This window comes from Natronomonas salina (assembly GCF_013391105.1).
GTDB lineage: Archaea > Halobacteriota > Halobacteria > Halobacteriales > Haloarculaceae > Natronomonas > Natronomonas salina.
The window spans coordinates 1591091-1648761 of record NZ_CP058335.1 but is presented as its reverse complement, the minus strand read 5'-3'; the positions used below and the strand labels follow the sequence as shown (position 1 = coordinate 1648761).

Sequence of the window (57671 nt, the reverse complement as noted above, 5' to 3'; positions counted from 1 at the left end):
TGGCGAATTTGAGTTCCAATAGGCCATCCGCAATCATCCATGCTATGGCGTTGCGAGTGTCCGTTTCCAATTCGTGCGCTAACGATTCAATCGACGACCTCAGCGCTTCTTTCAGCTGTGGATCCGACCGGGCGGCCTCTCCAGTTTCAATGGCCTCCCAGTCGTCTTCAGACAGAATTGGGCTGGCAATCCATCTAGCTGTACCTGCATTTGCTGCGAGCCCGACAATGCCGCGTGCCGCACTTTCAAGCCAGCCAGTGGTGAAATAGCCAACCCCTCGTTTGTACTCGATGGCCTCGCTGAGTAGTGGGTCGTAGAAGTCAGCCGCAAAATCGACATCAGATGTCTCAATGACTCTGGGCCAATCTTTTTCACGAAACCCGGCTCCCTTATCCATACTTCCGTGATACCTGTTCTGGGTAATCAGTTATTGGGTTGAATGATGAGGCAGTGTGGCCAATCAAATATATGGGGGATATGTTACGTTCTGGTTCGAGTGATAGACGGTGTGAGCCATCAAATGATTCAGTTGGTCAACATCCCCAGAGTTTCCCTAGAGTTCCAACGCTTTCATCATACTCGATTCAAGAGAAGAATTCAAACGGGGCGGTGGCAATTCTGTTAGCTATGTCCGGATTGCTGCATGAAGCTACCACGTCTGAACAAGATATTCTGAGGGCGACTAAGGCGCTGCTCAGAAAGATATTCGGGGATATAGATGAGGAAATTAACGGCATCCAAGATGTACGTGCTCGTTCTAAGCATGGGGTCGCAAACGTCATCGAGGAAGGGTATTTTGGCATCTCGATCAACAACTCCCAAAACCCGACTTCGAAGAGGCTGGAATTGAACTAAAAGGGACCCCACTGCGGCCGACGGGGGATGATGAAATAGTCCGGCCGAAGGAGCGCCTGGTGCTGTCGATGGTGAATTACAACGATATCGCAGAGGCAGACCACTGGGCGGAGGTCCCTGCTTTACGAAAGAAGCTCAATAAGACGCTCATTATCTGGTATATTCATGGGACCGGTGAGGACCGAGCCGATTATCCCTTTATATGGTGGGCTTTAGGAACCGATGAATGAAAACAGCCGGTCGGCACAATTGCAGGGTAACTCTGCCCCCTCTACGTTACTGCTCCACTAGTGGGAAACGTACGTCTTCCAAGTTCTTACATACGGAGTCAGCCTGGTTAGGTAGATTTCCACTGAAGGAGCCCGGTTCGAATATGGTGTAGTGGAGGGGACCTCTGCAAAGGCGTTCAGCTTGGTCGATGTCGCCACTCCCATCCCGCCCGACGCGAATCTGACAGCCGTTCATACCGGCAATAGATACGTTGTCGATGGACACAGACAGGTGAACAGGTCGATTCTGACACTACTGTCACGGAATATCGTCTGCTGTTACATCATCGTCCAGTTCGGAGTGCTCTCCCTCTATCGGAACTTGAACCTCATCACAGAGGTCCACCAGCCAAATCCAGTGCTTGGCGGCAGATGGTTACTGTAGAAGACTTGTGTCTAGCCATCATCCGTTGTCCACTGATGTGGGGTAGGGTACATAGAATGAGAATCTCCCGACTGAGACAATAAAACCGACTCCAAAGGGAGTTAACAGCGAACCAGTAGGATGTCATTCTAAGGTTTCTTGGAACGGAATCATCACCCAAATCACATCAGAATTCCTGAATTAGTACGCACAACTCGAAGAAGTTAGTATCCAGGGGTAGCGTTCCAGTTTGAATCTCACGAGAATAACAGACAAAATGGTCTCCGCAATACTATTATGGCATTGGGTAGTGGGTGACCACTAACCCTGGATTCGTATATATGGTAACGCAAGACCCTGAGAAGATTGAGCAAACCTCCGATTTAGCGCAACTCTCGAGTTTTCTCGCAAAACAGCACGATCAGTACTTGGAGATGCTCCAAGAGCCGATCGATAACTCGGTCTCCGCAACTGTAAAATCCGAGCAGTATTTCAGAGATCCAGAACCCGTCAATATCCAGATCGATTTAGAACGCCGTCCGAACACCGTCCGTGCGATTGTAGCCGATGAAGGTCCAGGAATGGATCGGGATACGATTCGCGAAATTATATTCCAGACTGCAAATGAGAAGGCGTCTGATGGCATTCTCAACAACATGGGTGCGGGGCTCAAAGCCAGTATTGCCTGGTGTGAAAACTCGCTCCGGATGGCTCCAGGAGCGAATTTCTCGACAAACGGGTTCCATCTGCTCTCCCGAACTGGTTCTGACGCGCCGATTCAGCGGGTTGATGGGCCGATTAGCAATGAGATGTCGGTCTACAACTCGGAGGATGAGGAGCTCTGGGCGGAAGGCGCTTCGGAACTCTCGATAGATTCTTCCGGGACTCGCGTGCATTTGACCGCCGCACGGTCGGATTTCGATGTCGATGTTGCTCGACGCTCATCGAGTATGCAGATGAAGGCCAGCTACGTTGCGCTGGTACTCGGCATTCGATTTCGGCGGCTGTTGGGTGCACAAGCGGACAACTCGATAACGATCACCTACCGAGATATCGACGGGGACGAAGAGGTTTCCTCCGAGGATACGATCAAAGTACCTCCAGTCGACGTTGCGTTCATAGACGCAGCCGAGTCTGCCCCCTCGGATATGGCCGACTACGATTCGTTCGAGGAATTCGAAGCCGCGGTTGCTGACTTAGAAATCTCCGAAGACGCGAAATATGGCTACGATACGACGACGATTACTGACGAACTCGGGGTCACGTACAACGTCTCCTATGAGTATGGGAATATTGATCTCAAGGCAATGGGTGAGGCGGTCGACGCCGATGAGCGCAACTTCAAGGTGACAACGGACGGGAGCGATAACTTCCGCTATCGCTATCGGATTTCGACGAACGATGCAGGGGTTGACGTATATGCAAACGGCCGAGTGTTAGACACAAATGAATGGCCGTTCGATATCAGCCGACATCAGACACTAAACCGATTCAATGGGGTGATCCGCATCGAACCTGCCTCCGAAGAGCATGAGGTACCGACGAATAACGAGAAGACAGGTATCGATAAGACATCGTCTCTGTGGGAGAAGTTGCGGAAATGGCTCAATGACGACTCTCGGAGGCCACAACGAACGCAATACGAGAGTGGTAGTGACGATGATGATGACGATCCAGGCAGTGGCGATGGCGGTGACACTGGTGACACGAACGGTGGCGACGATGACACGGGTACAGGTGATGGTGGCGACGACACGGGCGGTGAGGGTAATATCACTGGGGGGGACGGGAACGAGACAGACGATGATGACGATACAGGTGACGACAACGGCGACGACACAACCGATAGTGATGATGAATCCGGCGGTGACGACGATGACGGCTGGGATGACGACGACGAGACCGACGACGATGAGGATGAGGACGAATCTGACCAAACTGACATTGAAGGACTCGTTGACAACCTAGAAGCATCCGCAAAGGCGGGGGGCAGCCTCCAGGCGGAAACGGAGATCGATGGTGGCGAGATTGATCTCATCCATAATCAAGCGGATGGGCCGACAAACCTCTATAAGATCGTACATGGCCAGGCTCGCCCCGAAGACATTTACGAGATGATGATGTACCAAGACCACTTCAAAAGGTCTGGAGACGGAGACTATGGGCAGACTATCCTGCTCTGTACTGGTCTTACCGATGACGCACAGTCCGATTACGACAGTATTACACGCCGGACCGACGACCACGATGGCCTGTATGAATTTGTCGTCGTCACGCCGGGAACGGAGTCCGAGGATCGGCCGTGGGTGACAGAGTAGCACCGCTTCACAATGTCTCCACGCAACAGCGTCGAACGAATTCCGGGTGGCGTCGATAGCCAAATCGCGTCAATTAATAAGATCCTCCGGTATGTCGACTTGGAATCGCCACTCGTCGAGGACCTTGCCGACTGGCTTGAGGAGGAATTCCCCCTCGAAGGTGACACTCGAGCCGATCGCGTCATTCGGTTTCTCGTCGGAATCAATATCTTAGCCAAAACTGGGGAACGGCTTAGCCCCGGACCCGAGGGCGGGAAGTGGCTTGCTGAAGGTGCGGATGCGGAAACGTATTTCGGAACCCTTGACAGTGAGACTGTCGGCTTTCGTGAAATTCTCGAAGAGCTATTCCGTCATGAGGCGAGCGCTGAGGAACTCAATGTGTACCTTGCAGACAATATCGGTGTTGACTGGGACACAGCGGAGCAGGTGACGCGCCGGCTGCATTATCTCCGCTCAATTGGATACGTAGAACTTGAAGATGGTAGGTATTCGCTCAGTGAGGACGGCCGAAATTTCATCGAGGGGAAAACTGTCCGGGCACAGTTCCAAGACCCGCCGGACCATACCGATATTGTCGACGTTTTCGACCAAGACAATCCTCCCGAAATATATCTCGTAACCCAAGATATTGGAGATTTCCACGAGAACCAAATCCTCATTCCGGAAGACAACCAACATGATATTTCGGCACGGGAGCTATCGGCAAATGTGCTATTTTTCCACCTCGTGGAAGACGAGTTCCGTGGGTATTCACGCCAATCAGAAGCGGCGACCGAAACTACGCAAAACGGCACACGATATCGGCGCGTCCCCGTCGACGTCGTTCGGTTCGACGACCCCGTCAGTATGCAGGAAGTTATCGGTGAACTGTTGCACGCCGATTCAATAACCCGCCCTGACAGCTACCCGTTCTTAGCGACCGGCCTAGCAGACGTCACGATCGGCGAACTCGGTTCAGCCGCCGCAAAAACAATACTCGGCTCCGTCGACGCCGGTCACACATACTCAGAGGCAGTCCCGGAGTACGAATTCGAGAATCCCCCGACATCAGACGAGATTGAGGATCTCTATTACCCAGGGGATGGTGTCCTTGCAGAGATCATCGGGCAGATGATCCAAGCGCTCACTGGCGGTCAACATATCGTCTTAGTTGGGCCGCCTGGAACCGGGAAGAGTGAGCTGGCAAAGCAGGTAGCTGCCAAGCTCACCGATTCATCCGTGACGATGGTGACGGCAACCGCAGACTGGTCATCGTTCGATACGATTGGTGGGTATCAGCCTGAAGGCCAATCCGGGCTGAATTTCTCGCCAGGTGTCTTCCTTGATCGGTTCCAAGACGATGACGGGAACCCAACCAACGAGTGGCTAATCGTCGACGAATTGAACCGCGCCAACGTCGACAAAGCCTTCGGCTCGCTGTTTTCGGCGCTGGCTGACGATAGCGTCACTACGTCGTTCAAAGCCGACGATGGCAAGGAGATCGAGTTGGTCACCAAGGCGGATGTCTCGGGTGAGTCGATTGCTGCCCACCGCTATTGCGTCCCCGATACGTGGCGACTTATTGCGACGATGAATACCCATGACAAGATGTCGCTGTTCGATCTCAGTTACGCATTTATTCGTCGGTTTGCCTTCATACACGTTGGGGCACCGAGCGAAGCAGACATCACCAACGACGCTATCGAGGAATATCTGACTCGGTGGAAAATCGCGATCGACGCGGATACTGCCGGCGAGGACACCGACGCTGAAGGCACAGCTGGGGAGACGAGTCCGGACGGTACGGAATCGGAGACCGAGCCAACATCCAATCACCAGATGCCCCCGGACGACCTAGCTGGTACATTATCAGACGAGTGGGTCGAGCAACTCCAACAATACTGGTCACAACTGCAGCCCCACCGCGCGTTGGGGCCGGCCGTCATTGAGAAAGTCGCTCGCACGTTGTGTGGTGAGGATGTGGATTTGACCCGGCCCACGAAGATGTATGTCATACCTCAGCTCGAGGATCTGCCGCGCCAGACCCAAGAGAATGCGATTGACGCATTGCTTGACCCAGACGCGGATCTTCAGCTCAAGGCCGAGGAGATCATCACATTCTCGGAAGACTACTTGGGAATCAATCGTAGCGATCTCCAGAACACGCAGGCGTAAGCATGCCATCGAATACTGAGGCAACGTTTCGCAACGAACTCGTCGCTGATGTCGCCGAGAGCTTCCATACGTACCTCGGAAAGGGGATCAGCATACCCGGCCCAAGTTCGCTGATTGATGGGGGCCCCACCCCGCAGCCGTCGCTCAACGTTGATGACTTGGACGAAGTACTTCGGGTTCACTTTCTGTTGAGCGGGCTCAACCAATCCAGCTTCGACGAAGACAATCCACGCGTAATCCCATTTATGCGGACGTTAGCGGATCGTGTCCGCCGGCTGGATGCGGATATTCACACTGAACGGCAGGTTTCCCATGGCGGTATCGATGGTCCTGTCGACTGGCAAGCGACGACGGAACTGTATCGGAAGCAGGGGTACGTCAATCGGACCGCGTATGTGACCCGTCGTGACGAGGATGAGCTGCTGATTACTGGGAACCATGTCCTTCGTGAACTGTTGGTCACTCTGCAGTCGGTCTTTGAAGATGAACTCGCGGCCGCAGTCGATGACCCGGACGACTTCCAGTGGCTGAATCCGTGGTTACAAGCCGACGATGGTGAGCCACTGAAACCTATCCTCGATCGGACACTGGCACGGAACCCGGTCATGCGCGCACTCGACCGGCGAGAGCAGCAACAACCCGGTATGACGGGGTCGGTATCGCTGCGGGAGATCCGGTCTGTAAAACGAACGCGAAAGCCCATCTATCGGGAAGCAGCCCACCTCCTGGAACGCTATCACCGCGTTGTCGACAGCCGAGATTTCTCTGAATCAGAAGCACGGGAAGTACTCAGAGATACGTATATTCGGCCCGACTCAGAGACCGGCAGTGATCTCTTTGAACTCTACTGGATGTTCTCGCTTATTGAGGCGCTCGGGGATGCACGGCTCAAGCCAGTCACCGACGGCGACGATTTGATTGCTGTATGGCGAGACACCGAATCGAGGTACGAACTCTATCGGACGAATCGAACCGAGGGACCGCTTGACTTTACAGTCCCCCTGTCCGACGTCGAGACCGAAGTTGAGACCGCTCCCGGCGAGCCGGAAGGGTATCTCCCCCGAATGTTCGCAGCCGAAGCACATGCTGCGTCTTATGCGGACACAGCATTCGACATTTCCCCGGATTCCAATATCTGGGCGGGGATTCCGGACATTATCCTCTATAAACTCGACCGGGACACCGGATCGCTCCAGAAGGTTCTCCTTGGGGAGGTGAAATACTCAGACAACAAGAGCTATCTCAAATCGGGAATTCGTGAGCTGCTCGAATACGTCTACTTGTGCTCAAACGGCGCCAATGAGTACTTACTCAAGAAGCCGTATCGGGATAGCGGGGTTGACGATCGTATCGAAGCAGTGCTCTTTACAAAGCAAGTCTCAGGGGAGGTTGTTGACGACTCCTTACCGATATCGATCGTCGAGCATGGGTCATCCTACATACCCTTCGAGAATACGGACGACGAGTAACGGCCCAACTCACAGAGCCTGGTCGATAAATAGCGCTCTGGCTTTACCTTGCCTCCTCTCGACGGCTGGCTTCCAATTCCCGAAATGCACTCTGACGCGTACTACTACTCCACTCACCACCCACGACTAAAAACTCCCTTTACCTATCGTTCTAATGTTCGACTCTAGGAGGAGTACGAACCTTTACAGTAACCCGGGTGTCGTGGACGGCTATGGGTGAACCAGTGCTGTATGCTTTCGACCCACACAACGAAGCTGATACCTCTATCGTTCGACGCGAAATATTCTGGCTCATCAAGGACCGCTTGATTGACACCAAGCAGACTGGATGGTCGCTCTCGCATGGACAAATCGAGCCATATCCCCCCGAGAGCGATGACGGGGTTCTGGCCCACATTTCGACGGAGAAGACAGATAGTATCAGAAACCTCCTCACCGACTTCTTCTCGAATGGCTGTGGGTTTCTCGTTCCTTTGTCTGAGCGGATTGACGACAATCAAATGAGCCGGCGGCTTGCTGGAATCGATGCCATCGGACTGATTGAAGACCCGACGAACCCCTCTATCGAACCACTTGATGGCGTCGGGGCGTTCTGGTCGGAAAGCCCGCTGCAGTTCCCGATGTTCACTTCTGATAATCGTCACTCAAAATCCGTCTTTAATATCGCCCACCCGTATGCAACGGGGACGGGACTGATGGCAGATGTCGACAAGGAGTATATGGTGAATCCCGATGGATTACGTCAATCGGATACCGCTGAGGGTCCATTGTATTCAGTCGTCCTTCGCCCCGATCCGCTAGATATTGACACTATCACCTCAAGACTTCAAGAATGCATTGAGCGGATTCCGACCGGTACCTCATTGACTGTATCTCGTCATTGTGAAGCTGAAGCTAAATTCGCGATGAACGAATTAGACCTCACGACCGGAGCGCTATCTGCCGGCAGCGTACTTCTTGAGTTGTCGGACCAAATTGACACAGATCCGGAGACAGTCAATAGGGTAATCGAAGTGTTTGATACGCTTGGTATCAGTTTAGCGGGGGAATACAAAACATCTACTGGCCACTTTTTCTTGTTCAAATTCCATCCCCGTCATAGCGAAGTCGAATCTGCGGGACCTGCATTCGATGGAGCACGCGAACGGCGGAAATTGGCTCAGACGGAGTGGGCCCGTCAATCTCTTCCAGGTTACAAGCACCTCGACAGTGGGAAGCGCAAGCTGGATATTGCGACCTTTGGCGATTGGACGATTTCAGTCGAACGTCCCGGGAGAAAGGATGCTGATGACTTCACATATCATATCGATGGACCGGATTTAACGACGAAAGAGGAAACCAAACCACTTCTGTCGAGAGTGTTCATAGACGTTGGCCGACACTTGAATTGTCCTGATAGTGGAAAGGAATTCCTTGGGGCACTCTACCGGTTGTGGGATGCCCAAGTACCAATGAGCGAGGCTCCAGACATCATTGAGAAGCTGGACGCCGAGATGCCACAGTGTTCCGAGGCTGTAGAGTTGTGGTACGACCGACGGGTATTGCTCTACATCTTAGTTATCCAGTTTACCGTCGAGGACCTCAACTACCGATTCAATTTCCACCCGACATATGGAGGTCCGAGTTACCGCAAACAGGGCCGGGATCAACCCATGAACGGCCTTCTAAGAGTCGGCGCACAGCCATTCGACGAAGAGGCGTTCGATAACCTCGCTGAGAGCACGAAGGAAGGTGGTCTCATCCATCGACCAACAGAATTCAATGGTCCCACGCATCTCCGGGAGTGGTATCGAACGCATGGGTTACTTGAGTCCGACTAATAGGGACTAACTTGCTCTTCTCAGAGGTGATATTGACTTGGTCATTGTAGACGGCCTTGCCGACTAACCCATGTACTACTAATCCCGGAAGCATTCAACGGACTTGTTCTAGTCGGAGGACCAGACATCGCGAATCCAATTATCCGGTCTATCGTATCGCTCAAGACGTTTACCGGCGGGTTCTTTATCGCTCTCATATTTTTCGCTTACTCGGTCCATTCACCGTTGAAAGGGTAATCTCGCTCCTGATCGGCATGACGCTATGTTTCTCGATGTACACGCACTCTCTATATCTGATGAGGAGTATGCAGAAGAGCTTCTTGAAGAATTAGCGAATAGTAGCCCAAAAGAGGCACAAAGAGAACTCAACACCAGATGGAAGCGTTTTGACAAGGGGCAACAGGCTCTGTTTGGAAGAGGGAATATTGTCGAAGTTTTCCCAGCTGACTTGAATCCAAGCTTCCTTGGTAATTTGCGCTCTCGGGTGTCTAATGACGATGATTGTACTGTCATTGCTGGAGCTGTAGATTGGGCTGAAAGCAGGGGAAAGAGACGGTCGTTTCAGATGATCAGGGGGATTTCTGTGATAACGAAACAGAAATAAATGACGCAATTGACCTAACTCGGTCGTTCGCATGTAGCTTGTTTATCTGCACGGCTGCAGAATTCGTGGATGGTACCCGCTGAGGAGGCCGAGTCTATCTTTCTACAGGTCTGAATTCATCGAGCGGTATACTTCGTGTCAAGGGGGAACGACCTATCTCTTCTCTAGATTGAGGTTGTCGAGCTGCTCTATCACGATTTCGAAGGCATTCGCACCAATGTACCACGCACCTTGATTGAACTCGATTGGTGAGACAGAATCTCCGCAGGCCTCAACGATTTCTGCGCTGTTGGTCTCCCACTTTGGAGACTCCGTACTCACTAACCCGAGTTCCTCAGCGACCTGGAACACCCTGGTATCGACGGGGAACACGTAGCGGTACTCATCTCTAGTCACGTACTCCTCGAGGTTTGAACCCGAGACGATATCTCGGAGAAAGAGCGTGGCCTTCTTCGGGCCAACATTATGGATTGACGTCAACTCGTCGAACACCGTCTCGATATCACCATCCTCGATCGAGGCTTCGGTGTACTCAATGATACGATGATTGAAATCATCGAGTTCACCGAGGTACTCTATCGTCTCGACGACCATCAGCGGTCATGTTGGTTCCCGATACCCGCAGCTTCGAGTTCAGCAAGAAACTCTTCCTCAGAGAGGGCAACCGCATCAGCCGTCCATCGACCTTCGATTTCTATTTCGTACTCCCGAAGTACGGTCTCCGCCGCTTCTCGGTACTGACGGGAGAGAGTATCACTGCGCGCGCTCGCGAAAACCTTGCGAAACAGTAGATGGACTTGAAAGGGATCTTTCTCGGAGTCGAGGACCTGGGGAGACCCCTCGATATATTCCTCCTGATAGTGGTCGCTGAATGCGGCGATGCGTCCGATATCGTTGAAGGTCTCGGACATAGAGGCCGTCTCGACTGGGGCAGGTTTCTAAGTTCCGCCGATGAGCAATCTAAGTAGACGATCTCAGGCTTATACTGCTACCAGAGGAGGGTGATTGAGACTATCCGGAGGAGGGTGTATTCCGTAGGTTTATCTCATGGAGAGTACAGGCTAGACCCGTTAATGGGGCTTAAGGAGTGGACCAGACAGAAATTAAATGGCTCTACACGAGAGCGGATTGTTGGCCTCAAGGTGAAGGCTGGGGTAGAGTTCGTCTTTTCCATAATACGGAGTTGGCCATGGATATTGTCCACGTTCATCACAGTACACTTCCTCTTCCCATCAGGTAGCGGAAGTTTAGCAATTGGGCCCCTATCGGCGGATTTGTCACAAATCGAACCCGCAGCGATTGGTATAGGACTCGTTCTCTGCTTCGGATACAGAGAATATACTGGCGCTGTTCAGTGTAGTTACCGATGAACGATCGTGTATTTGGTGGCTCTCGGTGCAGGACGTGCAACGAGTGCAACGACTGCGTCAGCTATGGCCTCGAGCGCAGTTAATTCAGAACGTTCGCGTACAGTGGGTTCAGCCCACCTTTCATAGCCAATAGCGGCCAAATGAATCCCGTTCTGGACTATGGACCGCCGATTAGATTTAATAAGCCTTTCCTCAATCAGCACAAACCCGAAGGGTAGAAAGATGGCTGGGAGAGCCCCAAATATGGCGGCACCTGCTCCGGATACTATAACGATGAGTGAACCGAACAGTGAGTACCCGGCGATAAACAGCACAAGAAGCCGGCTGTAGTCATCCATGGAAGGTTGATCATCGAATGGCCGGTCGCGGAACCCGTCCTTGGCTGCGGCTCGTTCCCAGTTAATGTAGAACCGATAGCGGCGAAGGGTGCCGCCTGCACTGATTCCAGTTGTAATTATTAAGATAAAGTAACTAACCGCAGCGCCGCGCATCATGAGTGAGTCTGGGGCGACAAGGGCTCCAGTAAGCAGGAAAGGGAGTATCGGTGCAGTGGTGATGATGGCTATCAATATCCCTGCGAACGTGTATTTCTGAGAAATGACGACGGTCACCCACCCAAAGCGGGGGGTCCCCCCTCCAATCTCCATTTCCCGTTCCTCAACGTGAAGCATCTCGTTGCTCTGTTTACTGGCGCTGTTCTAGTAAGCATTCCGCCATCTGCGAATACGGAATTCTTGAATCTTCCAGAAATTGCCGGGTCCGGCTATTATGACTTTGTGGATGGATGTAAACGGAGTCGATGCGGCGCCTCTGTCCCAGAACGACCCGAGGTTTGCCAAGGGATTTCCCTATAATCTCCCGACCTTCGCCCGGTCTCCGGCTCCTAGCCGCTGGCACTTCAGGTCGGCTCGGGCCGACCCAACTGGGAGAAGAGTCCTTGTAAACCATCACTAATAAAGAATGGACCCGATTGAAGGGATTCGGATATCGATTGGGTTCTTACCACCGTCAGCTCGTTAGCTAGAAGGCGAATCTATTCTGTAGCCCAACTAGCGTCACAACTTATGCGCAGATCTTGACTTTCGGAACTCTGTTGAAGTCTCAGAACCGGATTTACCTACTCTGAGCCTCTGGTGACACTGCATATGATGTCGGGGAAGTGCCAGCTCCTGGATTCCGTGATTACTCTGCAGATAGTCTCCTTCTAATTTTCAGAGTGAATGGCTCCCCTCCCCCCGGTTTGCTTTTCGGTGATGGGAGAGGGATTGGATGAGTTCACCGCAGCTACACCGATGCCAGTCTCGATCCTCTAAGAGCTGTGCTATGCCATGTTCGTTTCGGTCTGGGTCCCGTTTGAGTTCTCCATCTTCAGAGACATAACACATCCAGATTTCGAGGGGGAGCTTGTCGTCTTCTGGTCTAGGAAGTAAAACCGGCTTGAGTCGGGGGTTGTATAGGTTATTATCGAGGATAAGAGCCGGCCCTCGCTCAGTATCAACTCGTTGAATCACAGTGAAAACGGGGTGGCCACCCACCTTGACTCTATCACCCTCTTCTGCTAACAAGATCGTTTTTATACTATCTTCATGTCGTTCCACGACGAATTACTCTCCCCTGGAAAGCAGTGATGTCGGGGTGCAAGCCCGGCAATGGCACCAAACCAGCAGCCTACCAGTTGAGGGTGCCGGGCCTCTCGGCCCGTTCACGACGTTAGCAAGATATACCTTAAATGATGGCCTCGTTCGTCAATTCGACTCCTTTCGTCAAGACACCTGTTGTATAGCAAACCACGAGACTCGTGCACAGATTCTGACTTTCGGAACTACTGTGTTCACGCACGGTAAAGAATACCCGATTCGAGGGTTCGAGTAACGATTGCATCGAATCCTGTAGCCGTACCAAACTCTTGGCTTCGCTGTCCAATTCGCGTTGGTAGGATTCTAGGTCGACGCCGCCGTGGTCATCTGTCGTCGGTGGGAGCCATTCGGAGACCGTTGGTGTCGCGATACCGCCAGCGAGTACCTCGTCAGGCGGTCGGTAACTAGGATTTCGATATAGTCCTTCAGAGAGATCCTTACAGATAACTTTGAATCGGTTGATTGTTCGGTCATAGGTCTCGATGACGGATTCACGTCGGGCCACAACGTCCTCGTGCGGTGGGGGACGGACACCGAAACAGAGCCGATATAGGGCGTTGGGCAGTAGTTTGCCGATAAGACCTGTTGGTTTCCGAGCCAGCTCCTCTTTCAGATGGTCATACGAGTCATAGCCCACGAGAAATTCCAGGTTCATATTCAGCACCGAAAGCGACGCTGAGAAAGCAACGGACCCCGGAGAGCGTTCTGACGATCACATGTTTGCGGTCGGCCGCACGATATTCTGTAGACTACTCTCTTTCCCTCAATCCCCCCGTCATCATGCATTGCTGCCTACTGGTCGGGAAGAAGGATACGAGAAGATTGTGTCTCTCACTGAGCGTTTTCTGCAACCCACCACCTCCGTATGTCGCTGGTCCCCATGTATCTCGATCAGTGGCCGGGCCGGTCTTCTCGCCAGATAGTGGGTACGGCAATTGTATCCGAGCTCCCTCAACGACCGGAGTGATGAGGAGACTGCCGATCAAGTGCGGTCAAATTTTTGACAGCGAGATTCAGAACCCGACCGGTACTACTTACCACGTAGGACGAGAGAAGTACACAACTCGGTACTTCAGATGTCTGAATATGCATCCGTCGTTGATCGTCTCACCAGCTTTTGTCGCGAAGAACACGAAGAGTTACTCGACGGTCTGGACAACAAAACTGCATGGAGTAAAGAAGCCGATCTAGGTTACGGGAACCAGATTGTCTCTGCTGCTCATGACAACCGAACAGTCTTAGAGCTCGTCCAGAACGCTCGAGATGCGATTATCGAGGGCGGCGGGGATGGCCGTGTCTCAGTGATCGTCGGTCCCGATTCGCTCATGGTCGCGAACACGGGGAGTCCTTTCCGTTTAGATGATGAGAACGTGTTTCGGGCTGTTACCTCGCTGGGGCGATCTGCGAAAGCACAAGATCGGGGGTCTATAGGTGAGAAGGGAGTTGGTCTCAAGTCGGTGCTCCAGCTGAGCGAGCAATTCAGTATTTACTCACAGGTCAATTCTGAGCAGCTCTCGGCCCACTTCTCTAGGGCAAGAACCGCTCGCATGCTGCTCGCCACGTACGGAAGCTTGCTCAAAGCGGATTCATTCAGGCAACGCATCGAACTGTCCGACGGTGAGGGGCTCGTTGACGCTTGCCGGTCGCTTTCTGCAGATATCGGCACTGGCGCGTTACCGGGATATCTTAGTGAGGACACGCTACGACGTCGGCTGCTAAATGAGGGGCAGGAGCCGCCAAGTCCCCACGCGCTCCTCTCGGATTTGCCGCGACTCTCCTTGTTCCGGTATCCGTTCCCTGATGACTCACAGAAGGACGTCTCTCCGCTACGGTCGGGCCTCGTCGGGACGAACGAGACGGTTTCCACCACAAACAGACCGTACAGTAAGGACCTGCGCTCGTGGATTGGTAACCACGGCGGGTCGTACACTACGGTCGTCGAACTCGACTACGTCGATAGCGAATGGCGGACACTCCTCGACCGCGTCGAAGGCATGCTTGCGGACGCCAACGACGAGGCGCTGTCGACGTTCCGAGACCACCGGTCATCAACGGACAGCGATTCTGCGGCGTTCAGTAAACAACGCCAGGAAACGCTCTGGCAGGAATGTACGAGTATCTCTCCGGAGACGCTGATACTACTCGGACATATCGAGCAACTAGATCTGATCCGGGTATCACGTAACGGGGATGGGGTCTTGCAAATGGACAACCGACGACGGATCACGGTCGACCAGGGTGACGCCAATCCACTCCCGAATACGCCCGCAGTCAGTCGGCGACGAGTAACGTACAGGGTGGAAGAACCCCAGAACGATGAGTCCAATGAACACATCCGGACGTTCCGTCAGTACACTCGAACGTACAATGACCTCACTGGCGACGAGGAGGCGGGGTCGAACCTTGACGATGTTCACCTCCTATTCGAGAAGCCGACACCGGGAGATGATTGGGAACCTAAGTCGAAGCCGCTCTATCTGTACTACCCGATAGAGGAAGTCGAAACACCGTTCCCCTTCGTCGTCCACGCGCCGTTTCGGGTCGGGTTCGACCGTCAATCGCTCACGGCAGATGAGCAGAACCGGCGAATACTCGATGAACTGCCTGAACTCGTCTCGACCGCAGCAGCCGACCTCGCAACTGACAAGTCACCAACGGATTCGGATGAGTCTGGGTCGCTCACCCAGTGGATGCCGTGGCTGGTCACCCCACTCGAAACGGCAGACGGCACCGATGCATCGCAGCTAGTCGCGTCCGCCGTGGAAGACACACTTAGGCGGCTCCGTGAAGAGTCGATCGTTCCGACCGACGCTAACGAACCCAAACGACCGACTGCGGTGTTGTGTGATCCAGAGCGGCTTCGTGCCTTCGAGCCCCTCCGACGCGATGCACCAACGGCACCGGTCCCCGGACGCAACGTCATCAAGTCCGGCAGCAGGTGGCGGGCTGCCATCTCCGGGGCCGAAGATGAGTCCGATTCGGCGTTCCGACAGTGTGCCGCTCGCATCGGACTCACGAAGGTTCTCGACCGGCCGTTCGACGATGGTGATGGGCAGCGTGGCTGTATCGACATCCTCAGCGAGCACTGGGGTTCAAGTACTAATTCAGAGGGTACAACCGACTGGGCCATCCCAGTCGACGACGTCCGCCACGCGACCCAGTACTTCGAGTCCATCTGCGCTGTCCTCCACGCGGCCTCGGACGGCGAGGAACTTGACGTTGAGATCGGGACCGATGCAAAAAAAGCAGCAGCGCAACTGGGGGACAAACGGGTTCCCCTCTTACCTGCCGAGGCACATCGAAACCATGGCGACGATGACTCGCCGGCGATCACTCACCTTGTCAGAGCACGATCGCGACACGACGGCGGCAAGGGCCGAGGTTCGAAACGGAGCGAACGCATCGTCTTTCGACGGACCGGTGGGAACACGGCGCGGTCAATAATCTCCGACCTCCCAACGCCACCGAGTGACCTGGCTGTGTTTGTGATCCCCTTCAGGTCGGGCTGGACCGGGCCGCTGGAGAGTTTTAACAGAGACTGGGGAACACGAAACCTCGATAGTCCTGCAGAGTTCTACCGCCGGGTGGCCGCCGAGGCTGGTGGCTACTCGGGAGATTCGACGTCCGACCCTGACGTGATTGGGTACATCGTTGACCTGTACGGAACGGTGACCCAGGGTCAGATCGCAGACTGGCTCAGGCCGCAGCCCCACCGACATCATCAGTTCGGAGAGCTACAGGAGACCCTGCAAGGCGGGGGGACTGATTCGCTCCCCTCGGATTACGACGACTATCTGGAAGAGCGCTACGTTCAGCGTGTACGGCTCCCGATCGCCGGTTCCGACGGGTCGACCGAGAGAGCCACCACCATTGAGTCATCACATGGAGGTCGGCTCGAGACGCGACCGGCCGAAGAGCTGTCGTTCGGCACCGAGTGGGCCCAGGAGTTCAATGCGGTCGCGGATACACTCGAAGAGACCGGACCCGAGGTCGACCGATTCAGCGGCCAAAATGGCCACGAGGATACGCGGGCGGCGGCCTTTCGCCGATGGGCAGCCGCGATTCGCCTCGCTGCCGGCGCGAGATCCAACGGTGACCACGAAATCGCTCCGCCAGACGACGACTACTGGAACGCAGTCTTCAGCGACGGATGTGACTTTGATGGATTCGACTGCGTCCGACGTCTCGACGCCCTGCTTCATCTCGGCGTGCAGGTCGGGCCACGGATTAAGTGGCGATGGACACTTCCGACGCGGGGCGAACGTGATGCTGAAGCAAGCACACTCACTGTTTCCGACGCACAGACCCTCGCGAATGGCGAGCTACCGGAAGCGTCGGACTTCTGCCCGCCCCAGCCCCTCGTCGAGGCGTACCGGGACACGATCTGGCGTTCCGACAACAACCCGGCGTTCAGCGCCTCCCATTCGACCGGCTGTGGGAACCGCTGGCTGAATCCGAACGTGGAAAAGCTCGTGGGGGACTATCCGGACGAAGCGCTGCTCCCGATGTGGTGGTACTTCCCGGATCTCCCAGATCCAGAATCAGCCGCCGGCCGTGACTACCGTGATGCCACGCTCCTCATGTGGCCAGAACTGTCCGAGGGTGTCACCGAAGTCGCCTGGCTCTGTAGCCGGTGGCACAGCTTCAGCACCGCCGACGACAATAGCAGGATTCCGTCGCTCGGGCTTGTGCAACTCGCCCGCCACCAACTGTGGCCTGCTCAAGGAATGTTTGAAGAGGAACCTGGTGACGACAGGCTCACCATCTCAGACGGCGACCAGCTCTCGGCACGGAAACTCCTGCTTCACGACGACGACCATCTCCGAGGAGCTATCCAGTACTTACCACGGGTCGATGTCGACGCACTGGAGGAACGCCTAGAAGACGCAACTGATTTGGACGTAGGGGGGTCAGACGTCGTCGATGTTCCGGCAGCACTCCGGTCACTGGGTATCCGGCCCCTTGACGCGTTGACTCCCCCGATGGCGGCCGCGCGCCTAGAGTGGTTCCTCTCGCAGTTCGCCGTCGAGGCCAGCATCGGGACCACGGCCCGAACGTTCACTGTCACAGCGAGTTGGGCCACACAGGCACTGTCCGTGCCGACTGACGCACTATTGCGGCGTCTTGTCGCAGACGATGCTCTCTCGCGAGAGCTCGATGACAGGGAACCGAAGCGACGTTGGATCCGGCGTGACCTCCAGCACCTCGGTACGTGCCTCCCGGTCACCGAAGGGAGTGTGCCGAAGGCGCTCCGCATCGGGCGTGGTCGCCGTCCAGACGGTGATTCCGAGACAGTCGTCTTCACACAGCCACTGTCGAAATACTCCCGTGAACGACTAGTGAATGACGGCCGCCGGTTCGTTGAGCGACCGGCCGATGAGACTGAACTCGCGTATGTGCTCGGTGGCGAGTCTGAATCCGTGAACTTTGGCATCGCGATTGAAACCGAACCACCGTCGCCACGACCGGTTCACGGTGCGGATGTGGAGTCCGGCAGCGACCGACTCAACGAACTGCGGTCGAAGCTCCGTGACCGACAGGAGTACCTCTTGGCAGCCTATCTGGAGAACGCGACGGCACCATACCTGCAGTCGGTCCATGACAAACTATCGGTGGTCGTCGAGAATCCGATTGGGGTTGTCGAGCGGAGTGAAAATGACGATGCCCAGCGGAACTCGGCTGAGTGGAAGCCCAGCGAGGGGAGTACCTCATCACACATCGCTCTGTTCCGTGATTCGGTTGACCGGTACCAAAGAGACGACGGTGCTATACCGCCATACCTCGCCGCTGACGGGCTCGTTCAGGTGATCGAGCAATTCGACCTGCGGGATACTTTTGAGAACGTTCTGTTCAAGAACGAATCGGCCCTCGAGGACGAGTATAGCGACGCGCTCGAAAATATCCGTCGGGAGGTAACCGAACTGCGGGCACGACGTCTGGAGGAAGTCTTCCAAACACTTGATGGGCTGGTCTCTACGCACTGTTCAGGAGCGTCGCTCCCCGCACCCGACGGATTTGACGTTGAACCTCGAGAGACATTAACGGCGGCACGGTCAGCAACTGAGCGAGAGGGCTTCGACGACAGCAATCCGCTCCTGCGAGCGTGGGGCGAGCAATTGACCACTGAATGCGGATTTGAGAGGGATATCGCGGCAATGTGTCTCGTCGCTGCAGCAACTGATTCTCACGAGACAAGACTGCGGATCGCGTATCGGCTTGGACGCGATAACGTCCTCGATATCGACGATCTCGTCGACAACGGTTACCGATGGGCAGAACTCGATGAATGGCCGCAATCGCGGAGCACCCAACCAGTAAAGTCGTATCTCGCGGCCGTCCATCGCGTCCGACGGTTCTGGGATGCACTGGCTGACCACGAAGATGAAGGCGAGGAAGGCATCGTACGCGCAGTCCGTGAGACAGTGACGTCTGCTCGGATAATGGGTCCGAGTCGTCGCGTCGCTACGCTCGTTCGAGATGGTAGCAACCTCGATTCGTCGCTTCGATACCTCCGTCTCGGCGATATTCCCTATGTAACACGAAAACCGCCGGTGACCGACCAGCTCGTCGATGCCGTCACTGAGTGGGTCGAGAGCGAGCGGGTTGCGCTTCAGGAGTCGGACATCATCTACAGCGAGCCAGATATCGACGACTTCCTCGGTGCACTCGTCGACGCCGTCTCGTCTTACGAAACCGCAGAACAGCGTGTTGCCGACGTATTCGCTACCTACGAACAGAGGGATGGTGAGTCGACAGCCGGGACCAATGGGAGCCGAGCCGACCTCACCACGAACTGGATCAAGGGCAATGACGACGGAGTGGAACAGATCGCGACTGAGTTCGAGGCAGCCGCGGCAGTGACCGAAGGTGGTTCTCCGAATATCAGTGAGTCAACCGGAGAAGGCTATTCTCACGTGAACGCGGAGATCGACGCCCGTGGCCGTGAGGGCGAGCTGATCTGCCTGGACCGAGCCTGGAGACGTTTTCGCGATGCACCTCAGAAGGTCCGCAGGCAGATATTCGAGGTGGTTCAGGAGTGGCGGGCGCACGAAGACTGGCGGCTTGACACAGTTGAAGAAGTCGCGAATTCAATTCCGGCTCCTACCGCCAGTGGAAGTCAGAGTCGTGAGGACCTGTTATCGTGTCTCGACGCTAACGAACTTGAGGCCACGCCCGAAACAAAGGCTGCATTCCACGCACTGTTCGACACCTCAGCAGAACGAGGGCCGGGCTTCGACCTTATCGATCCATTCGCAATGAAGCCAACCGACGATGAGCTAGAGGACTGGGAGCCCACATGGATGCGACGTGTCGAAGCAAAGGCCGTCGATAGCGGCCGTATTCACAACGGTCGGATCAAACTCACCGGTAACGAACTGCGGATGGCACTTCGTCCCGGCCCGACGAGTAGTGCCTCCGACACGACAGAAGACACCACGAAACACAGCTACCTCGTCCGCCTAGTCGGATTTCCCACGGATTGGAATGAAAACGAAGACGAGCGCAATCGGTTGCAGCTCTTCGATATCGAGAACGTCGCCGACTTCGTGGGAATTGAGAGCAACTCGGCTACCATTCTTGAGAAACTCCGAGGCGGATCTTTCTATATCACCTTCCAGACCTAGCGGTATAGCCTCCCGTAGATTCTCGCCTCGACAGTCGTGATAAGCGGCACCCACTCGAGAACGTCCCGTTTCAATTGTTCGTAGAGCTGGGCGTTCGGATCACCGCCCGGGTGTGGCACCGACATTCCTCGATACTAGTTGCTGGCCTGGGCGTGCTCGCTGTTCGGGCGGAGAAAGTCCCATTCTCGGATCGCGAAGCTGACGATCCGGATGCGTCGCTGGAGGTGCTCCCAGTCCTGGGCCCGTTCACGACGCTCTGCTTCTTCCTCTGCATCCAGATCTTCGTCTGCGAGTGTCGCCCGAAGCTCATTCGGCGATTCGACCTCGTATTCCGATTTCCAGTCACGAATCTGGGCGTTCATCTCGGTCAACCGCTCGGTGAGTTCTTCGACGCTCTGGACGCTATCACGGAGCCGCATCACCTCCTGTAACACTTGGTGGCGATAGTCCGGCCGGTAGGTGGTATGGGCTCCCGCGTCATCGCGATGCAGGACACCATCATCGACAAGCCGCTCGAGAACCCGTTTGGTCGGTTCGTGTGACCACCCAGCTTCGGAGGCGATCCAGTTTCACAGTCTGGGGCTCCGACAGCTGCCTGGCGACCATCCGCACCCGATCCTCGCCTGTCGTCTGCTGGTCCCGGAGACCCGCTGGCGATGCGTCCTTGTCTTCCATGGAAGAGATAATGGCCTGGGGATCTATATAGGTTGAGGGGCCTTCGATGCAAATAGAAACGACTGTCGCGATCTCCCTTGGCTATTCGATAAGCTACGAACACATATCAGAACTAAGCACGCATGCTGTTTCAAGAGGTGTCTAGGATGTCCGAGTCCTCTCGAGATAGTGTTCAGTCGTAGACCGAGTCGGTGAGCGACCACGAGCATATTCGCTCGGTCGACCGGTAGTCTTTAAGTCAGTATCACAAATCCAGTGATTACCGATGGATCGTGTCGTCTACTATCACCATCCCGGGGCCGAGAACTTCTCGCTGAAGTTCAGCTCGGAGTCTCCAGCGACCGCCCTTGCTCGCAGAAAGAACCTCGAGGGCGCGACGAAGCTCATCGGCTATCCGTTTGAGACCCCGGTTTACATTCTCTACGAGGGCGACACAGAGATCACGGACGCAACTGACATCCAGTTCGACAAGACGTGGCTCAGCAACCAGATCGAGGAGTTCCCCCGCGAAGGACAGGTTGTCGCCTTTCGGTTACTGGAGTTGCTCGAAGCGGCTGTCGACGTCAGAGAGGAGGACGAATTCCACCTCTACAAGGAGTTTGAGCCACAGAAGATTCAGCAGGCACTCGATTATGTCTCGTGGGGAACATCACTTCCACAGGTCGCTGGCAACGTGATGTCGAACCTGATTCTCCGTCATTCGCTGCCGAACGCGAATCATCGAACCGGAATTGCGATGTTACACTTCTGTATCGAGAGTGCAGATCCAGCCTTCGAGCTGCCACGGACCCAACTCGACGATGAAACGTGGCAAGAGTGGGTGGACCCATATATCCTCGAATCGAAGCGCCTCACCACGGTCCGCCGGAATAACGTCCGATTCAAGCAACTCCAAGAGCTGGACGTTGATCTCGTCGAGCGGAAAGACGGCATTCAGATTCGATTAGCCGAATTCGAGTTGGATATGCACTGGCGCGACGCTCTCTCGAGGTACGCCACCCGGCACGAAGACCACTGTACGGAGTTTGCTCGTGCAGTCCTTATGCGCGCCGGTCGAGACGATCTCCTCGACCAGGCAGGGCCAACAAAGCAAGACTTCCTCGACTATCTGGAGACGGGACTCGTCGAACGAGATTTCAGAGAACTACTTTGATCAGTCGCGGAGCGGTGCTACCGACTGGCCGACCTCTCGGACGTGGTCACTTCGCTCGAGGTCGAGCTCCTCGGCGAGATAATCGACTGTCTCTTCGAGGTTCATAGCTTACGGAAGCCCTCCGATCTGTATATACCTATTGCTGTACTACCCAGACTGACGCAACAGCAGGACTGGATAGCAGAAATTTCCGGAGCGACACTCTTTCTTTGAGTTGTACCCAGTACCAGCTTCTAGACTCCGATAGGTTCTCGGTCAGACCGTGGTACGGTATCCAGCCAGGTCGTGGCTGCGTGCGCAGCCGAAGGCGAGCACGGAGCGGAGGGTGGGGCGGCGGGCGAGGAGTGGTGGCCGCGAAAAAAGAGGGATGGGTCCCTCAGTCGGCCTGGACCAGCCCCGTCACTGCATCGTCGGGGTTGAGTCGCGCTTCAGCCGCATCGTGAATCTCCGTCGAGTAGTCCTTGACTTGGTACTTCGATGTGGGCACGATCGTCGACGCCGCTTCGACCACATCGTCCTGGGTGATGCTCTTGCCGTCTGTCAGCCGGTCAGCTGCGTACACTGCCGCGCCAGCCATCGCTGTCCGATGCGTGCCCGGCCCGATACACTCGCTATCGGCCAGGTTCAACAGCCGTTCGCCGAGTCGCACCAGCTCGATCGCTGCTTCGACCGTCACCGTCTCACCGAGCGCCGCAACGACCTGATCGACCGCTCTGTCGCGCACTGGTGGCGCCTCCACGTTCGTCTGCATCCGGATCTTCCGCGCTGCCGCACAGACCCGGTCCAGCGAGTCCTTCGCGTATGTGGCCACATCCTCTGGCTTGCGCTCGGTGCCTGCTTTCCTCGTTGCGAGTAGCATTGCACCACCTGCAAGGGCTTCCCAGGACATCCGCCCGCCCGGGAGTCGCTCGGCTTTCGCCGCCTTCAGAAAGTGTGATGCATCCGTCTGGACGTGCTCAGGTAGGTGCAGGTTCGCCCCGAGCATCCCGATATCGCGCATCCCTTCGTTGAGACGCTGGTTCCGCCGGTTGTGCATCGTGAACCGCTTGTGCCGCCGCCGTAATCGCTCCATCTTGTCCTTCTTCGCCGGCGTCAGCGTGTTACCCTTCGCGTCCGAACTGAGGAAGAACGTCGTGTGCAGCCCTTTGTCGACCCGCAGGTCGTTCGTCACCTCACACGCCCACTCGCCACTCCGGTCGTGGGTATCCGGCGCTTGGGCCTTCAGCGTCGGCGCCCGATCAAGCGACTCGACCGCGACCACGAGTCCACACTCCGAACACACTGACTCGTGACCACGCTGCTGCACCCGACCACTGCACTCCGGGCACCTCGCCTGCCACTCGGCACCGCGAACGTCAACGACGATCTCCTCGTCGCCCTGCTCACTCTCAATCTGTTCTGCATCCTGTACATCCGAACCTTCAAATTCGAGGATTTCCCTAGTAGTCATTGGTCACACCGTGACCTGAAGGCGCTCGCTGAGCGCCCGACACCGCGATGTCACTACCATCGCGGTTTTCCACGGAATCAGACCGACCAGTCACGACTGCGCGCTCTCGCTCGCGCCTTCGCGAGCGCCCCCTGGGCGCGAGCGAGAGCGCGCCATAGGAAGGGCAACTTACCAGCCGCGCGCGGCGTCCTGCCGAGCGGAGCGAGGCAGGGCTCGGAAGACGAGCGAAGCGAGTCTTCCGGTGAGCCGGCCGGAGCGAGCGGCCAGCGGAGTAAGCGTGGGGGGTGAGCACCGACTGGAGCGCAACCCTCCGCGCTTACCCGCTGGCGTCGAGACCAGATGCACTTCAGCCCGGCAGCCCGCCCGCTATGCCGGCAGGCAGCCCGGAATGGTCGGTCGCGAGTGAAGCGAGGCGCGAACGGAGTGAGCGCCTCGATGCGAACGGCGACCGGAGGTCCCGCGAACGGAGTGAGCGGGAGCGTTGGAAGACGAGCGGAGCGAGTCTTCCTGAGGGAGCCGTGAGCAAGCGGAGGCCGGCAGCGGCGAGCGCGGCGGGCCGCTCACGGCACACCGACCGTCCATCAGACTCGGCACCTACCTACCGTCTCTCATAAGCGCCTCACAGGCGCCACAGACCGCGGAGCGCCGCCTGGCTGACCATTGCGTTGAACGCACCAGAAAATCGCTCTACGGCCCGCGTATCAGTCTCTCTACCTGGTGGACGGAAAGGGCGAGGCGGGCTCGCGTTCACTCTAGTCGTCTCGGCGACCGCTATCCGAACGGGGGTCCCGCGAGCAGAGCGAGCGGGAGCGTTGGAAGACGAGCGAAGCGAGTCTTCCTGAGTGAGGAGATGTCGTCGAGCGACCGCGAGCGCGCCGAGGGCTTTCGAGGTGGTTGCGGCCACGGAGTTGCCACGCTCACCGACCAGATCCCGAACTAATCGGTACAGAGCGTCTACGTATCGAATCGTCTCGGAGACGAACGAATCCACGTTCGGGTCGAGCCGTGGCGTCTGCCAACATTAGTTTGGATCGTAGGGATTCGTTGCTGTATCGAGCCGATAGACATCCTCGACTGCGTCGAAGTCGTCGTCGAACACATACAGGTAGCCGAGCCCCTCGGTCTGCATATACGCGATAATGCAGGCATCGACGAAAGAGAGCGGTTCGTGTTGGCGAAAGAGGGACTTCCCTGTCGCGAGGGCGTCGGTGGTGAGTGAGTCGATGTGGAAGCGGGCGTTTGCTTCGATACGATCGAGGAGATCGACGGCTGCGTCGTGGCCGGCGTGGGTCGTGAGGCCGTTGAGCGTTTCCGCGAGAACGTAGTCGAGGACGACAGCCTCCGGGAGCGTTCCATCGTCGATGCCCTGGAGGACGGGAAGCGCGGCATCGTGGGATCCATCCCGCCGGTATGCGGCGGCGAAGAGGACTGTCGTATCGATGAGTGCACGAGGCATTTACTCGACGTCGACGCCCCAGGCGTCGTGATCGCTCGTCACATCGGTCGACGCTTCCCCAGCGTAGCCGTCGAAGTCGGCGAACGTCCCCGTTTGCTGTTAAATGACGTGGACCCGAATGCTCCCGTCGTCTTCGAGCTGCCATTGGAGCTGATCACCATCGTCGATATCGAGTTCGCGCCGAATCCGTGCGGGGATGTTTGCCTGGTTTCCAGACACCTTGCTTTCGGCGTCGATTCTGTCGCTGCTCATATCCATCGATAGGTGGCCGTCCGTGAAAAGCCTAGTGTGCCGCCACACTACTCCGCTGTATAGCAGACATTCCGATGGGGAGACAGTGATGTACCGTTGGTCCCTTGGAAGCCAGCCGTCGGGTAAGCGCTGCTGCCAGTCGGGAAAGGTGAATTCACCATCGGATCAAGCCCTGAGGCTTTCTACTTCAGCGACGCGCTTTGCATCCACCGCCTCTCGCGGAGGTGTGAACGCAGGGAGCGCAGTCTCCATAGGCCAGTCAAGCGTCGACAGCTCCATGACCGGTGACGGAGCGCTCCTGGTGGACTGAAAAGGCGAGGCGGATTCGCGTTTATCGCCGTCCCCGATCCGGATCTCGCGATTGACCCCCACGAGCTGCTGATGCAGGCGTTCCAGGCTGACCCCGGCCGTCCCAACTACTGGGAGGGCCCGATGACCCTGGTAGGTCCCTGGTGGAACCCTGCTCCCGGTAAACCCGCGCATGGGTATCTCGCGACCACAGCGGTGGTCGGCTCCGAGGATCGGCCGCAGGCCTACCCGGTTCGCCCCAGCCCGCCGCCCGAACCGCGACACGACGAGTCGGTGGTCACTGACGCCATCGCACGCAGCGTCCAACGCTACGGCACCGATTCCTATTGATCGCCACCCACGACCCGACCTCCAGGGTCGTCATAAGCGCCTCACGAGCGCCACAGGCGCCGGGGCGCAGCCTATCTGACCACTGTGTCGGCCGCACCAGGAAACCGCCCGCTGACGCTATCTCGTCGACTCACCGTTCGACATCGGGGCTGTTCGAGTCATTGCTGACCTGTGAGTCGCCACGTTCCCCTACAGACACCGATTCGCTCCATACAGGAGGTTCACAGATCGGTCGATAAAGGGATTCAGTTGCCACGGCAGTCAGTGACCTACCAAGAATTCATCAAAAGTGGCCTGATGAATATAGAAGCTGTGTGCAGCAGCAGATCTTGTTCAGCACCCAGACCAACGCGGGGATCTGGATGAGGACCTAGACAGTATTCCACCATTGACTGCAATCGCCACCTAGTGTCCCTCGTCGGCGATGGAGTCTGGTCGCTCCCAAATTCTTGAGTGACTGTCCGCCATTGGTCGAAGCATGCCTCTCGTCAGCACGTCGGAAGAGCGGTTCGAGAACGTCCCGGAGTACGACTATCCCGCAGACAGTGTGACCGTCACCGACGACGGCGCGGAGATGGCCTACGTCGACGTGCCCGGCGAGGGCGACGAGACGTTTCTCTGTCTGCATGGAGAGCCGACGTGGGGGTTCCTCTACCGGAAGATGATCCCCGGCCTGCGCGAGCGCGGTCGAGTCGTCGTCCCCGACTTCGTCGGCTTCGGTCGCTCGGACAAATACACCGACGTCGATGAGTACAGTTTCGAGATGCACTACGAGACACTCAGGCGATTCGTCGAGTCGCTTGACCTCGACGGCGTGACGCTGGTCTGTCAGGACTGGGGCAGCGTCCTCGGTCTCCCGTTTGCGGTTTCGGACCAGCCCGAGCGATTCGACCGCATCGTTGCGATGAACGCCCTCTTGACCGACGGCGAGATCGAGCTGGTCGAGACGTGGCACCAGTTCAAAGACCTGGTCGTCGAAACCGACGATTTCGACCCCGCACGACTGATCGACGGCGCCTGCGTGTCGGATCTCCCCGCGGACGTGCTGGCTGGCTACCGGGCGCCGTTCCCCGACGAGGAATCGAAGGCCGGTGCCTATGCGTGGCCGCCGATGGTCCCCCAGACCCCCGACACGCCCGGCGCCGACCGCCACGCGCAGCTGCGCGAAGACCTCAAAGCGTGGGACAAGCCGTTCTTTGCACTCTTTTCTGACAGCGATCCCATCACCGAGCAGTATCGCGACCTGTTCCGCGACCTCGTCCCGACGGCCGACGACGAACCCGACGTCTGGGTCGAGGCCGCCGGGCACTTCCTGCAGGAAGACGCCGGCGAAACCTGCGCCGAACACATAGTCGACTTCGTCGACCGGAGATAGCGATCGCGAACGCCATCCTCTCTCGGGAGACATCGCGCATCGAATCGGTGCCTGCGACGACAGGGTTCCGTCCCCCCGTGAGTCAGTTTATCGGGATCCGCGACGATAGCGATCTGCTGCTGAATATGCGGACACAACCTCGGTTTCACCGGTGGGTCACTGCAGCTCCCGGGTGATTATTCTTCGAGAACAGCGAATTCGGAGTTTCCGCAGCGACAACTTTCCATGCCAATCGGAATCGCCCGTCCGCTTTCCAACTGCCGTCCGGCATAGACCGCCGAGCATTTCTCACAGTAGACCGGAACACGGGTTACACCGTCCTTCTGTTGTCCGTTCGACTCCTCCATGGTGTGGTGATGCTTCTAGGGGGGATGAACGTATCGTTGTACGGAGTTGAATCCGGTTGAATACCATTGATCGGCCATTGAATCGACGCATTACCTTGATTCGACCAGGACCACCCGAAGCAGTCATACCAACGTCCGGCAGAGTCAGTTGAAAAAGAACTGGGAGCTATCTGGAGATTAGTTCCGTTCCGGGTGTTCGAACGGGGCAAGCACACTCAATACTGGCTCAAGGAATTTTGGAGGAGATTTGTATCGAACCACTTCCGTCCGTTCATCGTACTCTATGCAACCGGCATCTCGAAGCCGATTGAGGTGATTGTGCCGGAACTCCATGATGAGTGGCTTAAGTTCGTCGTCGGTCACCTCGTCGATGGGCTTCTCATCGCTCCAGGCGGCGACTTGCCGAGCGAGCTCTTCTACCTCTGCCTCGCCCTCCTTCTGGAGGTAGTAGAGGGCGAGGCGGCGGTCCTGGTCCGCCAGCGCGCGGAGTATGTCGTCTACCAGATCGAAGCTATCCATTTGCTTGTCCCTTACTAGCATACTCGGTCTCTCTGGCTATTTCCCTTTCGGCCAGAAAGTATCATAACGTCATACACACTACTGGTAGTTGATAGGAGGGCAATCGAGGATGATTACAACTCGTACGTCCAAAGACGGCAAAGAGTAGTCCTCAGGACACCCCGTGCCGCTGCCCGAAGGTCCTGCGGATACTCGACGGAGCGATTACTCGACGGTGCTGTTGACATCCCGGTGTGGCGCTGAGATATCCTTGATCTTCTCGGCAAGCAGCCGCTAACGGACCCACACTAAGCTACGCACATTCAGACTCGTAACAAGGCTTTGTGACCCCAGAACACCGCCTCACAGCCGCTACACACTCCCTGTGGCGCTTCCAGGCAAGAGCGCCGAAGACATATATGGGCTCAGCGCGCCGAGACGTGTATGGACACCGATACCACAGACCTCATTCTGACGCTGTACGCTGAGCAGGAGATCAGCGAATACGCTGCCCGCGAGTTGCTCGACGACGAGACCATCGACCACTACAACGAGAAGCTGGAGCAGGCCCGACACCTGTCCGGGCAGCAGAGTGGCGGCGACGCGATACACGAGTGGCCCGACGACATGCCCCTGCCATATGGCCATCTGTCCGAAGACGAGTATTACGGGACGGATTCATTCGCGACTGACGACTGACGACGAGCGGAGCAGTTGTCAGCTCCTGGAGTGTGATTACTCGGCATCATTCGTCATGGGCATCACGTCTGCGACAGTCACCTGACAGGGTATGCCAGAGACAACATTAAGTATTACTGGAGAAAAGTAATGGATAGAGATAGTATGAGTAGCGAGGAGTCTGAACAGGTGGTGTCCGTGTCGTCACGGGGCCAGGCGACAATCCCCAAGGCGTTTCGGGAGGAGCTCGGCATCGAGACACCTGGCCGGGTGAAGTTCGTCCGGACCGAGGGCGGGGAGATCGTCGTCCGGCCGATCACCTCGTTGACTGACTTCCGGGGCGTCCTCGCCGGAGCGACCGACGAGGAGGGCCGGACTGCCACCGAGCGACTCGAGGCCGAACGTGAGCGAGACAGGGCCGACGAGGAGGGCCTCCGGGAGCGGTACGCCGGTGACGACGAGGAATGACCGAAGGAACGGACCTCCCCGAGACGATCGTCTTCGATGCCGAACCGTTGATCGCGTACTTCTGTGACGAACCGGGCAGCGACACTGTCGAGACGTACGTCGAGGCTGTGGAAGGCACGTCGGATGGATACATCTCGGCGGTGAACCTCGCGGAGGTCCACTACGTGGTGCGGGCGATCGACGGCGAGACCCGTGCTGATGCGGTGATGGATGTCCTTGCGGAGAGCGGGATCCGACGCGTCGATACGGAGGAGACGTGGTCGGCCGCTGCCGACTTCAAATATAGATATGCGCCGGCGCTGGGTGACGCGTTCGCACTGGCGACGGCCGCGACGCTGGATGGCACGCTCCTCGCCGGCGCCGACGACGATTACGACGACGTCACCGAGGTCGCTGTCACCCGCTTCCGAAGCGACGGCGTCTGATTCGGCGACCGGCAATGAACGCCACGTTGGCGAGTGGCTGACCCATGAACGGACTGAAGGGCCGTAGATTTCTAGTGGGAGTTCGTCTGGAAGTCGGGCTAGGATGATTCGGTAGCGGCTCCTATCCATTTCGTCCGTCCGCTACTCACTGTCCATCTCCGAGTCACTACCCCGCTAGCCGAACCATGTGTGGCAGCAAGACGGATCTTCGGTCTGCACTCGCTTCGAGTGAGAACTAACCCTGGGGGACTGAAAGGGCGGGGCGTGTTCGCGTTCAATCCAGGCGAGCGACCGCGAGCGCGCCGAGGGCTTTCGAAGTTCACTCCTGAGGCTCTCCAAGTCTGTTCTCCAGATGGAGACCGACGGAATCGATCACTCTGGCTCGCCCGTGTCGTCCCAGCTATCGCCACGAGTTTGTTGTCAATTGCCTTCTTCCCACGCGATACTTACACAGAAAAATAGCAACAAACATCCCCCGATACAGCCGGCGACTAGGGATGCAGCAGGCTACCAGCGACTCCATCCACGACGAACCGCCGACGACGCTCGGCCCCGACCCAGGCTCCGCGGACGAGCCGGTCACCCTCCCAGAGGGCGCTCTCTCGAAGGGGTGCTACGTGGCAGGCGACAGCACACCGTTCCAGACGGTCCTCTTCCAGTCGTGGTGTGTCGAGTGGGCGGAGGCCGGTCACGGCTTCTGTTATCTCCATCCGACCGGCCCAGCCCCCATCAAGCTCCTCGAGCGCCTCCCGGAGGATCGCCTCGATGACGTCGTCTGGATCGATTTCAACCGAGGCCCGTACAGCGACTACGACCTGGAGGCGCGACAGCGCGTCCAGATCGACCCCTACGAGGTTCCGGAGCAGGACCCCGTGTTAGGTGGCTTCGACCCCGTCGGCCAGCGGATCAACGCCGTCCTCGAGATGGCGCGCGAACAGTCCGAGCTGTACAACTGGAACGTCGCCCGCATCATCTCGGCGGTCTTGCCGTCCGTCCTCCAGGACGAGGTCACCGCCGAGCTCAACCGGCTCGACGCGCTCGACCGCGCCCTCTCCCGGCTGGGCCCGCGTCTCAGCATCGAGTCCACGATCCGGTGCCTCGGACTGGAGCGCGACGATTCGACGGTTCGGCAGCTCCGGGCGGCCGCCCTCCACTCGAAAGCGGACGTCAACAGTGCACGCCGCCTCCTGACCAGTCACCGCAACGGCCACTATGGCCACCCGGTCTGTGGCCCGACGACCTACGACGTCGGCCGCGCCCTCGAAGAGGACCACATCGTCCTGGTGACGGCCGACATTCCGGAGCTCCGCCAACGGTCGCCACGTCGCCCCAAACAGCTGGGCGCCCGGCTGTTCGTCGCCGCGATCTGCTGTCGACTCCTCGCGGCTGCACAACCGCCCGGCGACGTCACGCAGGCGTTCCCCGTGGTCGTCGACGGCGTCCGACCGTTCGTCGCCGACGACGGTGCGCTGCTCGCCGCCCTCCTCGAGTACGCGACCCAGACGCCGCTGGCGCCCGTCTTCGGCGGGCCACCGGCACCGTTCCTCAGGGACCGCCTCGAGACCGCCATCACCGAGCACACCGCCAGCCGGGTCGCTATCCCCGACCCGGATCTCGCGATTGACCCCGATGGGCTCCTGATGGAGGCCTTCCAGGCCGACCCCGGACGGCCTGACTACTGGGACGACCCGATGACCCAGGTCGATCCGCGGGTGAACACCCCGCCAGGCGAGCCCCCGCAGGGGTATCTCGCAACTACGGCTGCGGTGGGTTCCGAGGACCGCCCCCAGGCTCATGCCTACCAGCCCAGCCCGCCGCCCGAGGTGCGACACGACGAGGTGACGGTCACCGCCGCCATCGACAGTAGCGTCCGCCGTCACGGCGCCGAACCGCCCTGACCAGGGTCAGCTGAACGGGTTCTCGGCCGTCTCGAGGCGCGTCAGGCCGTCGACCGCGTCGAAGTCGGTATCGAACGAGTAGAGGTACTCGAGTTCTGCTCGCTCCAGATACGCCACGAGCGTCGCATCCACGAACGAGAGTTCGTCGTACCGCCGGAAGAGGGCCTGCGCGGCGGCGAAATCCGCCTTCGGGGCATGGACGAGTTGGAAGTGCGCCCCCTCGATGAGGCGGTCCAACAGCTGGTTGGCTGCATCCGCACCGAGTTTCTCACGCGAGAGGTTCAGTGTCTCCACGACGACGTAGTTCGTGACGAGTGCGTCCGGCAGCGCCCCGTGGTCGATGCCCCGGACGATCTCCCGGGCACGGTCGTGGTATGCGTCACGGGCACTCACACTGGCGAACAGAACGTTCGTGTCCAGGAGCGCGCTCCCCATTACTCGGCCCCGAACTCGGCCTCCGCGTCGACCGCGTCCGTCTGCCCGGCGTCGACGGGTTCGAAATCGTCGAACACCCCTTCACGCTGATGGACGATCTCGACCGAGAGATCGCCCTCGTCGTTGGCGGTCCACCGGAGCTTATCGCCTGGCTCGATGTCGAGTTGTCGGCGGAGGGCCGCCGGGATCGTGACCATCCCACGGTCGCTGACTTTCGTTTCCTCGGCCCCTCTGTCAGTTCCCATATGGGGCTATACCCACCCAAGACCCATACATGTTACTCCACATGTGGTGGCGTCCCCGACCAGAACTGACTCTCTAAAGACGAAGCGATGTCGACGGCAACGCTTCGTCGGGCGTTGCTCACCTGTGGATGCAGGTCGCTGGCATTCTCTTCTGGCGGCCTGATTGTATCTTGCTTTACTCAATGGCGATAATTACGCGGTGAATCACCACTAAGCATACGGTGGCTCTCACGAGGTCGCGTATGCCGAGTGCGACCAGACGTGCAGGGATCGCTCTACCAACGATGACACCTGGCCGCGGCGTCGCGTCCGCCTTGACGCCTATGCGTCGGCAGCCTCCCAGTACTGCCACTCGTGCCGGCGTCGCACCGCCGACCGACTGTCACCGGGCCGCCCGAGAGTAGGAATGTCAAGTATACCCGATTTACTGGAATTTCTCACCGAGGAGCGGCGCTACCTCCGAATCCAGCCGACGGAGGACCCACTGCAGCCGGCGACGATCGAGCGCTCGATCACGAAGCTCCATCGACGGGCCCGGGGCGGTGGCGACTACCCGACCTACGAGTTCCTGCTCGCCGCGGTCGGCGACAGCGACGACGCCGGCACGCGGTCGCTAGCGTGGTTCGTGGGCGTCGCGGGCGATCCATCGGCCGATGCTCTCGCCGCGACGAGACGGGCGCTCACGGCGTGTCTGCCCAGCAGCTACGACGTCGTCGAGACCACCTGCAGCTACGCCGACATCCTCGAACTCCCGATCGAGATCGACGACCGCGAGGCCGAGACCGAACCCCGGGATGAGGACACTCCGATTCCGGACTCGGGAGCGGACCCGTCCGACGAGCAGCCCACACCAGTGCCGTCGACAGCCGCCGACCCGGACGTGGACGACCCACCTGCCTCCGACGAGGAATCGGCCATGGCGGCGCGGCTGGACCCGTCGGCGCTCGCCTCGGGGATACAATCACTCGGGGCGGCGGTCGCAGACCAGCTCTCGCATCCGGACCCGGAGCCGGCCCAGCCGGTTCTGCCGGACTGGGAGGTCGCGGGCGTCGAGTTCTTCGGCGTCGGTGATCGCCCGGACGACTGGCAGCTGCCACTCCAGGAGATGCAGGCCTTCGAGGGTGCCGCGTCGAGCCAGCCCGCGTGGCCGCTCGCGAGCGTCTGTGACGGGCTCGCAGAGGGCGACGCACCGACGCTCGTCCAGTTGCTCGTCGAGCCGAAGCCCGACTGGAGCTACGACCGCGACAGCCGTACCCTCGCCCTCGAGGAGGGGGAGGACCTGTACCGCTATCAGATCGGCGAGGCGATCATCGAGATGCTCTACGGGCCGATGGACGGCGGCGGCGAGTCCCGCTCGAGACAGGATCGAACCGGGACGGACGCGGGCCGGCACCGTGGCGCCGGCGCGAGCGACACGCCGACTCGGACCCAGACGAGATCGGGGACGCGCCGGGAGTCGGACGCCACCACCGCCCGGCAACCGTCTCAAACGTCGTCCATCGCGGCCTCGGAAGCCCGGCGTATCCAGGCGCTCGAATCCGTCGACACCCGGCGGTCGTTCACGGTCAACGCCCGCGCTATCGCACTCGAACGTGGGGCGAACGCCGACACTGCGGACGAGACGCTCCGGCCGCTCGTCGACGCCTTCCGGGACCTCGAGGCCGACCACTATCGCATCCGGGGCACGCAGTATCCGTTCGGCTCGCTCGAGGCGGCCCGGCTCTTCGAGCGCGTCCTCACCCGCGAGTTCGACGACACACCGAAGCGCCACCGCCACATCGTTCCCCTCGTCCCGAACGAGAGTCGTGCGATCGTCGCCGACCCGGCCTCGGTCGGCGCTCTCTGCCTGCTGGGCGGGGCCGCCCTCTCTTCGCCCGCCGGTCGTGCCCTGGCGACTACCCCCTCTGCGAAGACCGGCCTGGAGCTCCCGTCACGGGCGGTCCTCGACACGTACCTCTCGGCAGGCGGCATGCATATCGGCCATCCACAGACGGCGAATCGCGAACTGCTCGACGCGACGGTCTCGCTGCCACCGGCCGCCCATCCGCTCCATACGGCCGTCTTCGGCAGCTCCGGCGCCGGCAAGACCGCCCTCGGCCACGACATGGCCACGGGTGCCACCGACGCGACCGAGGGCGCGACGATCCTCCTCGACTCCAAGGGCGACGGTGGCACCGATGCCTTCCTCCGGGCACACTTCGCCCGCCACGGCGACCTCCAGGACGTCTATCACTTCGATTGCGGCGACCTCCTGCCGGCCTTCCCCATGCTCACCATCGAACCGCAACTCGAGGCCGGTATCGACCGTGCGAAGGCCGTCGAAAACGTCGCCGACCGCTTCATCGAGGTCCTCGCCGCCTACATGGGCACGGAGGACTTCCACAACGCCGAGTCGTCCGTCGATGTCATCGAGATGCTCGTGAAGGCGCTGTTCGACCCGATCCACGGCAGCGACACCATCACCCAGTACGAGCTGCTCGAGGCCTGCGGCCACATGCACTACTCGCAGGACCCGCCGACGGTCTCCGACCCGTATCTCCGGATGTCGCTGGAGGACGTCACGGCCAACAGCCCGAACACCTTCGACAACATCATGACCGGCGCCGCCCGCCGGATCAAGAAGGCCTCGAAGGACGCCCGCCTCCGCCCGCTGTTCAACGACCACGGCGACCGCGATGTCGCGTTCGACCTGCTCGACCATCTCGACGAGCAATGCGTCATCGTCATCGACACCAGTGACTACCGCGAGGACCCACGCAGGCTCCTCACGCTCGTCATCGTCTCCCAGCTCTGGACGGCGCTCACACGCCGCGTCGAACGAAGCGACCCACACGAGGACCTTTCGCAGGTCAACCTCTTCATCGAGGAGGCCGCCGACGTCGCCACCGCAGATATCCTCGGCGAACTCCTCTCGCAGGGCCGTGCCTTCGGCGTCGGCGTCACCCTCATGATGCAGTTCCCACAGCAGGTCCGCGACGCCAACCCGCGGCTCTTCCGCGAACTCATCATCGACATCGGGACCCACATCACCGGCCGCGTCAACGACCCCGGCGCGCTCGCCGCCCCCTACACGACCGGCGACCTCGACCGCGAGACCGTCGCCACCCGCATCGCGAACCTCGACCGCGGCGAGTGGCTCGTCCGGCTCGGCGACCCCTGGGGCGACGAGCGGCCCCTGCCGTTCGTCTGCCGATCACGGCCACTCCCACGGGGCCACCCCGACGGCGACGAACCGCTCATCGACAGCGAGGAGACCACCTACCAAGCCGAACGGACACTGCTCGAGACCCGGATGTATCGCCAATACGGGATCGCCGTCAGCGAACACACGCATACCGGGACGGCCGACGCCGACGGGATGGCCGCGTCGGATGTGATCGACCAGCCCGCAGGGGAAGCGGACGCCGACGCCGCAGACACCGCAGCCGGTCAGGCGTTGCGCACGACGATTCCCCACTCCGAGCGGTTCCCCGACTCCGTGACGTATCGTGACGAGCCGCCGTACCCGCTCGTCTGCCGGCACTGTGAGACGCGACACCCGCCGACTACCGACGGGATGGGCAACGCCATCGAGTGCTGCCACGACCTCGCGGCCGTCGACCGCGAGGACATCCCCATCACGAGCGTCGACCTCTCGCTGACCGCTACCGAGCGCCGCGACAGCGACTACACCGACGCCCAGCTCCGGTTCCTGGCGGCCGTCTACATGGCCCACCAGCAGGCGTTCAACCCCGACCTCGAGTACGATCTCGTCGTCGACTCGATGGTCCGCCTCCAGGAGTACGTCGGCATCGACACCGATGGGGTCCGCGAGCTCGTCGAGGATGGCCTCCTCAAACGCGACTGCGACCATCCCCATCGGCTGTACACCGTGACGCCCGAGGGCCGCGACGAGATCCAGGTCGGCCACCGCGAGGGCGTCGCCCACGGCGACGGCCAGGGCGACCTCAGCGAGTCCAGCTTCCACGTCGCCCTCACCGAGGTCGGGAAACGCTTCCTCGATCAGCTGTTCGTCGCCGACCCGGACCACCCGGCCGTGGAGACGCGCAAGTACCACGACGTCGCGGACGGCCGCCTCGACGTCGCCGCCCTCGACGCCGACGGCGACGTCGTCGTCGCGCTCGAGGCCGAACGCATCAACCACGATCTCGCCGAGGCCGTCCCGACCGACTTCGACAAGATGGCCAACTGTGACCCCGAGGAGGCGATCTGGGTCGTCAAGAACCGCAGCGCCGGCCACGAGGTCCTGCAGGCGCTCAACGAGCCCGCCGACGGCGTCCCCCGTGTCGAGAAGACCTACAGCGAGAAGATGCGTCCCCAGGAGTTCACCATCGACACGCCCGGGCTGACCGACGTCTACACCTTCCAGTCGATGCGCAACGCGATCGACGACTGACCCGCCTCCGCCCACCGCTCTCCTGATTGCTTCACCGGCCCCTGGTCACCGCTCTCTCCTCCCGATGGAACGTCACAGTCCCCGGTTGGACCCACCGGCTGCTGGCACCGGCACACTATGACAGGATTGTGGTACAAACGGCTACCGCGGCCGGTCGAGCCGGCCGCCGTAACTCCCTATTCCCTGGGTGGCACACTCGGCGCTCGAACCCCGTTGCCATCGCCTCGCTCCCGACCGAAATACTTCAGCCCTCGAATCATCCGCAAGAACATTTCTATCACCGAAACTGGTGCGCTGACTGGAGTCAAGGCGAATCGACCGTCGACCGCCGTGTTCGCCCCGTTTGATATCTGCCGTGAGACGCCGTCTGAATACGGTTGAGAACAGAGTAGACTAATCACATACGCTTGTTGATTGGACGTGTTTCTATCGCGAAACCACTGGCATGCATCGGGGTGAAGTACAGGCTAAGGCTGCTTCAAACGTACTCTTATCACGAACTGTATGTCTCGGGTGCCTGGCCCGGATAGCGGAGAACCAACCGTAACAGCCGTATCGGGCCCAATCATGCACGATTCTGCGATCTCTCTCCCTCGCCGGATACCGACTCGCTGACCTGTGAAAATCGCACGACAGCACCGGGGTGAAGTAGATTCCAACAGGTCGAACCGCCGACGCCGCGATTGCCGCTACCGGCCCGTCCCGATCAACTTCCCCACGCCCATCAACAGACCGCCACGAGAACCCTGCTGCAACCCGCCTGCCAGCCTTGCTCCCACCGAAACCCGATCCCGAGGGCCCACCACGCAGCCATCCTGTTGGACCCCCGTTCTTCAGCCTGCTTCGTCGTGTATTCTTGCGGCTGAGCGCCGCTCTGTAGCTTCGACCCCGGTCAGATCCGTTGGAAAATGGATTGTTCTTGGGAAACCCCCGGTTTTCGGTGAGACGGACGCGGTAAACAGGTCAAAGAGTTGCTGTATCGTTGTATTTCGAACTGAAGTATTCGATTTGCACAGTATTTTCCCGACCTGCGTGGGAGCCTAACTGTTGACCGGGAGTCCACGTAGCTCCACAGGTTCGGGGTGCTACAAAATGATACGGAATTTGAGGTATCGGAGCTGGGTTGATCGATTCAGTCCTCTTGGAGGAATCCGAGGAAAGATATCTTCGATAAAAGTTTGATATTGGTAAGTTGACTACTCCAGCCGTTGCTCCCATTCCTCGGCAGTCTTCGACTCGCCGGTCACGCCGTCGGGTCCTTGGGCGGCCAACAGCACCGCGGCGTCGTCCATCACGTCGGGGTCGAGGATCTGTTCGCGTTCCTCGTCGGGCAGGTGCGCCCAGATGTCCGTATCGACACGCCCGCCAGGGTCGATGGCGTTGGCTGTGACGCCGCGATTCTCCGCCTCCAGGGCGGTCACCCGGGTGAGTCCCTCGAGGCCCCACTTGGAACTGACGTAAGCGCCGGCGCCGCCGATTGCGTGCCGACCGAGCCCCGAGGAGACGTTCACGACGTTGCCCGACGCCTGCTCGTACATATGGGGGAGCGTCGCTCGAGTGAACAGGAAGACGCCCTTGAGGTTGACCTCCAGGACGGTATCCCACTCGTCTTCGGTGACGTCCGTCAGTTCCTTCCGGTCGTCCTGCATCCCGAGGAGACTCACCCCGGCGTTGTTCACTAGCGTGTCGATGCCGCCGAACTCCTCGACGGTTCGCTCGACGACCCGGTCGACAGCGTCGGCGTGGCGTACGTTTGCCGGCGCGACCAGCGATTCACCAGGCAATCCGTCGGCGACGGCGTCCAGCCGCTCCTCGTCGCGTGCGGTGAGCACGACCCGGGCGCCTTCCTCAGAAAACCGCTCGGCCATGGACTGACCGAGCCCGCGACTCGCACCGGTTACGATGATCCGTTCGCCGTCGAGTGTAGCCATGAATCGACCGATGGTCGCGCCGGTATTCAAGGCTCGTGCCACAAGTGACGTGCGGGACAGTGCAGACAATTCCGGGATTTGGCCTCCTCCGGTTTGCAGCGACGCGCTGACTCGTCTCTCCGCCGTTCACCGACGGAGACCGGCCTGACAAGGCCAATTGCGAGACGATCACGAACACCATCGCGATTCCCCGCGTCTCGTACATCGCATATATAGACCCACCCATGCGAGGCGAGGAGCGTATGCTTTGTCAACGGTTCTCATATACTGATGGTTTCCAGACAACAGTTTGCAGAACACCCTCCAGCCCCGGTCGATGATCTGTCGCGGGACACCGTTTTGCGTCTCATAAGCCAGCCAATGCGTCGAGCCCTCCTCGCCTGTCTCGACCAGCGAGACGTCCCTCTCGCCGTGGCGGACGTCTCGAAAGAGATCGTCCAGCGAACCCGCGATAACCCTGGAGACGAAGTCACGGAGAATGAGGCCGAACATTGCTACCTCTCGCTCTATCATCGGGATATCCCCAAGTTAGCCGACTACGGAATCGTCACGATGAACTACGAGGAGAATACCGTCGAGCTGACGGCGCGCGGCGAAGCACTCGTTCGTAATCAGGACGAGCTCCTTACGCAGATGCTGTAGCAATCGATTCATCGAATTCGGCTCCTCTAGGCTACCTGCCTCCCCGTTTTTGTTTGCGAACTGGCGGTACTGAAGCATGCAGTGTCTGAGCACTCGAGACTCGACACCGGCGGTGAGGGGCGACCTGCAGAACGGAGTAGAGTAGTTACCGCATCTCCTCGAGATCCAGCCAGTGCGACGAACAGATCACACGGCCTGACGGGGAGACTGGCCCGACGGTCTGGGCTGTCGATTCCTCGATCTGCAGATGATCGACGCCATCGATATCACGGGGGGTGACGGCGTATTTGACAACATCGACCTCTTCGATGAGGCGCGTCCCCGGTCCCTCACAATCCGTATCGACCCACGCCCACCCATCGGCCGTCCGAACGGGTTCGATGGCATCCTCGGGACCACTTCCTGCACTCGTCTTCGTCATCACGGGCGTCACGAATCGCCCATCGGACTTTGGTAATGACTCAGTAGACGTCGGTATAGGCGGACTACGAAGCGATGGGCGCCAGACGCAACTACCGCATTTCGTCGAGGTCGTAGAAGTGAGACGACTGTATCGTACAATCCAGGGCCGTTCCAGCGTCCTCGCTTTCAGCGTCCACCTCGGTGATCTGGAGGTGGTCGACGCCGTTGACCACACACGAGATAGCGGCATACTCGACATCTTCGACCGTATCGATTACATCCGGCCCCTGGCTATCAGACCGCGTATCGACCCATGCCCACCCACCATCGCGGGTCGGTTGGAGTTCGATGCCATCGTCTCGCTCATCGCCCGTGGCAGGCTCTGACATTACAATTAGACAAAGCAGACGCACGTACTTCGGTATCTCCCCTTTAGAGTTAGGTGTCCGGTCGCTCCAACGGGCGTGATACTCGAGGCGGCGCCCGCTAAATCGGATGGCATAGAGGGAAAATTCTGTCTCGTCGGCCTGGTAGTCGCCACGTGCATCCACGGAACCGGTTCAATCCATAGAGGGTCCGTAGATCTCAGACCCGGACGGAGAACTGGTTATCGCATTCCTGGCATTCGTAGACCCGTTCGACACCGTATTCGAGGAGCGTTCGATCCACCGTCTCTGACACCCGTTCGCGACAGCGCGGACACGGTTCTCCCATGCGGACGAGCCTAGGTCGTGTCCACGGATACCCTTTCGACCATATATCATAGGCTGTGATCACCGTAACAACACGGGGAATGAACGGAACCCTCGAGTTCTCCAAGCCCCGAGGGGTATCTGGTCATCGTATTTCTCCTCTCAGGAATCGAACGAGCGGTATGGTCAGTCGACGAACGTGGGCTCGGCTCGTGTTCTTCTGCGAGCTCTGCCTGTTCCCACTTCCGATAGCCCCGTGGGAGCGACCCACCGACGATGACGGCGATCCCATACCCACTACGCCCGACTGACCGACGCAGAAACGCTTGCTACACAGGATTGCGGAGGAAGACCAGATAGATGATCACGCCCGATATTCCGAGGAGGGTCAGCGCACTCCCCCCGAGCCAGAGGAAGAGGCCGTGTGGCATATCTGGTGAAAGTATTCTCGCGCATAAATCTCTGTGGTGTCCCCGGGTCGGTACGACGACTTCGGCGTGCGAGCCGGATTCGAGAGCCCATCGACTGGGAGCCGTGCCAATGCGAGTGTTAATGGCGTCCGAGCGAAACACCCTGGGCTATGCCCTCTACAGACGAACCGAGAACGTCGCCGTATCCCATCGAGGTCGTTATCGGACTACTGTTCATCAGTATCGTCGTCGGAATCGTCGCCTGGGACGAGGTCGTCGCGATGGTCTTCTTCGTGCTCCTCACAGTCATCTATCTCCTGTATCGCATCCTGCGGACACTCGAACTGATCGCGACGAAACTGTGACAGAGACTCACTTCGAGGAATCGACCGGGGCAGTCGACACCTGGTAAACCTCACTCGGATGCTATAATCACCACATACTGTTGTTCTAATGACGTTTATTAGAGTACTATGTTCGTCCTTAAGCGGTTCATAGCAAGGTGCGTCGTGGGATATCGCCCTGAGAGATGCCCTCTGAACGAGCGGGTGCGATGGCTGACGATGATGAGACGCCAACAGACGAACGGGGTTCGGGAGGCCGCGGCGTCCAGCGCCGGCGTGTACTAGCCACAGCCGCAGGCGTCGCAGGTCTCGCCGGCTGTCTCTCCTTCGCCAGCACCGAGTCACCCAGTACCGAAACTGCCACGCCGACGGACGACGACGAGTTCTCCGATCCCGGAACAGAGACTGAAACGCCCGATGACGACCCCGAGCCGTTCCCGGATGGGGGTGCGGTCGCGTTCGTCTACGACGACGGGCCGCTGTCGGATTACACGAAGGCATTCCCGGCCCACCGGGCGTTCGACGCCCCGGCGACGTCGTGTATCGTCCCGGAGTGGATCGGGACGTCTCGATCGACCGGCGAGATGATGGCCGTCGACCACCTCGAGGAACTCGCCGCCGCCGGCTGGGAGATCGCCTCGCACACGAGCGGCCACGAGCCGCTGGGGTCCTTCGAATTGACGGCCGACGCCGCCGCGGGTGACTCGCGAGTGTATCCGGCCGAGATCCGCCACGGCCACCACCCGGGCAAGCCGGTCGAGATCACCGACGGCGACCGGACGGTCGCCACGACGGTCGCCGGCAGCGGTCGCGACGAGTCCGGCGAGAGTTACGTGGAGCTCGCCGAGTCACTCGACACGGCGTTCGCGGCCGGCGACAGCGAGATCCGCCACCCGCCCGAGCTGATGGCCGAGACGCTACAGGAGTCGAAGCAGGCCCTGGAGCGACGCGGCTTCGAGGTGTCTACGCTGCTCGCACCGTACGACCAGTTCGACGCGTACTCGGCGCGGTTCGCCAGCGAGTACTACGAGGTCGTCGCGAACGGCGACCACGGGTCGATCATAACGTACCCCGGGGAGTACGAGCCGCTGTGGACCCAGCGGGACTACTTCGTCGAGTACACCAGCCGGGAGACCGTCCAGAGCGCTCTCGACGAGGTGGCCGCGACCGGCGGACTGGGCGTCCTCGGGGCGCACACCTTCAAGGAAGAGGTCACGGAAGCCCGCATCCGCGAGACGCTGGAGTGGATCGAGGACCGGGGAATCGAGGTGCTGACGATGGGCGAGGCGGCCCGACGGTTCGAAGCGAGCGAGGCGTAACGGAGTCCGGCTTCGGTGCAGGTGAGGTCGGCATGCAGGTTTGCAGTGTCGATTCGACCTCAGATATGCGACAACCGAACTGGAGGCGTTATAATCGGGTACGCTCGGGGGACGGACCGCTGGGATCGGTGAGTCCGCCTTCCGTGACGGCGCAGATCGAGACGTCGTCTTCGCCGGTGATCGTCACCGTATAACCACAGTAGGTGAACTGGATACTGAATGGCCCGTCAACCGAGTCGATCGCTCGTTCGAGTGCGTCGACGTCGATCGTCTCGGCCAGCGGCGGGAGCTCGAGGGGGTCCCGCTGCGCTAACTCTCCGACCCTTGAAACGATGGTCGTTGCGATATCCATCATCCGTATTTCGTCGGTGATACGGATAAGGAACGGCGTTATCTAGATTCTGGGTGACAGACAGCTAACTGATGAGAAGAGACGACTGAAGGGTTGATCCACCCCGAAGACCCTGGAGTAAATCCGACCCCAACTGGCTGAACTAACGACTCACGAAGACGAGTGGACTACCTCCTCGTGGGGGACAGATGGAGTACGTCCATCGGAATTTTCGGCGCAGAAGGGATACCCATCTGACTGGTCGAGACTACTCTTCTTTGCGGCCTCGTTCGGCAGAGGATCGAGCAGTCAGGCGGTTCTGTCTCCTCCGCGTTCAGAGGATGTTCTCAGATCACCTACTCCGGATCGGTCTCTACAAGTGGGACAGGGGGTGTCACCCGGAGAAAGTGATTGGTACTCGCGAGAATCCACCGGGGGGTTGAGACGAGGGGTGGGGCGTCGGTGGATCCTGGCAGATCGAATGGGTGACACATCTCGCGTGGAGTGCTGTCGGGCCACGTAACCCGACAATCGATAATGCCGCATCCACGGAGTAAAGATTTGTTACCAAAATAATCAAAACATGCGGGCTAGCAGTTTCCCCGTCTGTTCTCACCTCTTTAACTCGGTGAGCACGCCGATTGCGTTCTCGGTCGGATTACTCCTGGTCGGTGGAATCGATGACAGCGATCAGACCGGCGACGCGTTCGTTGCGCGGCGTGGACGGGTACGCCTCGGGTAATGCTGTCGCGGCTATGGAGGCCGGTGAGAGCTCCAGTCCTCGGGCGATAGTACGCAGCCCGAGTCCAAAGAGGACTGTCCAGACCGCCTGGATAGCGAGATAGGTGGGTGGGTACTGGGTCGGGGGCACGCCACCGAACGCCAGCGTCGGGTGCAGCGTCGCCAGGATGGCCAGCGGCAGGAGGAGGACGATGAAGACACAGCCGGCGAGGAGGCCGAGGAGCAGCGTACAGGCGAGACCACTACCGAACAGCCGGATGGCGGACCGCACGTCATCGGTAGTGATATCGCGAACGGCGTAACCGGGAAGCATGCCCACTACTCCGCACCGGCGTGATGAGTGGGTTCGGACCAGCTATACGCTCGAGAGCGGCGACACACTCAAGGCATCATGCGAGCCGAACTGAACCTCCAAGCGGCCGTCGACGTCGTCTCCGACCGGTCTCAAGCGCGCTCGCCGCGCGTGCCGATTGCAGCACGTCGGCCAGCGCGATTCGCTATCATGTGCAGTCGCCTTGGTACTCGGTGGACGCCCTCTGCAAGCTCAATCGAACGGGGCTGCTGGGCACGATTGCCATCCCTGGCTCCGATCCACAGTCCCTTCCATCACTCACACCCGCGTCCTTTCCAGGAACAGCGAGAGGCGGTCTGTTACGACCGCAGACCCGCGTCCACAGGCTCGAACCCGCTCCGAAAGTGAGCAGTTCGTGTCCAGGTGTGAAGCGGACCTGCCGAACCACCGCCTACACGAGGGCGCCCGTGCCGCATGGCGAGTTCGCTCACCGGGTTCGATACCGAGGCAAACCGGCCGCTGGCTCCCGAACCAGGACCTCTCCCAGCGGGGGTTGGCCGTTCGGCTCCGTCACCAGATCTGGCGTTCGCAACACTAGGCCGCGATCACTGAAACCCGTCACACCCCCCGAAGAACGGGGTTGTATCCACCGTTTTCCATATCTGAGATGCAGCCTCGACTGAGGAACTTCTTACAGCCGCGATTCGATATCACCAGGTTAGCCTGTTCTCTACACCGACTTCGACTCGCCAGATCGGAAACAACACCCACCATCTCTGCACTTCGTAGCCGTAATCGTGTACAGCTATCAGCAGTATTCACGTTTCGGAATTGAATTTGGCTGTATCTTCGATATATAGGGTTCCGAAGGGTGTATCTCTAGGGAGTGGCCCGCTAATCGAGCGGCGATCATGCGATATCCGTTTTAGCAAATAACCTGTCGACATCAATTTCAGATATTATGCATAAACTTTCTAACGTGTAATGGCTAAAACTGACTGAGAAGGACATAGATAGGCGATAGCAAGGTATAAAACGAAATATATAGATGTAAACGTCTACTCGCGTTAGAGGCCCGGAAAGATGCGGATAAGTTGGCTTATATGCGGAAACTGGTGTTATTGATGCTCAGTACTCATAAAGACAAAATATGGATAGAAAAATAATAAGAATAGTGCCATGATGCTGGCACTAGGTTCGATATTTCGATAACACAGCTATGTTTGTTACAGGCGTGTGAGCGGAGGTGACCCGGTCTCAGGTCTCAACGAAAGGTTCTCCGTGAGGCCCCGTATATTCGGTGTAAGGACATGACGGAGGACTCTAATACGTCGGGGAGGGGGAGACGCAGCAAGGTGGGACGCCTCATCGACGAGTACGACCTCCAGGGGCTGGGCGCCGAGATGGAACGACGCTGGACGGACGACGAGGATCGGTGGAGTCTACGCGACCTCGCGGACCACTTCAATCAAGCCGTACTGGAGGCGGCGATGGAGGCTAATGGCGTCCAGACCCTCGACGGCGAGGTCGAGAACACCTATCGTCTGTTGAACAGTGACGATGTCGGGAGTGCCGACCGGACACGTGCACGTCGTCGGCTCGAACGGGATGGAATCGACGTCGATCGGTTGCAGGACGAGTTCGTCACCTACCAGGCGATCCGCAGCTATCTCACGAAGTACCGTGACGCCGAGTACACCCCAGACGAGACCGATCCGCTGGAACGGGAGATCACGAACATCCAGCAGTTACGGGGTCGAGTGGACTCGGTCACGGAGGGGAAACTGGAACAATTACAGAGTAGCGGCGCACTCGATATCGGCACGTTCCGAACGCTCGTCGACGTCCGCGTCGTCTGTGAGGACTGCAACACCCAGTACGACGTCCTCGAACTCCTCGAATCAGGGAGCTGCGACTGTGCTCCGTAGTCCTTGATGATTACAGTCACTACATTTACGTCACGTCCCGCGTGAGACCCACGTAATGAGTTCTCGTCAGAAGACTGACCCCGTCTCGATACGGGCGCGGAACATCGGCGGAATCGACGAGACCGAAGTTACGTTCTCTCCGGGTGTGACCGTGCTGAAGGGCGAGAACGCGACGAACCGGACGTCGTTCCTCCAAGCGATCATGGCCGCCCTCGGCAGTGACCAGGTGTCGATGAAGGGCGACGCCGACGAGGCCTTTGTCGAACTCGAGCTGGAGGGGGAGACGTACACCCGCGAACTGACACGTCAGGGGACGTCGTTCAGCAGTACTGGCGACCCCTATCTCGAGGATTCGACGATAGCGGACCTCTTCGCGTTCCTGCTCGAATCCAACGAAGCCCGACGAGCGGTCGTCACCCAAGAGAACCTTCGCGATCTCATCATGCGGCCGATCGATACCGACGAGATCCAGCGTGAGATCGACCGGCTCGTCGAGGAGCGAAAAGAGGTCGAACGCGAACTGGAGGAGCTCGATTCACTGAAGGATCGGCTCCCGTCGCTGGAGGAGCGCCGGACGCAGCTTCGCGATGAGATCGAGGAGACGAGCGAGGAATTGGCGTCACTGGAGGAGGAGATCGAAGAGCGCGACGCGGACGTCGAGGAGACACGCGAGGAGAAGGCCGAACTCGAGGAGCGGTTAGAGGAGCTCCGGGTGAAGCGCTCGACCATCGAGGACGTCCGCTACGACCTCGAGACGGAGCGCGAGAGCCTCGAATCCATCCGGGCCGAGAAGCGGGAGGCAGCGGCCGAGCTCGACGAACTCCCGGAAGCGCCGATCGGGGACATCGACGAGCGGGAGTCACGGCGCGACCAGTTGCGTGAGAAGAAACGCCGCCTCGAGTCGGAGGTCAACGAGATACAGAGCGTCATCGGGTTCAACCGGAAGATGCTGGAAGACGCCAGCGGTGACGTGCTGGACGCACTGGAGGAGCCGGCGGACGACGTCACCGAGGAACTGTTGCCCGACGAGACGGTGACCTGCTGGACCTGTGGCAGCGAGGTCCCCGAAGACCAGATCGAGACGACCGTCAGTCGCCTCCAGGAACTCAGTCAGAACAAGCTCGGGGAGGTAAACGACATCGAGTCAGAGATCGACGAGCTGTCGACGGAGATCCGGGAGCTCCGAGAGCAGCAACGGAAGCGCGAGAAACTCGAGCGTCGCATCGACGAGGCGGAAGCCGAGATCGAGACGAGCGAGGCGACCATCGACCGGCTCGGCGATCGACGTGAGGAACTCCAAGACGAGATCGAATCCCTCGAAGCCGAGATCGCGGACCTGGAGGACGACTCGTACGAAGAGGTCCTGGACCTCCACAAGGAAGCCAACCAGTACGAGTACGAACTGGGACGCCTGGAGGGCGACCTGGAAGACGTCGAAGCCGAGATCGCCGAGATCGAGGCCCGTCTCGACGACGAAAGTGAGTTAGTCGAGCGTCGCGCCGAGATCGACGCCGAGATCGAGACGTTGCGGACGAAGATCGATCGGATCGAGTCCCAGGCCATCGAGGCGTTCAACGAGCACATGGACACCGTCCTGGACATCCTCGAGTACCGGAACCTCGAGCGCATCTGGCTGGAGCGGGTCGAACGCGAGGTCCGCGAGGGTCGACGCAAGGTCACGAAACGCATCTTCGAGTTGCACATCATCCGCGAAACCGAGAGTGGCGCGACGTACGAGGATACGATCGAGCACCTGAGCGAGAGCGAACGAGAGGTGACCGGACTCGTGTTCGCGCTGGCGGGCTACCTCGCCCACAACGTCTACGAGACGGTCCCGTTCATGCTCCTCGACTCGCTGGAGGCGATCGATTCGGACCGAATCGCGACGCTCGTGAACCATCTCGAAGAGTACAGCGACCACCTCATCGTAGCTCTGCTGCCGGAGGACGCCGAGGCGCTTGACGACAACTATCATCGCATCACCGACCTCTGAGCGACGATATCGGGTTAGCTGTCTGTATCGGGCCGGGTTAGTTGCTGTACGTATTCTACTGGACGGGTAGTAGAACGATCGGAAAATATGCTTGTAGAGAACTTGAAGTCGAGTAGCACGATCACAACGAGTATGGAGAGTCGTCGATAGGGACTCACCTACAATCCAACCATATCTAACCATACGAAATTTGAAGGGTAGAGAGAACTATTATATATCAAATATGTTATCGCATCAGGTTCGGTGAGGAAATCCCAAGAACCAGCAGACGGTACGACAGTCTACAGGAGGAATGTGTCTATCACAGCTGACGAAGGCGCAGAACGGTGCTAAAGGGGTTTCACTCGAAACTCTCAACATAGGCCCTTCATCATCTCCACGATCTGTCGGTGATGCATCTAAGTTCGGAGGAATTTGGGATTCACAGCGTTCTCGATGGCTATTCTCTGTAACAGTTCCTCTGTCATTCGACTATGCAAGCAAGCGCGACTGAAATTCCGGTTTCACCACCGTGGGCTGTGCGGTGTGAGTAATAATAATTCGACTCCATACGACAACGATATATCGGGAGATTTTCTATTATGTAAAGATGATAGCTGACGAGTGATTCAAGGTGTTCAATCGCCGTCCGGCTGGACGAACCGCGAGGAATCACACGAACCAGTTGGCTCTCGTGAAATCGTAGCCGATGACTCGAATCGGCTGCTCGATCGAGGGCGTGAATCGAGCTGGGGACCGTAGCAGAATCAGTGCGGGACGCTCGTCGATTCAGAGACGGCGGGTGATACCTTCCGGTTGCAAGTGCAGCCCGAACCTACTACCGGGGAGCTGGCGAACGAACGTACAGTGAGCGTAACTCTTACAGACGCTGACGAGGGCAAGGAAGTCGTCGACGCGAGCGGGAACACACTCGGTATCGTGACGGAAATCACGAACCAGACGGCCTCCGTCGATCCGGATCCGTCACTCCTGGAGACGACCAAGGCAGACCTCGGATGGGCCGACAGCGATACCGACGAGTACGACGTCCACGAGGATGCGATCGAGACCAAAGCGGACGAGAAGATCCACCTTCGCGGGGATCTCTAATCGACAGGCCTTCTGCAGCTAAAGGAGCGCTGTATCCTCACATGGAGATACCTGACGAGCTAATCCCACTCTGAGTCGGCCGAAGTTAGCTACCGTCGATATCTACACTGATTAGCGGTTCTCGGGATCGTTCTGCTGGGCTCGGTCGCTCTCGTCGTACCCACCGGTCGAACCCTCCCTGCGGGCGCGGCTGATGCTCTTGGAGGTGGACTCCTGTGCCGCCTTGACACCGTCGCCGCTGTGGTGCATGTCGAGTGACTTCTCGGCGGCCATCCCCATGCTCTCGGCGGTGAGCGCGGCGTCCTGGTTGGCGCCGATGAAGAGGAACTCCCAGTCGTCCTCCGTCTGCCGATAGGTCACCTTCTCCCGTACCCGCTGCTGGGGTGTCTCCGAGGCGTTCTCCTTGCCGTCGGTCAGGACGACGACGATCACGTTCTCGGGTCGGTCGGGTTCCGCCAGCCCCTCGATCCCGTCGGCGGTCTCGTCGATGGCGGTCGCGAGGGCATCGTGCAGCGCCGTCTGTCCGCCCGGGCGGTAGTTGTCCGTATCGAGCGTGTCGGCGGCCTCGATCGGTGCCATCCGGTAGACGCACTCGACGTTCGTATCGAAGTTGTACAGCGTCACCGTCGCGTCCCCCTCCTCTTCGCGCTGCTCTTCGAGGAAGACGTTGAAGCCGCCCCGGGTGTCGTCCTCGATAGCTGCCATCGAGCCGGAGGAATCTAGTACGAACGTGACGTGGGTTTTCGTTGTCATTGGTTGAGTAGTGTCGAGCCGTGATGTTCGAACGCGCGATGCAGTCGTGCCGGTCGATGTGGTCGCGGCCGCCTGGCTACGCCCACCCCTCGATCTCGGCGATCGCCCAGGCGGCGATGTTGCGGACGCGTTCCGCCTCGTCGTCGAGTCGAACCGCTTCGAGACGCTCGAGGGCCGATTCGGCTTCGAGGTAGCCGAGCGCCCAGCAGGCGTTCTCGCGGACGACCTCCTGGTCGTGGTCGAGCAGCTCGACGAAGCGATCCGTGAAATGCTCGACTGCCTCGGGTTCGACCTCCGCAATCCGGCCGAGGCCGGCCGACGTGTTAATGAGGGTGTACTCGTCGTCGCTGTACAGCAGCGACTCGAGCTCGTCGACGTGCGGGACGAGCGCACCGCTGTGGACGACGGCCACGTCGCTCAACACGCCGGTCGCGTTCACCCGGAGTCTGGGATCGTCACAATCGAGGAGCTCGACGAGGTCGTCGACGGTGTCGAGGCCGGCATCCGGATACTCGCTGGCCACCCGGCCGAGCGCCGCGGTCGCGTTCAGGCGATCCGAGCTCGAGAGCGACGGCTCGGCGAGCGCGTCGGAGAGCGTCGGCGCCGCGGGCAGCACCTCGCTGGGATGCTCCGCGGCGATCCGGTTCAGCGCGAACAGCGCGTGGGTGACCCCGTCGTCGCGGTCGTCGACGAGCGACGCCAGCGCCGGCACAGCCGCCATCACGTCCGAGGGGTCGTGGGCGGCGATATCCGAGAGACACTCCGCGGCGTAGGCACGACGCTCTCCGTCGTCGCCGAGGTACGGCCTGAGCTCCTCGACGAACGGTGCGACCTCGGCCGGCCGCTCGCCGGTGACGGTCGCCAAAATCTCGAGGACGCGCGTCACGTTGTGCTCCTCGGCCAGCAGGTCGCGGAGCAGCGGTATTGCGACCTCGGCCGACTCCGGGTCTGCACGCAGCGCCGACCGGAGGGCGCCGAGCCCCGCATCCCGGCCGTCGTCGTCGGCGCCCCGCAGGAACGCGACGAGATCCGGGACGTCGATCCGCTCGGGTGCCACCCGAGCGAGATTCAGGAACGCACCGGCGTTATCGTACTTCGGTGTGGGCTCCCCTGTGAGGGCCTCATCCGACGGTAGTTCCAGGGCGGTCACCCGGTCGATACTGTCGAGACGGACGGTCCAGTCGTCTTCATCCGGCGTGAGTGCCGTACACGCCACGGCGATCGCTGCGGCCGGGCGCTCGACCGTCCGTTCGATGACACGCAGCTTCGCGACGAGCCGCTGGTGGTCTCCCTCGTCGTCGGTGTACGCGAGCTCGTACGCTGCCGCGTCGGCTTGCTCGGCGAGGAATGATCGGAACTCGTCGAGCCCCGACGGTCGGATGTCGCCTTTCGTCTCGTACTCGACGTCGCACTCGGCGGCCTCACACATCCCCCGTCACCTCCGGGGCAGCCGAGAGTAGAGTCGCTTGCAGCGGACGGAGGGGTTCAAACTCGCTGTCGTCGATGGTGAGGTCCCCTTCGTCATTCGACTCCCCACACGGGAGTGACCCCCTACAGGTCCGGTCCTCCCCTTGGATCGCCTGCTGTGCTGTCTCGGCACACCCGGCCACCGGGGCGACGTGGGTGCATCCCCAGATGCCCGCGAACCGATATGTCACCCCGGTCCGGAGGGCCGGCTGTGGGTCGACGCTGGGAGGGCCGAACAGGCTGCCTGTCTCGTCCTCGTCGCCGATCCACTGCCGGGCCCTGTCCCCCTCACCGTCGCGACCCGGTGACGCGCCGGGTTCCACGGTGAGTTCGTGCCGAGTCCCGCCTCGCAGTGTGTCAGTTGAATCCATCTGTTGGTGGTCGCAGTCGGTGGTCACCGGGCCGTACTGCCTGGATTGCGACCCGGACCGATACACACGCTCCATCCCCAGATTGGCACACCATAACCAACATCGCGATGTGCCTTTCGGGGACTTCGCACGCTCTAGTATGAGGGTTGTTGGTTTAAACCTTCTGTCTAGATGCATCTAGAGGTGAGTTAATAGCGCAGAAAGCACATTCGGGCGTAGATTTCCGGCGGGTAATGGTCTGACAACTGAAAGCGATCATCCGTAACAGTCATCGTACAGGGTCTAGAATGAGGGACAAGACACCGATATGAGCACGGACGAGGCGAGTGGGGCGCTCTTGCGTCGGCTACACGATCACAATCCATGGTGGGAGGACGGCGTCGATTCACTCTCGCTGCCCGCACGCCAGAAGAGCGACTTCTATCACCTCGCCCGCCCGGACGAGGCGATCAGCCAGTTCGAGGACCACCCCATCTCCGCGCTGGTCGGCCGACGGGGCGTCGGGAAGTCGACGCTCCTCGAGCAGTTCGTCCAGCATCGCATCGAAGCGGGGGCGGACCCGGAGCAGTTCCTCTACGTCCCCTTCGACGCCGACCCGCTCTATCAGCTCCAGTCCGCAGAGCAGCTCCGGCAGGCCGTCCGCTACTACGAGAGCCGGATTCTGGGCCGGGCTGACGACCCGACCCCACAGTTCGTCGTGCTCGACGACGTCCACCAGGTCGAGCACGCGAGCAAACCCAACAGCACCGGCTGGGGCCGACCGGTCAGCGAGCTTCTCGACGCCCCCGACCGGCACGTGATCGTCACCGCGAGCGCCGGCATCCAGGTCGAACGCGAGCTCGACCGCGTCGGGATCGACGCCTCCGAGTACGACGTCCAGCCGATCCTCCCCGAGAAGTTCCGCGACTACATCTACACGCTGTATCCGGACCTGGAAGCCGACGACAAACGCGTGTCGCCAACACCACTCCGAACGGGCGAGCAGTCCCTGCCGACGGCCGTCGAGACGGGTGACATCGACCTGTTCGTCGAGGGGCTGCGGGAGCAGTACGACCGCATCGCCGACGACACCCGCCGCATCCAGTCGCAGGTCGTCGACTACCTGGCGATGGGCGGCGTCCTCAGCTACAGCCAGGAGGGCGTCGTCGATTCCGCGAGCGAGCTATCGCGGCGCGACTACGAGCGCCTCCGCAAGGACGTCCGCGACGCGCTCTATCAGGACGTCCCCGGCTTCGAGACCATCCAGACGATCGCCGACCTCGAGCGGCTGTGTGCACTCGCCGCTCGAGACTGTGCAAGCGATCCGATCCGCTACCAGCGACTGGTCGACCTGTTCGACGTCGACCGACGGACGATCACGGACAGCTACCTGCCGGCGCTGTCGGAGCTGTACCTCCTCGACGGGGTGACCGAATACGACAACAGCCGACCGCGTTCGGTTCGGCTCTACCTGCGCGACACCGGTCTCGTCACGGCGCTCGCCGACGGGGACGCATCGCGGGTGCTCAGCGATTTCGACCGCGAGGCAGACCTCGCACGGGCGGCCGCCTTCGATCACACGATGCGCTTCCAGTACGGCGTCGAAGCGATCCAGGGGCGGACCGTCGAGCCGTCGGTCCAGTACTGGCGCGGCCGCGAGGACACTGTCGATTTCATCTTCGAGGTGGACGGAACACCAGTCCCGGTCGGCTTCGGTTATCGACCGCCCGTCGATTCGGTCGAGGCGGCGTTGACCGAGTTCCTCGACACTTACGACGCCCCCGTCGGCCTCCTGCTCGTCGGCGATACTGTCTCGACCGACGAGCCGATCGCCGTGCAGGACGACCGTCTCATCCGCCTGCCCTACTGGTTCTTCCTGTTACTGTGCTGACCGACGTCCGCATTTGACGGCTGCAATGGGCGGGTCCCCACTGCTGCCCTTCTAACGATATAGCTCAGTAAAAGATGCGAGGAGAAGATCGAGTTCAGGAAGTTCCGCCCTCGCAGATCACCAGCTCTGCATCCCTGCCTCGAAGAAGTATACGATCAGCGAGTTCGCCAGCAAGAGACTCGTGTAGGTGACCGCTGGCACGAGGAGGGAGTCACTTCGCTCGTAACCGTATGCGGCGATGCCGAGGACGGCGAAGTGCAGCAAGACGAACAGGCCGCCGGCGACGGACTCGATCTCGGCGATACCCGAGAGGACGACGACGGCGACGAACAGGGCAACAGGCGTGGCAGCCAGAATCCGGCGTCGGCCACTGCCGATTCTTTGCGCACCAGCCACGCTGCCAGCCAGCAGGAGCGTGAACAGCACCACCCCGATCAGCTTCCCGAGGTCGGGGACGGGACCGAGGCCGCCCGTCTCGCTCAACAGTGCGAACCCGGCGACCAGCGGCGTCAGGACGACGGCAGTAGTGCTGCCGACCGCCTGCTCGAAGCTCCCCTGGACCAAGACCTGACAGACGATCACGAGCGCGGGCGTCCCGAGGAGGATACCGAGCCCGGCGATCGCCAGGACCGGCGTCAGCGGCGCGTCAGCAGCCACGGCGGTCATGGTCAGCGAGCTGTACGAGACGCCCGTGAGCACGCCGACGAGCTTCGTGAGGGCCGCGAGTGCGACAGGGCCGACGGCTGCCAGGCCGAGTACTCGGGCGTCGGTTCGCGTCGGGAGCGACAGGCCGATTCGAATGCCGCGGTAGCGTGCGTAGGGAACGGCGAAGGCGGCGAGGCCGCCGAGGAACAGGCCGGTGTAGACGAGGCCGTCGGCGAGTACCCCGCCGAAGGATAGGTCGAAGAGCGACAGGATACTCCCCCGGAGCGCTTCCTGCCAGAGATAGAGCCCACCGAAGACGGCGGTGACGATGGCGAATTCAAACACGACCGGATTGGTTGTGTGACTGGCTCGGCGCTGACCGTCGTGGAGGGACATGGTGCATACTCCCCGGTTCGATAGTTAGGGCTAGTGAGGGTTTCAGTGTGCGATAGATACAGTGCTTATCGGGCCTCGGCCCCGATAGTCCTGCAGAGGGATAGAGACCGATGACACGAATGTGGGGCATCGACCCGACGCTGCTCTGCGACCAGCACCTGCTCGGAGAGCACACCGAGATGCACCAGGAGGCCGGCACCATCGAGAACCACCCGCACGGGACGGCCATCGTCGAGGGGCACGCGGAGCGCCAGCAGGTGGATACCTCGCTGATCCAGCGCCGACACGACGAACTGGCCGCGGAGCTACGGCGCCGCGGGATGAACCATGACTCGCCGCTGGACTACGAGGACGACCTCGACCTCGGGTCGATCGACACGGCGGCGAACCGGGACGATCTCATGGAGCGCTGCGACGAGTGTCGGCGGCGGATCGAAGCGGCGGATGCGAGCGATGCCGAACGCGGGCCGGACTGACGACGCTCAGCGCGTAGCCTCGGCTCCCTGACCGCCGTAAACGTCGTCCAAAGAATCGACTCTGAGACTCATCTCAGGGTCCGGTCCGTGACCGTTTGGCCGCTATTCCTCTTCGACGGGCTCGAGCATCGGTCGCTTGCTCTCCTTCTGGAGGTCGCTCCAGGAGACCGAACCCTGCTCGACGATGTTGTCAGGCTGCATGGCGTCGTCGGTGAGGACGAGCGCCGCGGTGTACTCCGGGGGTCGGGCCCGCTCGTCGCCGGGTGCCTCTCCGACCGGGTTCGCTCCGGGGCCGGAGGCCGAGCCGACGACGATGCGGCCGACCATCCCGAAGACCTCGTGTGGCGCACACATGATGTCGTGGACGCCCTCCGACTCGAACGTGTACAGCCAGTAGTCGCCAGCGGCGAGGATGGGCGAGGAGAACGGGGCCACGCCCTCGGGGACGCGCTGGGTGTAGCCGAAGCCTGGATGGTAGGCGTTCACGTTGTGGTGTGGGGTCGCGAGGTTGAACTGGACGGTATCCCCGACGTCGATGGTCAGGCCGGTCGGTTCGAAGTAGAACTCCGGAAGTGGCGCATTCTCGCGGGGTTTGATCTGGAGATTGATGGTGTGATCTGGTTCGACGGGTTTGCTGCCGTCGTCGGTACCGATGTAGCCGAATCGCGGGTCGATAGCGTCGTTCTGGTCGGTGGACTGCTGCATGGTTCCGGTCGGTGTCGTTGTGGGTGTGCTCGGTTCGTCGGAGGACGATTCGCTGCAGCCGGCGACCGCCGGGATGCAAGCGGCACCCATGGCGGTCAGCAGCCGGCGTCTCGACGGACTGATGGACTGGTCTGTACGACTCGATGGCTCGTTCGATGGGTCGACCCCCCGTTGCATTCCAGTCGAGGCAACCGGGAGAAGGAGATTATCGGTTAGGGTTTGACTAGAATTTACTTTATCACTGGTTACAGGTCGGCTCGCCTGCCCTATCGGACCCCGCTTCCCAGACGACCCACTGCGTATGTACAACGGGTCTTTGACTCACCGGAAGGTTCGAGGTGGCTTCCGGCCAGATTCGACACGTGAATCGACGAGCGTTCATCGGGGTGTTCGGTGCCGGCGTCGCGACGGGGCTCGCCGGCTGTAGTGCACTCGGCGACGACAGCCAACGAGTCGACGGAGAGCGACGCATCGACCTCGCCGACAGCGATCTCACCGCCTCGGAGTTCCGGGCGGCTGCCGCAGGGAGTCACGAGACATTCGGCTCCAGAGGCGTGTGGGGTACCGCGGAAGCGGAACCGAACCACGAGGTATCGTTCCAGGGCGCGTGGACGGGCACGCTCGACCACGCCGACGAGACGTCCTCCACGCACCTGCTGGGCATGTTCGGTCTCCCGGACGCGCCGGACGGCACGCCGGCGTCGCAGGTGTGGCTCTGGAGCGGTGTCGAACCCGCCGCCGACAGTCGAGCCCGGCGAATCGAAACGGGCCTCTCGTTGCCGTCGGACGCCGATGCGCTGGGCATCTACTCGCCGGCCCAGGATTACGACGCCGAGACCAGCGCCGAGTACACGGTCGAAAGCGGTCGGCTCGACGTCGCGACCCTCCGAACGACGATGCCGCTGGCTGCCGGGACCATCGGTGTCGATCCGAAGACGCGAATCGGCGACGGCGGGGCGTACGCTCCCTACTGGGAGGGCGAGAGCGATACGCCGCAGTCCATAGCTGCCACGACGGAGGTCAGGTGGGCGTCCGGGAAGACCCGCGAACTGGACTGGGAATTCGGCGTCAGTACGACGGTCTGATTCCTGCTGCCTGCCACAGGTTTACGGGACCCCCGTTCGAGTATCGAGATATGTTCGAGGACATCGCCACCGGTGACGTCGTCGAGGTCACGTACGAATCCAACCGCTCGGGCGGGCAGGTCTCCCGGACGGGGTCCGTCCTGCAGACGCCGGGCGAGGGCGACAAACGCGGGCTCTTCGTCCAGACCGACGACGACCAGCTGACCGGCGTGATGGGTGGCCGCGTCTACAGCCTCACCGTCGGCGACGAGGACGGCCAGCGCACCGTCGAACGACAGACCTACCTCGGCGACCTGGAGAGCGTCTCGCCGACCGAGTGACGATCACCGAACCTTCTCGCGCCTCGCTGTCTCTCACAGCGGAGCCGGTCTGACTCATCTGCGAGCGGTTTTCACGACAGCAGCGGTCTAGAAATGCGCTACCGTCGACTAGTCGGCACTTCCGAACTCGGTGTACTCCAGGATCGCGCCGGGGACGAGGACGCCCACGACGAAGACGACGCCAAAGACCACCTCGAATGGGAGCGCGGTGAACGCAGAGAGCACGACCAGGAGTGCCATCGCCAGCAGAACGAAGCCGCCGATCAGCCCGTTCTCTGCCGTCAGCAGACCCTCTCGCCTGTAGAGGACGTACAGCGAGACGACTACCAGCAGGAGTATCGCGACGAGAACGATGCGAAACAGCGTCGTCGAGTCCGTCGCAACGCTATAGAACAGGCCGATCCCCACGAGAACGTACGCGAGTCCGAGCGACAGGGTCTCGACGGGGCCGTCGAAGAAATCGCCACTCTCCGACTCTGGATTGGAGGATTCCATACCTCACCCGGTCGCAGAGGGGTGGCATATAGGTGGTGCAGCCCCCGACACGGCTCGAGAGGCTATCGCGCCAAATCGCCGCCCCCGAAACAGCCTTTT

At 59.8% G+C, this 57671-nt stretch carries 44 protein-coding genes and 2 pseudogenes (1 of these 46 cut by a window edge); 25 read left to right on the top strand and 21 right to left on the bottom strand.

Features of this window, described 5'->3' with window-relative positions:
- Positions 1–397, bottom strand: partial view of a DEAD/DEAH box helicase family protein gene (locus tag HWV07_RS08710; RefSeq protein WP_178333924.1) — the start only. 1652 nt of this gene lie to the left of the window's left edge; 397 of the gene's 2049 nt are visible here — the first part of the coding sequence; the start codon lies at positions 395–397; the stop codon falls past the left edge of the window.
- 230 nt (positions 398–627) lie between these two features.
- On the opposite strand from HWV07_RS08710, the gene HWV07_RS08705 reads away from it, so the two are divergent.
- The 7 genes from HWV07_RS08705 to HWV07_RS08675 all read left to right on the top strand — a co-directional run bounded on the left by HWV07_RS08705 (position 628) and on the right by HWV07_RS08675 (position 9853).
- Positions 628–855 carry a PDDEXK family nuclease gene (locus HWV07_RS08705; RefSeq protein WP_178333923.1) on the top strand — a complete coding sequence of 76 codons (228 nt, stop codon included), beginning with the start codon at positions 628–630 and terminating at the stop codon, positions 853–855.
- The gene (locus HWV07_RS20100; RefSeq protein ID WP_178336029.1) at positions 846–1085 is read left to right on the top strand and encodes a MutH/Sau3AI family endonuclease; all 240 of its coding nucleotides are present in this window, start codon (positions 846–848) and stop codon (positions 1083–1085) included. The genes HWV07_RS08705 and HWV07_RS20100 overlap by 10 nt, the downstream gene beginning before the upstream one ends.
- A gap of 744 nt (positions 1086–1829) precedes the next feature.
- Positions 1830–3806, top strand: coding sequence for an ATP-binding protein (locus tag HWV07_RS08695; RefSeq protein ID WP_178333922.1), 1977 nt, complete (start codon positions 1830–1832; stop codon positions 3804–3806).
- A gap of 12 nt (positions 3807–3818) precedes the next feature.
- Entirely contained in the window at positions 3819–5960 is a 2142-nt protein-coding gene (locus tag HWV07_RS08690; protein ID WP_178333921.1) for an AAA family ATPase, read from the top strand.
- A 2-nt stretch (positions 5961–5962) separates the two neighbouring features.
- Positions 5963–7429 carry a hypothetical protein gene (locus HWV07_RS08685; RefSeq protein ID WP_178333920.1) on the top strand — a complete coding sequence of 489 codons (1467 nt, stop codon included), beginning with the start codon at positions 5963–5965 and terminating at the stop codon, positions 7427–7429.
- Positions 7430–7641: 212 nt separating this feature from the next.
- Entirely contained in the window at positions 7642–9249 is a 1608-nt protein-coding gene (locus HWV07_RS08680; protein ID WP_178333919.1) for a hypothetical protein, read from the top strand.
- Between the two features lie 262 nt (positions 9250–9511).
- Positions 9512–9853, top strand: coding sequence for a DUF8169 family protein (locus HWV07_RS08675; RefSeq protein WP_178333918.1), 342 nt, complete (start codon positions 9512–9514; stop codon positions 9851–9853).
- A gap of 153 nt (positions 9854–10006) precedes the next feature.
- Here HWV07_RS08675 and HWV07_RS08670 read toward each other — a convergent pair whose 3' ends face one another.
- From HWV07_RS08670 to HWV07_RS08660, 3 genes are all read right to left on the bottom strand, one after another.
- A complete protein-coding gene (locus HWV07_RS08670) occupies positions 10007–10447 on the bottom strand; it encodes a hypothetical protein (protein ID WP_178333917.1) in 441 nt (146 codons plus the stop codon).
- Positions 10447–10764 (bottom strand): hypothetical protein, encoded by a 318-nt coding sequence (locus HWV07_RS08665; RefSeq protein ID WP_178333916.1) that lies wholly within the window; start codon positions 10762–10764, stop codon positions 10447–10449. Before HWV07_RS08665 ends, HWV07_RS08670 begins: the two co-directional genes overlap by 1 nt.
- A 449-nt stretch (positions 10765–11213) precedes the next feature.
- Positions 11214–11894 (bottom strand): hypothetical protein, encoded by a 681-nt coding sequence (locus HWV07_RS08660; RefSeq protein ID WP_178333915.1) that lies wholly within the window; start codon positions 11892–11894, stop codon positions 11214–11216.
- 2042 nt (positions 11895–13936) lie between these two features.
- Between HWV07_RS08660 and HWV07_RS08655 the strand changes: the two genes are divergently transcribed.
- Positions 13937–20485: a sacsin N-terminal ATP-binding-like domain-containing protein gene (locus tag HWV07_RS08655; protein WP_178333914.1), complete on the top strand. Its 6549-nt coding sequence runs from the start codon at positions 13937–13939 to the stop codon at positions 20483–20485.
- Positions 20486–20619: 134 nt separating this feature from the next.
- Here HWV07_RS08655 and HWV07_RS20095 read toward each other — a convergent pair.
- Positions 20620–21160 (bottom strand): annotated as a pseudogene (locus tag HWV07_RS20095) (DUF7342 family protein).
- Between the two features lie 265 nt (positions 21161–21425).
- Between HWV07_RS20095 and HWV07_RS08645 the strand changes: the two are divergent.
- A complete protein-coding gene (locus HWV07_RS08645) occupies positions 21426–22313 on the top strand; it encodes a DUF8172 family protein (protein WP_178333913.1) in 888 nt (295 codons plus the stop codon).
- 376 nt (positions 22314–22689) lie between these two features.
- On the opposite strand, the gene HWV07_RS08640 is transcribed toward HWV07_RS08645, so the two are convergent.
- The 3 genes and pseudogenes from HWV07_RS08640 to HWV07_RS08630 all read right to left on the bottom strand — a co-directional run bounded on the left by HWV07_RS08640 (position 22690) and on the right by HWV07_RS08630 (position 25471).
- Entirely contained in the window at positions 22690–23763 is a 1074-nt protein-coding gene (locus HWV07_RS08640; protein ID WP_178333912.1) for a transcription initiation factor IIB family protein, read from the bottom strand.
- A gap of 1021 nt (positions 23764–24784) precedes the next feature.
- Positions 24785–25219, bottom strand: a complete 435-nt coding sequence (locus HWV07_RS08635; protein WP_178333911.1) for a PIN domain-containing protein — start codon at positions 25217–25219, stop codon at positions 24785–24787.
- Positions 25220–25471: pseudogene (locus HWV07_RS08630) on the bottom strand (AbrB/MazE/SpoVT family DNA-binding domain-containing protein). It lies immediately after the preceding gene.
- A 1117-nt stretch (positions 25472–26588) separates the two neighbouring features.
- Between HWV07_RS08630 and HWV07_RS08625 the strand changes: the two are divergent.
- Positions 26589–27485 (top strand): haloalkane dehalogenase, encoded by an 897-nt coding sequence (locus HWV07_RS08625; protein WP_178333910.1) that lies wholly within the window; start codon positions 26589–26591, stop codon positions 27483–27485.
- A gap of 524 nt (positions 27486–28009) precedes the next feature.
- Here the strand turns inward: HWV07_RS08625 and HWV07_RS08620 are convergent.
- A complete protein-coding gene (locus HWV07_RS08620) occupies positions 28010–28351 on the bottom strand; it encodes a DUF7344 domain-containing protein (RefSeq protein WP_178333909.1) in 342 nt (113 codons plus the stop codon).
- 423 nt (positions 28352–28774) lie between these two features.
- On the opposite strand from HWV07_RS08620, the gene HWV07_RS08615 reads away from it, so the two are divergent.
- The 4 genes from HWV07_RS08615 (at position 28775) to HWV07_RS08600 (ending at position 31799) form a co-directional block, all read left to right on the top strand.
- Positions 28775–29029 carry a hypothetical protein gene (locus HWV07_RS08615; protein WP_178333908.1) on the top strand — a complete coding sequence of 85 codons (255 nt, stop codon included), beginning with the start codon at positions 28775–28777 and terminating at the stop codon, positions 29027–29029.
- 144 nt (positions 29030–29173) lie between these two features.
- The gene (locus tag HWV07_RS08610; protein ID WP_178333907.1) at positions 29174–29476 is read left to right on the top strand and encodes an AbrB/MazE/SpoVT family DNA-binding domain-containing protein; all 303 of its coding nucleotides are present in this window, start codon (positions 29174–29176) and stop codon (positions 29474–29476) included.
- Positions 29473–29901, top strand: coding sequence for a PIN domain-containing protein (locus HWV07_RS08605; protein ID WP_178333906.1), 429 nt, complete (start codon positions 29473–29475; stop codon positions 29899–29901). Before HWV07_RS08610 ends, HWV07_RS08605 begins: the two co-directional genes overlap by 4 nt.
- Positions 29902–30398: 497 nt before the next feature.
- On the top strand, positions 30399–31799 hold the full coding sequence (locus HWV07_RS08600) for a hypothetical protein (protein ID WP_178333905.1): 1401 nt from the start codon (positions 30399–30401) through the stop codon (positions 31797–31799).
- Between the two features lie 6 nt (positions 31800–31805).
- Here HWV07_RS08600 and HWV07_RS08595 read toward each other — a convergent pair whose 3' ends face one another.
- Both HWV07_RS08595 and HWV07_RS08590 read right to left on the bottom strand, forming a co-directional pair.
- Entirely contained in the window at positions 31806–32234 is a 429-nt protein-coding gene (locus tag HWV07_RS08595; protein ID WP_178333904.1) for a type II toxin-antitoxin system VapC family toxin, read from the bottom strand.
- Positions 32234–32479 (bottom strand): AbrB/MazE/SpoVT family DNA-binding domain-containing protein, encoded by a 246-nt coding sequence (locus tag HWV07_RS08590; RefSeq protein ID WP_178333903.1) that lies wholly within the window; start codon positions 32477–32479, stop codon positions 32234–32236. Before HWV07_RS08590 ends, HWV07_RS08595 begins: the two co-directional genes overlap by 1 nt.
- 406 nt (positions 32480–32885) lie before the next feature.
- Between HWV07_RS08590 and HWV07_RS08585 the strand changes: the two genes are divergently transcribed.
- Complete coding sequence (locus HWV07_RS08585; protein ID WP_178333902.1) at positions 32886–36875, top strand: ATP-binding protein; 3990 nt, start codon at positions 32886–32888, stop codon at positions 36873–36875.
- 1196 nt (positions 36876–38071) lie between these two features.
- Here the strand turns inward: HWV07_RS08585 and HWV07_RS08580 are convergent.
- On the bottom strand, positions 38072–38806 hold the full coding sequence (locus HWV07_RS08580; protein ID WP_178333901.1) for an SDR family NAD(P)-dependent oxidoreductase: 735 nt from the start codon (positions 38804–38806) through the stop codon (positions 38072–38074).
- Between the two features lie 270 nt (positions 38807–39076).
- On the opposite strand from HWV07_RS08580, the gene HWV07_RS08575 reads away from it, so the two are divergent.
- The gene (locus tag HWV07_RS08575) at positions 39077–39448 is read left to right on the top strand and encodes a DUF7344 domain-containing protein (protein ID WP_178333900.1); all 372 of its coding nucleotides are present in this window, start codon (positions 39077–39079) and stop codon (positions 39446–39448) included.
- A gap of 145 nt (positions 39449–39593) precedes the next feature.
- Here the strand turns inward: HWV07_RS08575 and HWV07_RS08570 are convergent, their stop codons facing one another.
- Together HWV07_RS08570 and HWV07_RS08565 are read right to left on the bottom strand one after the other, a co-directional pair.
- On the bottom strand, positions 39594–39869 hold the full coding sequence (locus HWV07_RS08570) for a hypothetical protein (protein ID WP_178333899.1): 276 nt from the start codon (positions 39867–39869) through the stop codon (positions 39594–39596).
- Between the two features lie 91 nt (positions 39870–39960).
- On the bottom strand, positions 39961–40239 hold the full coding sequence (locus HWV07_RS08565; RefSeq protein WP_178333898.1) for a hypothetical protein: 279 nt from the start codon (positions 40237–40239) through the stop codon (positions 39961–39963).
- Positions 40240–41122: 883 nt separating this feature from the next.
- On the opposite strand from HWV07_RS08565, the gene HWV07_RS08560 reads away from it, so the two are divergent.
- Together HWV07_RS08560 and HWV07_RS08555 are read left to right on the top strand one after the other, a co-directional pair.
- Positions 41123–41317 (top strand): hypothetical protein, encoded by a 195-nt coding sequence (locus HWV07_RS08560; RefSeq protein ID WP_178333897.1) that lies wholly within the window; start codon positions 41123–41125, stop codon positions 41315–41317.
- A 188-nt stretch (positions 41318–41505) separates the two neighbouring features.
- Complete coding sequence (locus tag HWV07_RS08555) at positions 41506–42615, top strand: polysaccharide deacetylase family protein (RefSeq protein ID WP_178333896.1); 1110 nt, start codon at positions 41506–41508, stop codon at positions 42613–42615.
- Positions 42616–42703: 88 nt separating this feature from the next.
- Here HWV07_RS08555 and HWV07_RS08550 read toward each other — a convergent pair whose 3' ends face one another.
- Together HWV07_RS08550 and HWV07_RS08545 are read right to left on the bottom strand one after the other, a co-directional pair.
- Entirely contained in the window at positions 42704–42970 is a 267-nt protein-coding gene (locus HWV07_RS08550) for a HalOD1 output domain-containing protein (protein ID WP_178333895.1), read from the bottom strand.
- Between the two features lie 634 nt (positions 42971–43604).
- Entirely contained in the window at positions 43605–43958 is a 354-nt protein-coding gene (locus HWV07_RS08545; protein ID WP_178333894.1) for a hypothetical protein, read from the bottom strand.
- Between the two features lie 1376 nt (positions 43959–45334).
- Between HWV07_RS08545 and rdfA the strand changes: the two genes are divergently transcribed.
- From rdfA to HWV07_RS08530, 3 genes are all read left to right on the top strand, one after another.
- Positions 45335–45907 carry a rod-determining factor RdfA gene (gene rdfA / locus HWV07_RS08540; protein ID WP_246279855.1) on the top strand — a complete coding sequence of 191 codons (573 nt, stop codon included), beginning with the start codon at positions 45335–45337 and terminating at the stop codon, positions 45905–45907.
- A gap of 55 nt (positions 45908–45962) precedes the next feature.
- Complete coding sequence (locus HWV07_RS08535; RefSeq protein ID WP_178333892.1) at positions 45963–47900, top strand: archaea-specific SMC-related protein; 1938 nt, start codon at positions 45963–45965, stop codon at positions 47898–47900.
- 846 nt (positions 47901–48746) lie between these two features.
- Entirely contained in the window at positions 48747–48989 is a 243-nt protein-coding gene (locus tag HWV07_RS08530; protein WP_178333891.1) for a hypothetical protein, read from the top strand.
- 111 nt (positions 48990–49100) lie between these two features.
- Here the strand turns inward: HWV07_RS08530 and HWV07_RS08525 are convergent, their stop codons facing one another.
- Complete coding sequence (locus tag HWV07_RS08525; RefSeq protein ID WP_178333890.1) at positions 49101–49742, bottom strand: vWA domain-containing protein; 642 nt, start codon at positions 49740–49742, stop codon at positions 49101–49103.
- Positions 49743–49818: 76 nt separating this feature from the next.
- Complete coding sequence (locus tag HWV07_RS08520; protein ID WP_178333889.1) at positions 49819–51171, bottom strand: HEAT repeat domain-containing protein; 1353 nt, start codon at positions 51169–51171, stop codon at positions 49819–49821.
- A 716-nt stretch (positions 51172–51887) separates the two neighbouring features.
- Between HWV07_RS08520 and HWV07_RS08515 the strand changes: the two genes are divergently transcribed.
- Positions 51888–53450 (top strand): ATP-binding protein, encoded by a 1563-nt coding sequence (locus HWV07_RS08515; protein ID WP_178333888.1) that lies wholly within the window; start codon positions 51888–51890, stop codon positions 53448–53450.
- Between the two features lie 117 nt (positions 53451–53567).
- Here HWV07_RS08515 and HWV07_RS08510 read toward each other — a convergent pair whose 3' ends face one another.
- A complete protein-coding gene (locus tag HWV07_RS08510; protein WP_178333887.1) occupies positions 53568–54491 on the bottom strand; it encodes a hypothetical protein in 924 nt (307 codons plus the stop codon).
- 110 nt (positions 54492–54601) lie between these two features.
- Here HWV07_RS08510 and HWV07_RS08505 point away from each other — a divergent pair, with 110 nt between their 5' ends.
- A complete protein-coding gene (locus HWV07_RS08505; protein ID WP_246279854.1) occupies positions 54602–54967 on the top strand; it encodes a pyrimidine dimer DNA glycosylase/endonuclease V in 366 nt (121 codons plus the stop codon).
- 102 nt (positions 54968–55069) lie between these two features.
- Here HWV07_RS08505 and HWV07_RS08500 read toward each other — a convergent pair whose 3' ends face one another.
- Positions 55070–55672, bottom strand: a complete 603-nt coding sequence (locus tag HWV07_RS08500; RefSeq protein WP_178333886.1) for a cupredoxin domain-containing protein — start codon at positions 55670–55672, stop codon at positions 55070–55072.
- 362 nt (positions 55673–56034) lie between these two features.
- Here HWV07_RS08500 and HWV07_RS08495 point away from each other — a divergent pair, with 362 nt between their 5' ends.
- The gene (locus HWV07_RS08495; RefSeq protein ID WP_178333885.1) at positions 56035–56757 is read left to right on the top strand and encodes a hypothetical protein; all 723 of its coding nucleotides are present in this window, start codon (positions 56035–56037) and stop codon (positions 56755–56757) included.
- Positions 56758–56807: 50 nt separating this feature from the next.
- Positions 56808–57077: a hypothetical protein gene (locus tag HWV07_RS08490; RefSeq protein WP_178333884.1), complete on the top strand. Its 270-nt coding sequence runs from the start codon at positions 56808–56810 to the stop codon at positions 57075–57077.
- Between the two features lie 108 nt (positions 57078–57185).
- Here HWV07_RS08490 and HWV07_RS08485 read toward each other — a convergent pair whose 3' ends face one another.
- The gene (locus HWV07_RS08485) at positions 57186–57572 is read right to left on the bottom strand and encodes a DUF7987 family protein (protein WP_178333883.1); all 387 of its coding nucleotides are present in this window, start codon (positions 57570–57572) and stop codon (positions 57186–57188) included.
- Positions 57573–57671: the final 99 nt, after the last annotated feature.

Excerpts from the sequence above, each read along its gene's own strand:
- HWV07_RS08635 (WP_178333911.1), bottom strand. The coding sequence starts at position 25,219 with ATGCCTCGTGCACTCATCGATACGACAGTCCTCTTCGCCGCCGCATAC.
- HWV07_RS08660 (WP_178333915.1), bottom strand. The coding sequence starts at position 11,894 with ATGCTTCACGTTGAGGAACGGGAAATGGAGATTGGAGGGGGGACCCCC.
- HWV07_RS08560 (WP_178333897.1), top strand. The coding sequence starts at position 41,123 with ATGCCCTCTACAGACGAACCGAGAACGTCGCCGTATCCCATCGAGGTC.
- HWV07_RS08505 (WP_246279854.1), top strand. The coding sequence starts at position 54,602 with ATGACACGAATGTGGGGCATCGACCCGACGCTGCTCTGCGACCAGCAC.
- HWV07_RS08680 (WP_178333919.1), top strand. The coding sequence starts at position 7,642 with ATGGGTGAACCAGTGCTGTATGCTTTCGACCCACACAACGAAGCTGAT.
- HWV07_RS08580 (WP_178333901.1), bottom strand. The coding sequence starts at position 38,806 with ATGGCTACACTCGACGGCGAACGGATCATCGTAACCGGTGCGAGTCGC.
- HWV07_RS08570 (WP_178333899.1), bottom strand. The coding sequence starts at position 39,869 with ATGACGAAGACGAGTGCAGGAAGTGGTCCCGAGGATGCCATCGAACCC.
- HWV07_RS08690 (WP_178333921.1), top strand. The coding sequence starts at position 3,819 with ATGTCTCCACGCAACAGCGTCGAACGAATTCCGGGTGGCGTCGATAGC.
- HWV07_RS08625 (WP_178333910.1), top strand. The coding sequence starts at position 26,589 with ATGCCTCTCGTCAGCACGTCGGAAGAGCGGTTCGAGAACGTCCCGGAG.
- HWV07_RS08575 (WP_178333900.1), top strand. The coding sequence starts at position 39,077 with ATGGTTTCCAGACAACAGTTTGCAGAACACCCTCCAGCCCCGGTCGAT.
- HWV07_RS08645 (WP_178333913.1), top strand. The coding sequence starts at position 21,426 with ATGGATCGTGTCGTCTACTATCACCATCCCGGGGCCGAGAACTTCTCG.
- HWV07_RS08600 (WP_178333905.1), top strand. The coding sequence starts at position 30,399 with ATGCAGCAGGCTACCAGCGACTCCATCCACGACGAACCGCCGACGACG.
- HWV07_RS08595 (WP_178333904.1), bottom strand. The coding sequence starts at position 32,234 with ATGGGGAGCGCGCTCCTGGACACGAACGTTCTGTTCGCCAGTGTGAGT.
- HWV07_RS08640 (WP_178333912.1), bottom strand. The coding sequence starts at position 23,763 with ATGACTACTAGGGAAATCCTCGAATTTGAAGGTTCGGATGTACAGGAT.
- HWV07_RS08485 (WP_178333883.1), bottom strand. The coding sequence starts at position 57,572 with ATGGAATCCTCCAATCCAGAGTCGGAGAGTGGCGATTTCTTCGACGGC.
- HWV07_RS08705 (WP_178333923.1), top strand. The coding sequence starts at position 628 with ATGTCCGGATTGCTGCATGAAGCTACCACGTCTGAACAAGATATTCTG.
- HWV07_RS08670 (WP_178333917.1), bottom strand. The coding sequence starts at position 10,447 with ATGGTCGTCGAGACGATAGAGTACCTCGGTGAACTCGATGATTTCAAT.
- HWV07_RS08565 (WP_178333898.1), bottom strand. The coding sequence starts at position 40,239 with ATGTCAGAGCCTGCCACGGGCGATGAGCGAGACGATGGCATCGAACTC.
- HWV07_RS08550 (WP_178333895.1), bottom strand. The coding sequence starts at position 42,970 with ATGATGGATATCGCAACGACCATCGTTTCAAGGGTCGGAGAGTTAGCG.
- HWV07_RS08620 (WP_178333909.1), bottom strand. The coding sequence starts at position 28,351 with ATGGATAGCTTCGATCTGGTAGACGACATACTCCGCGCGCTGGCGGAC.
- HWV07_RS08605 (WP_178333906.1), top strand. The coding sequence starts at position 29,473 with ATGACCGAAGGAACGGACCTCCCCGAGACGATCGTCTTCGATGCCGAA.
- HWV07_RS08685 (WP_178333920.1), top strand. The coding sequence starts at position 5,963 with ATGCCATCGAATACTGAGGCAACGTTTCGCAACGAACTCGTCGCTGAT.
- HWV07_RS08655 (WP_178333914.1), top strand. The coding sequence starts at position 13,937 with ATGTCTGAATATGCATCCGTCGTTGATCGTCTCACCAGCTTTTGTCGC.
- HWV07_RS08590 (WP_178333903.1), bottom strand. The coding sequence starts at position 32,479 with ATGGGAACTGACAGAGGGGCCGAGGAAACGAAAGTCAGCGACCGTGGG.
- HWV07_RS08615 (WP_178333908.1), top strand. The coding sequence starts at position 28,775 with ATGGACACCGATACCACAGACCTCATTCTGACGCTGTACGCTGAGCAG.
- HWV07_RS08610 (WP_178333907.1), top strand. The coding sequence starts at position 29,174 with ATGAGTAGCGAGGAGTCTGAACAGGTGGTGTCCGTGTCGTCACGGGGC.
- HWV07_RS08585 (WP_178333902.1), top strand. The coding sequence starts at position 32,886 with ATGTCAAGTATACCCGATTTACTGGAATTTCTCACCGAGGAGCGGCGC.
- HWV07_RS08490 (WP_178333884.1), top strand. The coding sequence starts at position 56,808 with ATGTTCGAGGACATCGCCACCGGTGACGTCGTCGAGGTCACGTACGAA.
- HWV07_RS08535 (WP_178333892.1), top strand. The coding sequence starts at position 45,963 with ATGAGTTCTCGTCAGAAGACTGACCCCGTCTCGATACGGGCGCGGAAC.
- HWV07_RS08515 (WP_178333888.1), top strand. The coding sequence starts at position 51,888 with ATGAGCACGGACGAGGCGAGTGGGGCGCTCTTGCGTCGGCTACACGAT.
- HWV07_RS08520 (WP_178333889.1), bottom strand. The coding sequence starts at position 51,171 with ATGTGTGAGGCCGCCGAGTGCGACGTCGAGTACGAGACGAAAGGCGAC.
- HWV07_RS08525 (WP_178333890.1), bottom strand. The coding sequence starts at position 49,742 with ATGACAACGAAAACCCACGTCACGTTCGTACTAGATTCCTCCGGCTCG.
- HWV07_RS08695 (WP_178333922.1), top strand. The coding sequence starts at position 1,830 with ATGGTAACGCAAGACCCTGAGAAGATTGAGCAAACCTCCGATTTAGCG.
- HWV07_RS08665 (WP_178333916.1), bottom strand. The coding sequence starts at position 10,764 with ATGTCCGAGACCTTCAACGATATCGGACGCATCGCCGCATTCAGCGAC.
- HWV07_RS08510 (WP_178333887.1), bottom strand. The coding sequence starts at position 54,491 with ATGTCCCTCCACGACGGTCAGCGCCGAGCCAGTCACACAACCAATCCG.
- HWV07_RS08500 (WP_178333886.1), bottom strand. The coding sequence starts at position 55,672 with ATGCAGCAGTCCACCGACCAGAACGACGCTATCGACCCGCGATTCGGC.
- HWV07_RS08675 (WP_178333918.1), top strand. The coding sequence starts at position 9,512 with ATGTTTCTCGATGTACACGCACTCTCTATATCTGATGAGGAGTATGCA.
- HWV07_RS08555 (WP_178333896.1), top strand. The coding sequence starts at position 41,506 with ATGGCTGACGATGATGAGACGCCAACAGACGAACGGGGTTCGGGAGGC.